General features: G+C 46.5%; 57 protein-coding genes and 2 pseudogenes (2 of these 59 running past the window's edge). 14 read left to right on the forward strand and 45 right to left on the reverse strand.

Annotation, left to right across the window (positions count from 1 at the left end):
* The 5 genes from QMK20_RS21205 to QMK20_RS21225 all read right to left on the reverse strand — a co-directional run.
* Window positions 1–53: the 5' portion of a Cof-type HAD-IIB family hydrolase gene (locus QMK20_RS21205; RefSeq protein WP_283653197.1), read on the reverse strand. It extends 697 nt beyond the left edge of the window; 53 of the gene's 750 nt are visible here — the first part of the coding sequence; the start codon lies at window positions 51–53; its stop codon lies beyond the left edge, outside the window.
* Between the two features lie 82 nt (window positions 54–135).
* Window positions 136–2,214, reverse strand: a complete 2,079-nt coding sequence (locus tag QMK20_RS21210; protein ID WP_283653198.1) for a peptidoglycan D,D-transpeptidase FtsI family protein — start codon at window positions 2,212–2,214, stop codon at window positions 136–138.
* Between the two features lie 180 nt (window positions 2,215–2,394).
* The gene (locus QMK20_RS21215; protein ID WP_283653199.1) at window positions 2,395–4,479 is read right to left on the reverse strand and encodes a peptidoglycan D,D-transpeptidase FtsI family protein; all 2,085 of its coding nucleotides are present in this window, start codon (window positions 4,477–4,479) and stop codon (window positions 2,395–2,397) included.
* A gap of 20 nt (window positions 4,480–4,499) precedes the next feature.
* Window positions 4,500–5,651 carry a transglutaminase domain-containing protein gene (locus QMK20_RS21220; protein ID WP_283656323.1) on the reverse strand — a complete coding sequence of 384 codons (1,152 nt, stop codon included), beginning with the start codon at window positions 5,649–5,651 and terminating at the stop codon, window positions 4,500–4,502.
* Window positions 5,652–5,667: 16 nt separating this feature from the next.
* Window positions 5,668–6,153, reverse strand: coding sequence for a hypothetical protein (locus QMK20_RS21225; protein ID WP_044645433.1), 486 nt, complete (start codon window positions 6,151–6,153; stop codon window positions 5,668–5,670).
* A 213-nt stretch (window positions 6,154–6,366) separates the two neighbouring features.
* Here QMK20_RS21225 and QMK20_RS21230 point away from each other — a divergent pair, with 213 nt between their 5' ends.
* From QMK20_RS21230 to QMK20_RS21240, 3 genes are all read left to right on the forward strand, one after another.
* Window positions 6,367–7,536 carry an MFS transporter gene (locus tag QMK20_RS21230; protein ID WP_283653200.1) on the forward strand — a complete coding sequence of 390 codons (1,170 nt, stop codon included), beginning with the start codon at window positions 6,367–6,369 and terminating at the stop codon, window positions 7,534–7,536.
* Between the two features lie 127 nt (window positions 7,537–7,663).
* Complete coding sequence (locus QMK20_RS21235; protein ID WP_235332204.1) at window positions 7,664–7,780, forward strand: sporulation protein YjcZ; 117 nt, start codon at window positions 7,664–7,666, stop codon at window positions 7,778–7,780.
* Window positions 7,781–7,945: 165 nt separating this feature from the next.
* Window positions 7,946–8,287 (forward strand): toprim domain-containing protein, encoded by a 342-nt coding sequence (locus QMK20_RS21240; protein WP_283653201.1) that lies wholly within the window; start codon window positions 7,946–7,948, stop codon window positions 8,285–8,287.
* Window positions 8,288–8,403: 116 nt separating this feature from the next.
* On the opposite strand, the gene cyoE is transcribed toward QMK20_RS21240, so the two are convergent.
* Window positions 8,404–9,348, reverse strand: a complete 945-nt coding sequence (gene cyoE, locus QMK20_RS21245) for a heme o synthase (RefSeq protein WP_283653202.1) — start codon at window positions 9,346–9,348, stop codon at window positions 8,404–8,406.
* Between the two features lie 204 nt (window positions 9,349–9,552).
* Here cyoE and QMK20_RS21250 point away from each other — a divergent pair, with 204 nt between their 5' ends.
* Window positions 9,553–10,536 carry a metal-dependent hydrolase gene (locus QMK20_RS21250; RefSeq protein WP_283653203.1) on the forward strand — a complete coding sequence of 328 codons (984 nt, stop codon included), beginning with the start codon at window positions 9,553–9,555 and terminating at the stop codon, window positions 10,534–10,536.
* Window positions 10,537–10,799: 263 nt separating this feature from the next.
* Here the strand turns inward: QMK20_RS21250 and QMK20_RS21255 are convergent, their stop codons facing one another.
* A complete protein-coding gene (locus QMK20_RS21255) occupies window positions 10,800–11,021 on the reverse strand; it encodes an alpha/beta-type small acid-soluble spore protein (protein ID WP_025686385.1) in 222 nt (73 codons plus the stop codon).
* Between the two features lie 120 nt (window positions 11,022–11,141).
* On the opposite strand from QMK20_RS21255, the gene QMK20_RS21260 reads away from it, so the two are divergent.
* Complete coding sequence (locus QMK20_RS21260; RefSeq protein WP_014277888.1) at window positions 11,142–11,309, forward strand: hypothetical protein; 168 nt, start codon at window positions 11,142–11,144, stop codon at window positions 11,307–11,309.
* A gap of 46 nt (window positions 11,310–11,355) precedes the next feature.
* Here the strand turns inward: QMK20_RS21260 and trpS are convergent, their stop codons facing one another.
* The gene (trpS, locus tag QMK20_RS21265; RefSeq protein WP_283653204.1) at window positions 11,356–12,345 is read right to left on the reverse strand and encodes a tryptophan--tRNA ligase; all 990 of its coding nucleotides are present in this window, start codon (window positions 12,343–12,345) and stop codon (window positions 11,356–11,358) included.
* A 458-nt stretch (window positions 12,346–12,803) separates the two neighbouring features.
* Here trpS and QMK20_RS21270 point away from each other — a divergent pair, with 458 nt between their 5' ends.
* Entirely contained in the window at window positions 12,804–13,769 is a 966-nt protein-coding gene (locus tag QMK20_RS21270; RefSeq protein WP_283653205.1) for an aldose 1-epimerase, read from the forward strand.
* 90 nt (window positions 13,770–13,859) lie between these two features.
* Window positions 13,860–14,099, forward strand: coding sequence for an alpha/beta-type small acid-soluble spore protein (locus tag QMK20_RS21275; protein ID WP_044645425.1), 240 nt, complete (start codon window positions 13,860–13,862; stop codon window positions 14,097–14,099).
* A 124-nt stretch (window positions 14,100–14,223) separates the two neighbouring features.
* On the opposite strand, the gene QMK20_RS21280 is transcribed toward QMK20_RS21275, so the two are convergent.
* Window positions 14,224–14,625, reverse strand: coding sequence for an O-methyltransferase (locus QMK20_RS21280; RefSeq protein WP_283653206.1), 402 nt, complete (start codon window positions 14,623–14,625; stop codon window positions 14,224–14,226).
* Between the two features lie 260 nt (window positions 14,626–14,885).
* A complete protein-coding gene (locus QMK20_RS21285) occupies window positions 14,886–16,673 on the reverse strand; it encodes a M3 family oligoendopeptidase (protein WP_283653207.1) in 1,788 nt (595 codons plus the stop codon).
* A gap of 96 nt (window positions 16,674–16,769) precedes the next feature.
* On the opposite strand from QMK20_RS21285, the gene QMK20_RS21290 reads away from it, so the two are divergent.
* Window positions 16,770–16,940, forward strand: coding sequence for a YycC family protein (locus QMK20_RS21290; protein WP_283653208.1), 171 nt, complete (start codon window positions 16,770–16,772; stop codon window positions 16,938–16,940).
* Window positions 16,937–17,173: a hypothetical protein gene (locus QMK20_RS21295; RefSeq protein ID WP_082067120.1), complete on the forward strand. Its 237-nt coding sequence runs from the start codon at window positions 16,937–16,939 to the stop codon at window positions 17,171–17,173. Before QMK20_RS21290 ends, QMK20_RS21295 begins: the two co-directional genes overlap by 4 nt.
* Window positions 17,174–17,262: 89 nt before the next feature.
* On the opposite strand, the gene QMK20_RS21300 is transcribed toward QMK20_RS21295, so the two are convergent.
* Both QMK20_RS21300 and QMK20_RS21305 read right to left on the reverse strand, forming a co-directional pair.
* Window positions 17,263–17,973 carry a DUF2225 domain-containing protein gene (locus QMK20_RS21300; protein WP_283653209.1) on the reverse strand — a complete coding sequence of 237 codons (711 nt, stop codon included), beginning with the start codon at window positions 17,971–17,973 and terminating at the stop codon, window positions 17,263–17,265.
* 42 nt (window positions 17,974–18,015) lie between these two features.
* Window positions 18,016–18,393 (reverse strand): globin domain-containing protein, encoded by a 378-nt coding sequence (locus tag QMK20_RS21305; protein WP_044645421.1) that lies wholly within the window; start codon window positions 18,391–18,393, stop codon window positions 18,016–18,018.
* 414 nt (window positions 18,394–18,807) lie between these two features.
* Here QMK20_RS21305 and ylbJ point away from each other — a divergent pair, with 414 nt between their 5' ends.
* Together ylbJ and QMK20_RS21315 are read left to right on the forward strand one after the other, a co-directional pair.
* A complete protein-coding gene (gene ylbJ, locus QMK20_RS21310; protein WP_283653210.1) occupies window positions 18,808–20,142 on the forward strand; it encodes a sporulation integral membrane protein YlbJ in 1,335 nt (444 codons plus the stop codon).
* Between the two features lie 66 nt (window positions 20,143–20,208).
* A complete protein-coding gene (locus QMK20_RS21315) occupies window positions 20,209–21,012 on the forward strand; it encodes an NAD kinase (RefSeq protein ID WP_014277899.1) in 804 nt (267 codons plus the stop codon).
* Between the two features lie 144 nt (window positions 21,013–21,156).
* Here QMK20_RS21315 and QMK20_RS21320 read toward each other — a convergent pair whose 3' ends face one another.
* Together QMK20_RS21320 and lipA are read right to left on the reverse strand one after the other, a co-directional pair.
* Window positions 21,157–22,083 carry a YutD family protein gene (locus QMK20_RS21320; RefSeq protein WP_283653211.1) on the reverse strand — a complete coding sequence of 309 codons (927 nt, stop codon included), beginning with the start codon at window positions 22,081–22,083 and terminating at the stop codon, window positions 21,157–21,159.
* 24 nt (window positions 22,084–22,107) lie between these two features.
* Complete coding sequence (gene lipA / locus QMK20_RS21325; RefSeq protein WP_283653212.1) at window positions 22,108–23,010, reverse strand: lipoyl synthase; 903 nt, start codon at window positions 23,008–23,010, stop codon at window positions 22,108–22,110.
* A 249-nt stretch (window positions 23,011–23,259) separates the two neighbouring features.
* On the opposite strand from lipA, the gene QMK20_RS21330 reads away from it, so the two are divergent.
* Window positions 23,260–24,363: a M23 family metallopeptidase gene (locus QMK20_RS21330; protein WP_283653213.1), complete on the forward strand. Its 1,104-nt coding sequence runs from the start codon at window positions 23,260–23,262 to the stop codon at window positions 24,361–24,363.
* Between the two features lie 28 nt (window positions 24,364–24,391).
* Here QMK20_RS21330 and yunB read toward each other — a convergent pair whose 3' ends face one another.
* From yunB to QMK20_RS21415, 17 genes and pseudogenes are all read right to left on the reverse strand, one after another.
* Window positions 24,392–25,195, reverse strand: coding sequence for a sporulation protein YunB (gene yunB / locus QMK20_RS21335; RefSeq protein ID WP_283653214.1), 804 nt, complete (start codon window positions 25,193–25,195; stop codon window positions 24,392–24,394).
* 146 nt (window positions 25,196–25,341) lie between these two features.
* A complete protein-coding gene (locus tag QMK20_RS21340) occupies window positions 25,342–26,271 on the reverse strand; it encodes an aldo/keto reductase (RefSeq protein ID WP_283653215.1) in 930 nt (309 codons plus the stop codon).
* An 83-nt stretch (window positions 26,272–26,354) separates the two neighbouring features.
* Window positions 26,355–27,191: a carbohydrate ABC transporter permease gene (locus QMK20_RS21345; RefSeq protein WP_283653216.1), complete on the reverse strand. Its 837-nt coding sequence runs from the start codon at window positions 27,189–27,191 to the stop codon at window positions 26,355–26,357.
* A 7-nt stretch (window positions 27,192–27,198) separates the two neighbouring features.
* Window positions 27,199–28,095, reverse strand: a pseudogene (locus QMK20_RS21350) (carbohydrate ABC transporter permease); the annotation flags it as partial.
* Window positions 28,096–28,127: 32 nt separating this feature from the next.
* Window positions 28,128–29,492 (reverse strand): ABC transporter substrate-binding protein, encoded by a 1,365-nt coding sequence (locus QMK20_RS21355; RefSeq protein ID WP_283653217.1) that lies wholly within the window; start codon window positions 29,490–29,492, stop codon window positions 28,128–28,130.
* Between the two features lie 99 nt (window positions 29,493–29,591).
* A complete protein-coding gene (locus tag QMK20_RS21360; protein ID WP_283653218.1) occupies window positions 29,592–31,448 on the reverse strand; it encodes a sensor histidine kinase in 1,857 nt (618 codons plus the stop codon).
* Window positions 31,449–31,471: 23 nt separating this feature from the next.
* Complete coding sequence (locus QMK20_RS21365; protein WP_283653219.1) at window positions 31,472–33,067, reverse strand: response regulator transcription factor; 1,596 nt, start codon at window positions 33,065–33,067, stop codon at window positions 31,472–31,474.
* Window positions 33,068–33,137: 70 nt separating this feature from the next.
* Window positions 33,138–33,827 carry a DNA alkylation repair protein gene (locus tag QMK20_RS21370; RefSeq protein WP_283653220.1) on the reverse strand — a complete coding sequence of 230 codons (690 nt, stop codon included), beginning with the start codon at window positions 33,825–33,827 and terminating at the stop codon, window positions 33,138–33,140.
* Between the two features lie 19 nt (window positions 33,828–33,846).
* Window positions 33,847–34,464, reverse strand: coding sequence for a DNA-3-methyladenine glycosylase family protein (locus QMK20_RS21375; protein ID WP_283653221.1), 618 nt, complete (start codon window positions 34,462–34,464; stop codon window positions 33,847–33,849).
* Between the two features lie 71 nt (window positions 34,465–34,535).
* Window positions 34,536–35,354 carry an SPL family radical SAM protein gene (locus tag QMK20_RS21380; RefSeq protein WP_283653222.1) on the reverse strand — a complete coding sequence of 273 codons (819 nt, stop codon included), beginning with the start codon at window positions 35,352–35,354 and terminating at the stop codon, window positions 34,536–34,538.
* A 2-nt stretch (window positions 35,355–35,356) separates the two neighbouring features.
* Window positions 35,357–35,872 carry a methylated-DNA--[protein]-cysteine S-methyltransferase gene (locus tag QMK20_RS21385; protein WP_283653223.1) on the reverse strand — a complete coding sequence of 172 codons (516 nt, stop codon included), beginning with the start codon at window positions 35,870–35,872 and terminating at the stop codon, window positions 35,357–35,359.
* The gene (locus QMK20_RS21390; protein ID WP_283653224.1) at window positions 35,853–36,458 is read right to left on the reverse strand and encodes a bifunctional transcriptional activator/DNA repair enzyme AdaA; all 606 of its coding nucleotides are present in this window, start codon (window positions 36,456–36,458) and stop codon (window positions 35,853–35,855) included. Before QMK20_RS21390 ends, QMK20_RS21385 begins: the two co-directional genes overlap by 20 nt.
* A 283-nt stretch (window positions 36,459–36,741) precedes the next feature.
* On the reverse strand, window positions 36,742–38,616 hold the full coding sequence (locus tag QMK20_RS21395) for a beta-glucoside-specific PTS transporter subunit IIABC (protein WP_283653225.1): 1,875 nt from the start codon (window positions 38,614–38,616) through the stop codon (window positions 36,742–36,744).
* 251 nt (window positions 38,617–38,867) lie between these two features.
* Window positions 38,868–39,698, reverse strand: coding sequence for a BglG family transcription antiterminator LicT (gene licT, locus QMK20_RS21400; RefSeq protein WP_283653226.1), 831 nt, complete (start codon window positions 39,696–39,698; stop codon window positions 38,868–38,870).
* Between the two features lie 274 nt (window positions 39,699–39,972).
* Window positions 39,973–41,412, reverse strand: a complete 1,440-nt coding sequence (locus tag QMK20_RS21405) for a 6-phospho-beta-glucosidase (RefSeq protein WP_283653227.1) — start codon at window positions 41,410–41,412, stop codon at window positions 39,973–39,975.
* Window positions 41,413–41,643: 231 nt separating this feature from the next.
* On the reverse strand, window positions 41,644–42,432 hold the full coding sequence (locus QMK20_RS21410; RefSeq protein ID WP_283653228.1) for a TrmH family RNA methyltransferase: 789 nt from the start codon (window positions 42,430–42,432) through the stop codon (window positions 41,644–41,646).
* A gap of 40 nt (window positions 42,433–42,472) precedes the next feature.
* Window positions 42,473–43,138, reverse strand: a pseudogene (locus QMK20_RS21415) (potassium channel family protein); the annotation flags it as partial.
* A gap of 160 nt (window positions 43,139–43,298) precedes the next feature.
* On the opposite strand from QMK20_RS21415, the gene QMK20_RS21420 reads away from it, so the two are divergent.
* Window positions 43,299–43,532 carry a small acid-soluble spore protein SspI gene (locus QMK20_RS21420; protein WP_044648543.1) on the forward strand — a complete coding sequence of 78 codons (234 nt, stop codon included), beginning with the start codon at window positions 43,299–43,301 and terminating at the stop codon, window positions 43,530–43,532.
* Between the two features lie 146 nt (window positions 43,533–43,678).
* On the opposite strand, the gene QMK20_RS21425 is transcribed toward QMK20_RS21420, so the two are convergent.
* The 3 genes from QMK20_RS21425 to QMK20_RS21435 all read right to left on the reverse strand — a co-directional run bounded on the left by QMK20_RS21425 (window position 43,679) and on the right by QMK20_RS21435 (window position 48,077).
* Entirely contained in the window at window positions 43,679–45,259 is a 1,581-nt protein-coding gene (locus tag QMK20_RS21425) for a peptide chain release factor 3 (protein ID WP_044648542.1), read from the reverse strand.
* A 310-nt stretch (window positions 45,260–45,569) separates the two neighbouring features.
* Window positions 45,570–47,126 carry a glucose-6-phosphate dehydrogenase gene (gene zwf, locus QMK20_RS21430; RefSeq protein WP_283653229.1) on the reverse strand — a complete coding sequence of 519 codons (1,557 nt, stop codon included), beginning with the start codon at window positions 47,124–47,126 and terminating at the stop codon, window positions 45,570–45,572.
* A gap of 186 nt (window positions 47,127–47,312) precedes the next feature.
* A complete protein-coding gene (locus QMK20_RS21435; protein ID WP_349361972.1) occupies window positions 47,313–48,077 on the reverse strand; it encodes a YwmB family TATA-box binding protein in 765 nt (254 codons plus the stop codon).
* Window positions 48,078–48,127: 50 nt separating this feature from the next.
* On the opposite strand from QMK20_RS21435, the gene QMK20_RS21440 reads away from it, so the two are divergent.
* Window positions 48,128–48,763, forward strand: coding sequence for a hypothetical protein (locus QMK20_RS21440; RefSeq protein WP_283653231.1), 636 nt, complete (start codon window positions 48,128–48,130; stop codon window positions 48,761–48,763).
* 143 nt (window positions 48,764–48,906) lie between these two features.
* Here QMK20_RS21440 and QMK20_RS21445 read toward each other — a convergent pair whose 3' ends face one another.
* From QMK20_RS21445 to QMK20_RS21495, 11 genes are all read right to left on the reverse strand, one after another.
* Window positions 48,907–49,557, reverse strand: a complete 651-nt coding sequence (locus QMK20_RS21445) for a response regulator (RefSeq protein ID WP_044648538.1) — start codon at window positions 49,555–49,557, stop codon at window positions 48,907–48,909.
* Window positions 49,535–50,614 carry a sensor histidine kinase gene (locus QMK20_RS21450; protein WP_283653232.1) on the reverse strand — a complete coding sequence of 360 codons (1,080 nt, stop codon included), beginning with the start codon at window positions 50,612–50,614 and terminating at the stop codon, window positions 49,535–49,537. Before QMK20_RS21450 ends, QMK20_RS21445 begins: the two co-directional genes overlap by 23 nt.
* Window positions 50,615–50,629: 15 nt before the next feature.
* A complete protein-coding gene (liaF, locus tag QMK20_RS21455; RefSeq protein ID WP_283653233.1) occupies window positions 50,630–51,277 on the reverse strand; it encodes a cell wall-active antibiotics response protein LiaF in 648 nt (215 codons plus the stop codon).
* A gap of 147 nt (window positions 51,278–51,424) precedes the next feature.
* Window positions 51,425–52,129, reverse strand: coding sequence for a PspA/IM30 family protein (locus QMK20_RS21460; RefSeq protein ID WP_283653234.1), 705 nt, complete (start codon window positions 52,127–52,129; stop codon window positions 51,425–51,427).
* A complete protein-coding gene (locus tag QMK20_RS21465) occupies window positions 52,129–52,617 on the reverse strand; it encodes a PspC domain-containing protein (RefSeq protein WP_283653235.1) in 489 nt (162 codons plus the stop codon). The genes QMK20_RS21460 and QMK20_RS21465 overlap by 1 nt, the downstream gene beginning before the upstream one ends.
* A gap of 7 nt (window positions 52,618–52,624) precedes the next feature.
* A complete protein-coding gene (locus QMK20_RS21470; protein WP_283653236.1) occupies window positions 52,625–53,296 on the reverse strand; it encodes a PspA/IM30 family protein in 672 nt (223 codons plus the stop codon).
* A gap of 84 nt (window positions 53,297–53,380) precedes the next feature.
* Window positions 53,381–53,692, reverse strand: a complete 312-nt coding sequence (locus tag QMK20_RS21475) for a LiaF transmembrane domain-containing protein (protein ID WP_283656324.1) — start codon at window positions 53,690–53,692, stop codon at window positions 53,381–53,383.
* A 130-nt stretch (window positions 53,693–53,822) separates the two neighbouring features.
* Complete coding sequence (locus tag QMK20_RS21480; RefSeq protein ID WP_283653237.1) at window positions 53,823–55,046, reverse strand: MFS transporter; 1,224 nt, start codon at window positions 55,044–55,046, stop codon at window positions 53,823–53,825.
* Window positions 55,047–55,203: 157 nt separating this feature from the next.
* Entirely contained in the window at window positions 55,204–55,755 is a 552-nt protein-coding gene (locus QMK20_RS21485; RefSeq protein WP_283653238.1) for a TetR/AcrR family transcriptional regulator, read from the reverse strand.
* A gap of 350 nt (window positions 55,756–56,105) precedes the next feature.
* Window positions 56,106–56,804: an SDR family oxidoreductase gene (locus QMK20_RS21490; protein ID WP_283653239.1), complete on the reverse strand. Its 699-nt coding sequence runs from the start codon at window positions 56,802–56,804 to the stop codon at window positions 56,106–56,108.
* Window positions 56,805–57,242: 438 nt separating this feature from the next.
* Window positions 57,243–57,671, reverse strand: partial view of a TetR/AcrR family transcriptional regulator gene (locus QMK20_RS21495; RefSeq protein WP_283653240.1) — the 3' portion only. Its footprint extends 144 nt past the window's final position; the window shows 429 of its 573 coding nt (coding positions 145–573); the start codon falls outside the window, past its right edge — the gene reads right to left on this strand; its stop codon occupies window positions 57,243–57,245.

A 57,671-nucleotide genomic window follows, 5' to 3' on the forward strand; every position in this document is an offset into this window, starting at 1 on the left:
GTTCCATCCATGTCGAGCGCAAGCAGCTTGTATTTATATCGGTTTTCTCCCATGGGTTCTCTTCCTCCTGTATGTCCCTTATGTCCAACGACATTTTACCATGAAAAAGAGAAGCCCACAAAAGAATTCAAGTCCTCATTTCGCTGCCTGCGGCTTTTTTGGTGTACCATCCAACCCGTAAACCTCGTCATAAGCTTCAAATATTTTACGTGCCACAGGCCCGGCGCTCGTCGAGCCAAAGCCCCCTTCAGGAATAATGACCGCGACGGCCAGCTTCGGATTTTGACGCGGAGCAAAAGCAATGAACACCCCGTTATCTTTAACCGCACGTCCCACCACCTGCTGAGAAGTCCCCGTTTTACGGGCATAATCATACGGAAACCCGTTAAATGCTTTAACATCCGTAGCCATACCGCGAATCACCGTATTCCAGTACGTATCTGAAAAAGCGACCTCATTCAGCACCTTGGGCTTGAACTCACGCACGAGGTTGCCCTGATCATCCACAATTTTACTGACCAAATGCGGCTGCATGCGCTTGCCCTTTGTTGCCAGTACAGTTGTATACTGGGCAAGCTGCATCGCCGTATATTTCCCCTGTTGACCAAAGGATGCCTGTACCAAGCGTGTCAGCGCACTTTCATGCTTGCTCGTATACTCAAGTCTGCCTGCCCACTCGCCCGGCAGATCGACTTCAGTCGGTACGCCTAATCCAAATTCTTTCATATACTTGTCCCATACATCAATGCCCTGATGCACCCCTGCATTACTTCCGTATTTGTCATACAGCGGCTTGCCAATCATATCCACCATGAAAGTATTCGACGAGAACTCAATTGCCTTGCTAGGTGTCAGAGGACCATATACATGTCCACTCGAATTACCGACCCGGCTTGATCGATTTTTACCATAGTATGCGCTCCCCGTATCCAGATAAGTTTGTCCGGGAGAAAATAAGTTTTCCTTCAACCCGATCAGCACGGTTAGGGGTTTAATGGTTGAACCCAGCAGCACCGAGGATTCTGGATGCGGACCCGCTTTTCCACTAGGTACGGATTTAATCGTTCCATTCCCCATTTTATGCTGAATTTCGTCATATACCGAAGGCGATGTACTTCCCGTTTTCCATACATTGGAGTCATAGTCCGGCATACTGGCCATCGCTACGACATTCCCTGTCTCGACCTCCATCGCTACAGCGAAGCCGGTAGTGGCATCGCCGTGGAGCTTACCCGATACCGGATGGGTATGAAGCCAACGAAGCTGATCAACAATCGCTTGTTCTGTTTTTTGCTGAATTTCCTTGTTAATGGTGGAATACAGATGGTATCCTTTTTTCGGAGGAGTAATGGATTCAATGCCTTCTGGCATGCTACGCGGATTTACCTCTATAGTTTTATAGCCGTTTTTTCCTCTCAGCTCATCCTGATACTGAAGCTCCAAGCCATCATATCCGACGGTCTCACTTTCCGAGTAAACCTGTTCGGGTCTTAGGACCTCCGAATTGGCTTGATATATCTCCTTGTATTTTGGCCGATTGGTACGTGCTCCTTTGAACTTGTACATATATCCAATCGTTTGCACCGCCACCCGATCCGGGTCATAATGGCGCACACTCTCCTCCACAACTTCTACTCCGGGAAACTCCTGCCGATGCTCCAGAAAATATGCGATTTCCTCCCGATTCAAGTCAGCTTTGACCAAGCGCGGAGTAAAGCCCCTGTATTGAGTGTAGTCCTTGTCCAGCCGTTCCTTAATTTTCTCTACATCAAGCTGCTCGCCCTCTGTACTTCCTAACTCATTCAGCTTGACAGCAAGCTTTTCAGCAAAAGTATTAAACTCGGGGAGCAGCTTTTTTCCCGGCTTACGGTCTTTTTCTGCTCGTTTGCTATAATCCTTGGGTAAGGTCACATACAGCGACTGTACCGGAGTTGAATACGCCAGCTTGACGAGACCCGTAGAGTCATAAATCGTGCCGCGTCTCGGGGCTAACGGGACATTTTTCGTATTTACGGATTGCTGCTGCTCCTTCAGCTCTGCCGATTGCACAAACTGTAAGACCGCTAGTCTGGTAAAGATAATGGCAAATAACACAAAAACACTGAAAAAAAGAAGATTAGTCCGAAAAACCGTCCGCTTTTTTTGTGCCTCTTCATTTTCTTCATGGCTTTTCTTTTTGAATGAAAACTTCTTATCCAAACTGCCTCTGTCCATATTAGCAGGTCATTACTCCTTTCACCGGGTTATCATATCCCTGATCCTACCATAATAGTGGTAAATAACGATGAATTTAGTAGTTACAATTTTGTAAGAAAACATATAAATATCATAAAAAAAGCTCCTCTCAGCACAAAGGCCAAGAAAAGCTTAAATAAAATTATACGTAGTACGTTATTATGGCTGTTTGATTGCATTGGAATTGGATGTTGTAGCATCCTTTTTCTTAGGTACTCCGTCCAATCCATAAACTTCATCATAGGCATCAAAGATTTTACGTGCCACAGGTCCAGCGCTCGTCGCGCCAAAACCTCCTTCGGGAATAATGACCGCTACGGCCAGCTTCGGATTCTTTCGTGGTGCAAATGCAATAAATACCCCGTTATCCTTCAGTTTCCCGCCTACGCTTTGCTGAGATGTACCTGTTTTGCGGGCGAAGTCATAAGGAAAACCATTAAATGCGCTGACATCTGTAGCCATCCCGCGTATAACTTCATTCCAGTAAGCATCCGGGAATTTCACTTCATTCAGCACCTTCGGCTTAATCGTTTGGACTACATTGCCGTTGGTATCTTTAATTTGACTGACCAAATGCGGCTCCATCCGTTTGCCCTTGGTAGCCAGCACGGCTGTATATTGTGCAAGCTGGAGCGTTGTATATTTCCCTTGCTGACCAAAAGAAGCATACGCCAACTTGGACAGTGACGACTCCTTGCTTCTAGGTCCATACTCTCTTAACCCAGGATATTCCATTGGCAAATCTACCCCCGTAGACACACCTAGTCCAAACTCCTTCATGTAACGGTCCCATACATTCACACCTTGATCTTCCTTGGCATTATTAATGTATTTGTTGTATAGTCTTTTGCCTACCATATCGACCATGAATGCATTCGAAGAATGTCGAATAGCAGATGCCGGGTCCAATCCGCCATACACATGACCCGAAGAGTTACGTACCCGAGACGAATTGTTACGTCCAAAATAAGCAGCACCCGTATCCTGATAATAGGACGATGTACTGAATAGACCTTCCTCTAAGCCCACCAACACAGATAGCGGTTTGATCGTGGAACCGAGCAATACAACCGACTCTGGATGTTGACCCGATTGACCGGAGCCGAAGGAGCGTATAGTACCATTCAAATATACATTTTGAATTTTCTTGTAGTTATCTGATGATATATTTCCGGTTTGCCAATAGTTCGCATCATAATCCGGCATACTGGCCATCGCCACTACATTCCCTGTATCCACTTCCATGGCTACAGCAAAGCCTGTCTTGGCATAAGGATGAGTCTTGCCAGATACAGCATGGGAATGCAACCATCTTAATTGATCCATAATGGCGGTTTCTGTTTTAATCTGAATCTCTTTGTTAATGGTGGAATAAATGTTGTTTCCCTTCTGCGGAGGAGTAACGGAATCTACACCCTCCGGCATATTACGCGGATCAATCGGGACCGTTTTGTAGCCATTTTTCCCTCGTAGCTGCTCCTGATATTGAAATTCCAGTCCATCAAAACCAACAGATTCGTTATCCATATAGATGAGTCCCGGATCATTTTCTGCTGACATGGATTTTTGAATGTCTTTATATTTTTTCAGGTTTTCACGGGCACTTTTATAGCTTTTAATGTAACCCACTGTTTGGACAGCCACCGTATCAGGATCATAATGGCGTACAGTTTCCTCAACAACATCTAACCCTGGAAACTCGCTTTTATGCTGCATGAAATAGGCAACTTCATCTTTATTAAGATTGGTTTTAATCAGGCGGGGCGTAAAACCGCTAAACCGTTGATAGTTCCGGTCCATAGCGTCCATAATTTGCTCTGCCGTCATTTTCGGCTCATCTTTATTGCCATATTGAGCAAATCGATTTGCCAGCTTTTGTGTCATCTTTTCCAGCTCAGGCAGCAGCTTTTTATCTGGATTACGCTTTTCTTCCACGCTGTCACTATAATTCTTGGAGAGCGTGATATACAGCGATTGTACAGGTGTAGAATACGCCAGTCTGTTCTGCCCGGTTGAATCATAAATTGTTCCGCGAATCGGCGTAAGCGGTACGTTTTGGGTAACATTACTGGCCTCCTGCTGCTTAAGCTGAGGGCCCTCCACAAATTGAAGTATCGCCAGTCTTACGATAATGACCGTAAATATAATGAACGAGCTGAAAAAGAACAGATTGATCCGGAAGCTGAATCTTTTTCGGTCGGACGTCTCGTTGTCTTTTCCTTGCTCGTTGTCCATCTTTCTCATGTGCCCTTTTCCACTCCTTTTTAAATCACTTTATCCTTGATATGTGTTTGGGCAAAACCAGGCGGATTAAACCAGTCTCCACTCTGTGCCCAGGTCGGGTCTAACGGTACCCACTGATGCTGCCCACTCAAGTACACTTCATTCCAGGCATGTGAACCGTAGCCTCCCTGCCCGTTGTAACCAAGCCCGGTCACCACCTTGACCTGAAGTCCCTGAGAACGAGCCATCACCGCATAGAGGCGGGCATAGTCAATACAGACACCCTTGCGTGTATCAAACGTATCTCTGGGAGTCTGCTCATGCCAGTCACCACGCTGCTCATAGGCGTCCACCTTGCCGTAATCATAGCTAATACGCGTGCCTACCCACTGATACAACGCTCTGGCTTTTTGCTCATCGCCGCTTGCCCCCTCTGTAATCTTGGTCGCGGCCTGCTCAATATCGTTCGGAATATCCCGGTCAATCATTTCATATTTACGCTGCAAAATGCCGTTCAATTCCTTCGTGACGGCCTGCGTAAATACGGGCAGTTTATCCTTAATCAGCGTACCGGACAATGGTTCAATGACCGATTGCGCCCCTTGTTTATAAATCGGTGAAGCCTGAACATAGCTGCTAAACCCGCTGTCCGGGTATAAGCTTACACCTATAAACAGTAACGCTATGACCATCACAGCACGTGCTCCACCGATAAGGGTACCAATCCCGGCCCCCGCCAGCCTGCTGAAAAAGCCCGATTTCTTTTCCTGCTCACGTAGAGAGTTATCCGATCTGCCACCCACCACCATCACATAAATCGCGCGCAGCACAAATTGCGCGACAGCATAGCTGAGCATGAACAATACGGCAAAACGCAGCAGCGGAAAGCCCTCAAGCCCTGCTACAAGCGTATAATAAAATTGCTCAATTCCGCTCAGTCCACGTTGTGGCAAATGCTCCATATAAGCGGCCAGCCATTGCTGCACCTTCGGTGAAAGCCACATAGCCAACCCTAATGAGCACAGAATTCCGGCAACAGTCAGTATGCCATCCACAATGAGACTGAGTAGTGCACCTACAGATCTGGAAGCTCCCCGCCGCCAGCCCTGTATTAACGACAAAAGAACGATAACGATCAACAACACCGTCACGCCATTCCAATGAAGGACAGGCTCCAGCCAGGATGGTTTCATCATGCTCCCCCTGTCTTTACGGCGACTGCGGCGACTGTTGTGTTACAGTCGAGCCTTTCGCACTTTCGATATATTTCTTGACGGTGTCGCTCATGCTCCACTCGCCCAGCGGCATGCCTTGAAACCATACCTTGACCTTATCACCATCGAACGGGCCTTTTACCTCCAGGTTGGAGCTGGTTACCGAAAACGTACCGTCTCCGTTAGAGGTGTATTTCGCATCCCGTCCTTCCTTGATCATCATGCTCAAGGCCTCGCTCTGAAACTTGTTAATCGCATCATCCTTCGCCTGGGTAACTACCTTGCCGACCTGATCAAAGGAAATACCGCTGTAGATTAGCAAGCCCACAACCACCACAATGACAAGCAGCCATTTAACAAGGGTTCTCACAATCTTCAATATGACAAGCAATAGGACAAGCCCAATTAATATATATAGCCAGTTATCCTGAACGATCTGCCAATTATGTTTTAAAAATTCTGTCCAGACACTCTTATCCATTTCACTACACTCCCGTTTTCAACTGCATCTTTCGAATTGTAAAATCGTCTCTGTAATTATACATGATTACATAACTCCCTGTCAGCTTAGCTCTTTTCCGCCCCTTGTCCGCACAAAAAGGGTCTATGTTCGTCCACTCCAGCGTACAACTTAGAATGAGCTCATGCCACATAGCAGCTTAGAAAGTCTATCTAGGGAAAGGGGGTCATCCACTTGAAAACAGCCCTCTGGCTGTATCTGTTTTTGTTCATCGCTTTTTTTGATCTGCACGCACAATATCCTATTCTCACACCATTCGCCATCTCTCTGGGCGCAGCGCCCACCTTTATCGGCTGGATGTTGGGCATATACTCCCTGACTCATCTGCCCGGTAATTTAATGGCGGGGCCAAGGGTAGATAAACACGGCAGCCGCCGATATATTATGTTCAGTCTGACAGCTGCAGGGCTCATCCTGATTATTCAGGCATATATTCATACGCCGTGGGAGCTGCTTTTTCTTCGTGCCATCAGCGGCTTTGTGCTGGCTTTTTTGTCCCCGGCTTGCATGACTATGCTCGCCCAGCTATCCGATCACCCGGTTACGCAGGGCAAATATATGTCGGGACATGGCGTCGTTCACACGCTAGCCTCTGTCCTGTCTCCAGCGGCAGGCGCGTTCATCGTAGCCAGCTTTGGCTTTAGCGAGACATTCCGTTCCCTCGGCATCATTCTGGTGATCACAGGACTCATGGCTTATTTTACGTTACCCAAAACGGCACCCGCTCTCCTAGCTCAACGATCTGACGGACATACGGCACCCGCTCCACTGACCGGGGCACAACCGCTTCTACCCTTCAATTGGCGTTACCTGCTTGTGCCTTTTGTTTTGGCGTGCGCACAAGGCATTTTATTTTACGTAATCCCGTTGCGCAATAACGGTACTGCGTCCATGATGTCTACGGGACTGCTCTTTTCCATTATCAGTCTGGGAGCGCTCTGTACACTCAGTCTGCTTTTTCTAAACAAGTATTCACCGATGATACGGCTGATTTGCGGCATCATACTGATGTCGCTGTGCTTTTATGCCCTCGCCACCTTGCCCGAGTCCGTGATTGGAATCGTACTCTTTATACTGGGAACAGCCAAAGGCATTACTTTTCCAGCACTGGCCTCACTCTTTATACGGCTTGGAGGTGCACGCTTGGGCAAAACCTTTGCGATGCAATCCATTGCAACGTCTCTCGGCTCCTTTGCCGGACCGGTGCTGGCTGGCCAGCTCCCCGTTCATTTTTCACCTTTTTTTATCGCTTTTCTGATTTTGATGACCGGCCTGCTGTTCATTCCCATTCAACGGTTATTCCCGGCACCGCCGCTGTCTACTTCAGGGCCGTATCATTCCTAGATCGTTTGAGATGCTCCCCCTGTAACGCCCAAAGAACCTTACAAAAAGGCGAATGCACAGTACCTAAATCCCTTATCAACATAGACTGGTTTGACTGAACATTTATGTATGAAGGGAGGTGCATTCCGTGAGCCACTGTCATCCTGTAAGCCCTGTTTCTTGTGGTGGATTTGGGACTTCGACCGGCACCATTCTCGTTCTTTATATCCTGCTCGTCATTATTCTCCGTACTTGCTGGATTTAATGTCTGAATTGCCCTAACATGCCGCCCTGTACCCATGCCTGCCACTCCCGGCAGGCTGTTTTGTTGCTTTTTTGCATGAGAACCCTGTTTGGAGCTACACTATACACATATTCTTTCATTTCCCGGGGAATTTCGAGCACAGGCTTTAAGCAGGGGGTGAGCAAGATGACGATTACCGTTATCGTTGAAGGGAAAAATGACCGCAGTAAACTTCGTCGTTTACTTGATCCCGAGGTTCATATCTTATGCACCTTCGGCACGCTAAACTCAGTAAAACTGGAGTCCCTCCGCAAGAAGGCCAAGCATGAAGAAATATACTTATTTATGGACAATGACAGCTCAGGCAAAAAAATACGTGGTGTGCTTGCCGACTCTTTTCCAGATGCGCATCATATGTATACCCGCAAAGGATACGCAGGAGTAGAAGGCACACCAGATGAATATGTGATCGCCCAATTGGAAAAGGCAGGACTGGAAGAGTATATTTTATACCCGCCTGTTCTATAGTTATGAGAACCCTAGTCATGAAAACCATCCACAAAAAAAGCTGTCCGCCAGGCCGATTTATGCCTGATGGACAGCTAAATTTTACACAGCAATAAAATTTTAAAAAATATCTTGTCTTAGAACTTGTGAACCGTATCCACGATCATCAGCAGAAAGCTGAGTGTCAGATGGTTAATGGAAAAGAAAAATACTTTTTTAGCCCAGGAATCCGTCTCTTCTTCTTTAATGGTAAAACCTTTAAAGGCATAAAAGGCCCAGAGCACGGACAGCAATACGGAAATGATCATAAAAATCATGCCAGCATATCCATAAGCATACATCAGGATCGGTACCGGAATCAGCAACACGATATAAGGAATCATTTGAATTTTAGTACGGTGAATACCTTTCACGACAGGCAACAACGGAAATCCTGCTGCACGGTATTCTTCGACCCTGCGGATTGCAAGTGCCCAAAAATGTGGAGGCTGCCATAGGAACAAAAGGGCGAATAAGAGCCATGCGCCCAAGTCAATACGACCCGAAGCGGCTACATAGCCGATCACAGGAGGCATTGCGCCCGAAATACCGCCAATGGATGTACTCCATGTGGATGAGCGTTTCAGCCAAAGCGTGTAAATACCGACGTATACGAACATGCCGAGTATACCGAGCAATCCTGCCTTGACACCAGAAAAAAAGAACAGTACAGCCAGCCCGACAACACCCAAAATAATAGCGTATGACAATACCGTTGTGGGAGTCAAACGCCCTGTTGGCAGTGAGCGATTGCGTGTACGCTCCATTTTCAAATCCAGTTCACGATCAAAATAGTTATTAAAAACACAAGAAGACGCCATAACCAGCATTGTACCTAGCAACGTCAGAATCAGCTTTATATAGTCAACGTCCCATTGTGAGGCCAACCAAAAACCACCAAATGCCGCAACCAGATTAGTGCGGAGAATGCCTGGCTTGGTGACTGTTATAAAATCTTTCCATGTACCCGCCTTACCGGGTGGTTTGGATTTAACCGAATAGGTAGCCGTATCTGAAGTAGCCTTATAACTAATATTGTCCATAGTGAGTAACTCCCCCTTAGAGATATATGAATTCGGGAGTAAGTTGAACTCCGATATAAATTTTATCATATAGTTTCCGTAAAAAGTTTGACAGAAAACGCACAAAACGTTCACAATTTCGATAACGAATCGAGCTTGCTGATCGTTTACAGTAAATTGGGGTAGTAATAAGTACAGGATACAATACAAAAAGGAGCGACAGATATGGATACAGCCACACACTTTGTCATGGGGATCGGGTTGGCCGGGCTGGCCTACACCGATCCTGCCGTCGCCGCAGATCCTAAGCTGGCGGGAGTCATACTGCTCGCCACGGTCGTAGGGTCACAGGCACCAGACTTTGACACCTTGCTTCGATTAAAAAACAATGCAGCCTACATCCGCAATCATCGTGGACTGTCGCACTCCATCCCCTTCTGGCTGATATGGATCTTGTCCATAACGGGATTAATTGGCCTTATTTTCAGGGATGTACCTATCGAACATGTCGCCTTGTGGGTCACGATTGCTGTCTGCCTGCACGTGTTTGTAGATTTGTTCAATACGTACGGGACACAGGCATTTCGACCGTTTACGCCCAAATGGATATCATGGAATATTATTCACATCTTTGATCCCTTTATATTCGGCACCCATGTTGCTGCTATTCTACTGTGGGTCACTGGACTGGTTTCACCAGCTCCCTTATTTATTACGTTGTACATCATTACAGGCCTGTACTATATTTGGCGCACCTGGAGTCATTTCCGTACCAGAAATGCGGTAGGTGACATGGACACCGAGCGTCAGCCGGACGATATCTATTATATCATTCCCACGGTTTCATGGAACCGGTGGCATGTGGTAAAAGCTCATCAGAATGGAAGTTATGACATTGGTGGACTGAACGGAAAGCATCTTTTTTGGACAAAACATGCGGTTCCGTCCACACATCCGGCCGTAGAAGCATCCAAATCCTACCGTGACGTGCAGGCATTTCGCTATTTTTCTTCCTTTGCTGTTGCGGAGGTGGAAGAGCTGGAATGGGGCTACATTGTACGCTGGGCGGATGTTCGGTATCGGCATCGGAGGCAATATCCCTTCGTGGCCGTCGTCGCCATGGATAAGCAGTTTGGACTGATCAACAGCTACATCGGCTGGCTCAGCCATGAAAAGATGCAGAAACGCCTCTCCCTGCATACGAATTAAAAAAAGCATATCAGCAAGCAACGCGAATGACAAAAGAACAGCAAGTCTCCCCTGACCCTGGAGCTTGCTGTTCTTTTGCCGTTCACCGAAAAAACCATCCCTCCATAAAGAGCTGCATGAAAGCGCCCTCTTGACGAAGCGGACTTGTGTGATTCACAATGGTCATAAGCCATGCTCGCAAAAAATCCGGAGCATGATTGCTCCGGATTTTCTTCATCACAGTTGCTCATAATACAGCTTCCAAGATGGAGTGTTTATGTGTATTACTGCATACGGCCACTGCCCGACAAGGATTGCTCTGCTTGTTGGACCAGCTTTTTAGTGATGTATCCCCCGAGAGAGCCTGTTTCGCGGGAAACGACGTTACCGTAGTAACCATCCTGAGGGATTGTGATGCCGAGTTCTTGAGCGGCCTCATATTTTAATTGTTGTAAAGCGGCGTTGGCCTGCGGTACTTGCAGGTTGTTTGAACGACGTCTGCTCATATTTGAATCTCCTTTCAGTTCTTTGTGAGTGAGGTTCATTGCAAGCTTGCAAGATTATTATGGCTCGCTTACACCTGCTTATTCCTAAAATTCAACATTCGAACGCTGGAGGTTTTTTCCATGAGCAAAGGTCTATCACTGTGGTTCGCCGTTTCATCCATTGTCCTGCTGACGGCAGCCGCCATATCCATCAGTTATTCCGCTTGGCTTGCCATTTTACTGGGCCTTCTCTCTGTTGGCAACATCGGCTGGGGCTTTGTTATCAAGGCCAAACAACGTCGCTCCTGAGACATTCACATTCCTGTCAAACGCCTGATTGCGTTGGCCTGCGTTCTTAGCGCTTGCGGGGCAGAAACCCCATACGTTCTTTGACCGCAGCCAGCGTGATTTCAGCCGCTTCTTGCGCCCGCTCTGCGGATTGGGCCAAAATGCGTCCAATCTCACCGGATTCCCGGATGTCACGATAACGCTGTTGAATAGGCTCCAGGGTGGCTACAACCGCCTCTGCCAGCTCTTTTTTGAACGTACCGTACATTTGACCTTCATAGCGATTCTGTACTTCCTGAAGCGACAGGCCCGTACACTGGCTGTAAATTCCCATCAGATTGCTGATCTCAGGTTTGCTTGCCGGGTCATATTTAACCTCACTGCCGGAATCAGTGGTAGCGCGACTGATTTTCTTGCGAATGACTTTCGGTTCATCCAGCAGAGCGATATAGCTGCCAGCATTCGGATTGCTTTTGCTCATTTTTTTAGAGGCATCATCCAATGACATAATTCGTGCGCCCACCTCAGGGATATACGGGTCGGGAACAGTGAAATAATCTCCGTAGCGGTGATTGAAACGACCTGCCAAATCGCGTGTCAGCTCCAGATGCTGCTTTTGATCTTCACCTACCGGAACCAAATCCGCATTGTAAAGCAAAATATCAGCTGCCATCAGTGCTGGGTATACGAACAATCCCGCACCTACCGAGTCCTTACCCGCCGATTTGTCCTTGAACTGGGTCATACGTTCCAGCTCGCCCATATGGGTCAGGGTTGTCATCAACCATCCCAGCTCCGCATGCTGAGGTACATGGGACTGTAAAAAGACGTTGGATTGCTCGGGGTTAATACCTGCTGCAATAAATAATGCCGCCACGGCCTCCGACTGTTCACGCAATTGAGCCGGTTCCTGCGGCACCGTAATGGCATGAAGGTCTACGACCATAAAGTAACAGCGATGATCCTCTTGCAACTTGACAAAGTTTTTCATTGCACCGATATAATTGCCCAAAGTAAGCTGCCCGCTGGGCTGAATGCCTGAAAGAACAGTTTTCATATTCATCATTCCTCCTGAAATTTATTGAAACAATTGAACGCAAAAAGGCCCCGCATCCTCAAGGGACGCGAGACCGTGGTACCACCCTTATTCATTGCCTTCAGCCTGTTACTTGTCGGAGTCATGCCCCGTGGCTGCTTGCAATCTTATAGCTCCGTTAACGGGGAGCAATCGGCCGTCATACTGAGGAAGAATGCTTCCTGTTCTGTACGGCACTCCAAGGTCCATTCAGCAGTGCAGGCTCACCGGTTCGCATCTACCACCGGCTTTCTGAAGAGCGTATGCGAAGGCTTACTTGTCCTCATCATCGCGTTATCCATGTCATTACATCGTAAACTACATTTATGATAATTCCGCATCCTGTAATTGTCAAATGACGATTGTACCCTGCGAGCAAAAATCTGTTATCATAATGACACGAAGCTTCAACCGATTATAGTGGACAAAGGAGCATGGATATGAAACAAGTGACCAAAGAACATTGGAATGGTTACGACACGTATGTTTTACATAGCCCTGAGCTGGAAGTTACGATGATCCCCCGTCTCGGGAATAATATTATCTCGGTGCGTGATCTGAAGCTGGATCGGGATATCGTACGGCGTCCTGGCGAGGAAGAACTGGCCTTTTATTTGCAAAAGCCGTATCATTTTGGCTTGCCGATTCTGATCCCTCCCGGCCGAATCCGCAAAGGACAATTCGAGTTTGACGGTGTTCCCTATCAGTTTGATCGGAATACGGCCAACGACAATCATATACACGGGCTGCATCGTAATCAATCCTGGCGTTGCAGTGATATTGAAGAAGATGAGGAAGGTTGCAGCGTGACCACTGAGCTGTTGACGGAAAGTGATCCGCACTGGATGGAGCAGTTTCCTATTCCCCTACGGCTGGAGATGACTTACCGCTTGCAGGGACCTGTATTGAGTCAAACGCTGCGTGTAACGAATCTGGGTGACAAAGCAGCCCCGTTCGGCTTGGGATACCACACCTGGTTTATGGTGGACGGAGAGCCTGAGCGCTGGCGCCTGAAGCTGCCTGTGAACGGCGTATATGAGCAAGACGCTGAACAGCTCCCAACAGGTACAATCACTCCTTTGAATGACTTGGAGCCGCTCTCTACGGGACTTTCCCTGAAAGGAACGAATCTGGATACGCTGCTGCGAGCATCGGAAGGGCCTGCTGAGGCCCTGTTGACCCGTGATGACGGTTATCAGATTCGCTACACAGCAGATGAACAATACTTTAAGTATTGGGTGTTGTATACCAAGGGTGAATGCGATCAGTATCTTTGCATCGAGCCTTATACCTGGCTGTCTGATGCACCCAATTTACACGATCCTGTGGGGGCAGGCGGGCTGATTCGTCTGGAGCCTCAGCAATCCATTAACCTGAAAACTCAGATTCATATGATATATCCGTAATTTCCCTCTATTCATTTTCCTTCCTTCGGCGCATATTTTCATAACTCTGTCGCATAATAACCTCATCACAGCCGAAGGAGGTGACTACACATGGCTAATGGAGCTAATCAAGGCAGAGGACGCCGCAGTAACAACCTGGTCGTACCTCAGGCCACCAACGCACTGCAACAATTGAAATATGAAGCAGCACAAGAACTCGGCATCACCATTCCGGCAGACGGTTATTATGGTGACATGCCATCCCGTGAGGCTGGTTCTCTGGGAGGTTATATCACTAAACGCTTGGTACAGCTGGCCGAACAGCAATTATCAGGTCGTTCAGGTCAATAAGCGTCATTATTCCACATGAAGCATTCCGTTTATCGCTTTTAACCAAAATGCGATAAGGCGGGCATATAACAAAGGCGGTCTTCCCCAGGAAGGCCGCCCTTTCTTTACTCTTTAATATGGATGATTATTCCGAATTAGCCGCTCGGTATGTAGGCTTGTTATAACGGATCATGAGATTCGCCATGTTATAATTCGATTCCAGCGTAGCATCCACCAGAATGGTTCCCTGTCTGACGGCAAAATCAAAAGCAATTTCACCATGAGTCCAACTACGCTTGTGATTTAGTGTATCCAGCGCCATACGACGGAAGTCCGCCCGATGATCTACAGACAGCCCAGGTTCCACCGCTCCAAATGTACCACCTTTACCTGCAATCGGATTATGACGGATACCAAATTTTCCAACCACGTTGTTACGTATTTGAACAAATACAGTTCCTGACGATAAACCCGCCAGTTCATCATCCAGCTCTTTAAAAACGATATCCATCTGCCTTACTAACGACAATTGACCTACTTCACTCATTACAAAAATCCCCCTATATACCTGTTTCAAAACCATTAATAGGTCTTATGACTCAATTATATGCGAAGCTTTTTAACGTTACAATCATAAACAACATAAATGGGCATTTATAACTAATTTCTAAGTATATCCATCAATTTAAATTTCGCCAACAGGTAATACCAACTCTAATTCGACATATTACGACTTTATCCCTCATCTTCTGCAAGAATTGCAAAAAAGGCCCCCCTTGCGGGAGACCTGATTGGAGTGTATATCCGTTATTCCGTCATTTGCAAAAATTGCTCAATATCCTGAACTGTGACTTGCGCGGCATTACGCCAGAAGTCAGCCTGTGTTAAATCGGTCCCCAGATGCTTGGAGGCCAATTCTTCCACCGTCATGCGACCCGTATCACGCAGCAAGGCATCATATTGATCAGCAAAGCCATCTGAATTTTTCTTCGCAAAGGCGTAAATCCCGGCACTGAACATGTATCCAAACGTATATGGGAAGTTGTAGAATGGAGTGTTCGTAATATAGAAATGCAGCTTGGATGCCCAAAAATGAGGGTGAGCCTCATCCAAAACGCCGCTGAACGCTTCACGCTGTGCTTGCTCCATTAATTCTCCCAATTGTTGCGCTCCTACGACCCCTTTTTTCCGCAGCTCGTAAAAACGGGTTTCAAACAGGAAGCGGGCATGGATATTCATGAAAAAGGCTACGCCGCGCTGAATTTTATCCTCCAGCAATGCTACCTTCTCCTGACCCTCGGCAGCCTCCAGCAAAGCATCCGATACAATCAGTTCTGCCAACGTCGAAGCCGTCTCGGCTACGTTCATCGCATAATTTTGATTCAATGGATGCAATTCATTCATCACATGCTGATGATAACCGTGTCCAAGCTCATGGGCCAGTGTCGAAACGTTGGAAGGCGATCCGGCGTAGGTCATGAAAATACGGGTCTCTTTACTAAGACGAAGGGAAGTACAGAATCCACCAGGACGTTTGCCCGGACGATCTTCTGCTTCAATCCAGCTTTTCTCAAAAGCCATTTGAGCAAAATCAGCCATTCTTGGACTGAATTTACCGAATTGCTCAACAATTGTTACGGCTGCATCGTCGTATGGGATTTTAGTAGTAGACGTTCCCAGTGGGGCCTCAACGTCATGCCACGACAGTTTCTCCAGGCCCAGCAGCTTCGCCTTCCGCTCCAGATATTTAACCAGCACAGGCTTCGTTTCATTAATGACCTGCCACATTGTATCCAGCGTCTGTGCCGACATGCGGCTGATCTCCAGCGGCTCCTTGAGCACGTCCGTCCAGCCCCGGTTTTCATACAGCTTGAGGCGGAAGCCTGCCAGATGATTAAGCGTATCCGCACAATAGTCCTCAACCTTGGTCCATGCTTCTTCCCAACGTGTGAACACTTCTTGACGCACACTACGATCCGGTTCATCCAGCTTGTTGGCAGCCTGCCCTACGGACAGATTTACGATTTCTCCATTCTCTGGAACAGGGATCGTCATATTTTTGACAATCGTGTCATAAAAATCACCCCAACCGTGGTAGCCGTCCACAGCCAAATCCAATGCCAGACTTTCCAGCTCAGGTGCCATTTTCTCACGAGCCTCGTTCCGGTATTCATTCAGGACAAAAGAGAACGGCTTAATCGCTTCCCGTTCCATCCACTTCTGCCAAATGTCTTCACTCGTTTGTGCAAGCAAGTTCTGGAATGAAACCAAAGCACTTTTCCCCTGTGCATACAGCGTATTTATGCGTGCGCCCAGTTCAACAGCCTGCTTGTCATGTTGGTTCTGAGCAGTCAGACAGGAAACAAAGGAACCTGCTTGCGATGCTCCGTTAAACAGCTCTTGCATAGCGCTCAGCACACTATCCAGACGCTCGGTATCCAATACCGTTTGCGGTACCTTGGCTGATTTAAGCTGGGACTGCAATTGTTGAACCTTGCTCTCCAGTTCCTCCAAAAATGCTTTAAATGAGGGAGAGGAAGACCCCCCACTAAATATGGATTCCAAATCCCATGTTTGCTTCAATGGTGTTTTCATAGCAGTTCCACCTTTCTTTTTGGCGAATCATGTGGTTTCATATACAATAAAGCTACATCGTGATGGTAAAATCACTACAATTGGGAGGAATACAGGATGAGACCTTTACAAATTTCGCCGGAAACGGCTGTGAAATTATCCGAAAAGCTCGGCATTCCGCTGGAACATCTCATGCATACACCCCAGCATATTCTGATGCAAAAGCTGGCCGAACTGGCCAAAGAAGAAACCGCTAACCCGAACGGCGGTGAATCGGACAAATCATGATTCCTTTTCACAAAACCTGGCCTTATGACATTGTCATGGGAGACGTTTATGTACAATATTGTCCGTTTTGCGACCATGAGAACGTCCTGCTACCCCTAAAGCCCAAAGAGCTTAAGCTCATACATGAAGGTATGAAAAAGCTGCTTGTGTTTCCATGCTGCCACAGCAGGATTACTTTGGTGGATTGTGACAACGATTATCTGCTGTCAGATACCACCCTGCGCCATCATTAATTCATGAGGCAGTATTGAGAAAGGTAACCTTTTTTATAAACAAGGTGTGAACCATGAGCCTGAACCGGCCATAGTGCACACCTTTTTTATCAGGAGGAGCTTGCGTCCTGCATTTCCTCCGGCAGTTGAATATCTTTAGCCAGCATTTGTTCTCTCAATACAGCCCATTGTTCACGGGAAGCCCGGATCATAGCCGCATCCATAATTTTCTTGTCATTAATGACACGTGAAAACCAGCGAACCGCTTCGTTAAAGTTGCCTGTACGTCGATGCAATTCTCCAATCAGATAGAGAAGCTTGGCATTATTCGCCCCGACACCTTCCAACTCATAGACTCGAATATAGGAGTCCAGACTAAACTTTAGAAACCGAAGCTCCTGCTCCTCGTTCCCCTGGTATCGGTACATCCACGCGATATGCTGTAGCAGGCTGGCTATCACCCGTTCCTTTTCCCCGATGACCTGCGCACACAGTAAACCCAGCTTGTACGTTTCCAGCGCCTCTTCCCAGTTGCGATGTCCGCTATACTCACGGGATTGCCAGCGATTACCAATTTTGTCCTTAAACAGCTTGTTCTGTTGATCGCTTAACTGAACGGTAGAATGCTCTGTCGAGGTAAATCCGCAATGAGGACAAACCCGTACGACATAAAAATCGGGATTTTCATTCTTGTAATACGCGCAGAAGTCTGAATCCGTACGAATTGCCTTCTTTAGGCTCGGTCTGACACGAGATGTCTGAAATTCTTCTTCACAAAGCGGACAAGAGATTTTAATCTGATATAACGGTTCAAGTTCCAATGTTTTTACAACCCTCTCCAAAATTCGGCAATCCCCGCAAGTTTACGGGGTATTTACAAAATGATGCGCAGGACCGGACAATCGGTTAAGTATAAATGAACGAAGCGGCTCCTCAATGCCTGTATCCGTTAACGCACCCGCCATGCAGGACAACCACGCCTCTGCTCGCTCCTCCGTTACGGGAAACTTCATATGTCTGGCACGTAACATCGGGTGACCATAGGCATCTGAAAACAGGGATGGTCCGCCAAAAAACTGGCTCAGGAACATATACTGTCTTTCCTTGACCGACTCTATGTCTTCAGGAAACAGCGGACTTAACAACGGATCTTTATAAACTCTCGGGTAGAAGGCCTCAATAATAGCACGAACGCCTTCCGCACCCCCAAGATTGTCATAAATGCTCAGGCTAGGATTCACTTTTCCCCCAACTTTCTGTGCTATGGTAATAAATATACACCCGTATTATAACAAAAAACAAAAAATGACGCTAAGAATAAGCGTCATCTTATCATTTCACATATACAGACAGGCTTGCACGACTTACAAACAGGTCCGCCATTCTACAAACACAGCTAATAACTCCGCCAATCCTCTTCACCGGGATGGACGAGAGAGGCACGAATAACATACACAAAAGCACATACGAGCAGACCGGCAACGATACTCATCCTGATCACTCCATCCTTAAGGTTATGGATCGTTGTTTTTTTAATTTTAACATAATCTTTACAAAAATACAGCATTTCGCGCAAACGCTTTCTTGACTTTTTGGTACTCTTTGTCCATCCTCGTCCATAGAAATAGTAGTAGAACTCCAAAGGAGGGGCCTCTATGCCGCTGTACCGCCGTTACTCACTCCCTTTGCTCATTCTTATGCTGCTATTCCTATTTATACTTATGGCGGCGCACCCGCAATCTTCTCTGAATGCCGGACTTCGTGGTCTAGCCATTTGGTGGGACGTGCTGTTTCCGTCTTTGTTCCCGTTTTTCGTTATTTCCGAGCTGCTGCTCGGTTTTGGCATCGTTCATTTTATAGGTACACTGCTGGACCCGCTTATGCAGCCTTTGTTCCGTGTACCCGGTTGCGGAGGCTTTGTTGCCGCTGTCAGTTGTGCATCCGGCTACCCGATTGGAGCCAAATTAACGGCCAAGCTGTGGGAGCAAAAATGGATCACCCGTATCGAAGGAGAACGGCTGGTCGCCTTTACAACTTCCTCTGATCCGATATTCCTGATCGGTGCCGTTTCCGTCGGCTTCTTCCATCAGCCTGAAATTGCAGTCGTGCTGGGCGCTGCCCATTATGGTGGCGTGCTGATCATCGGCCTGCTCATGCGCTTTCACGGTTCCCGCTCGGGGGACGATGATACTCACGGCAACCGTCCCCCGTCTGCTGTAACCGCAGCTGGCCACACCGGGCAGCCAACACCAACATCCCTCGCTGTCGCTCCAAATGCCAAATTAGATGCGTCTTCTGCGCAACGACGCGGACGACTGCGCCAAGCGTTATTTGCTATGCATACAGCACGCTTGGAAGATGGCCGTCCGTTTGGGGAGCTGCTCCGTCAAGCCATTGCTTCCTCCCTCCGTCTTATTATTGTCGTAGGAGGACTGGTTGTATTCTTCTGCGTCATTCTGGAAGCTTTGACGAACTCCGGTTTAATGAGCGGGCTTCGTCTGCTTACAGCAAGCTTGTTGTCCGCCTGCGGCCTTCCTCCTACGTTAACAGATTCCATTGTAGGTGGTATTTTCGAAGTCACTTTAGGGTCACAAGCCGCTGGTGAAGCCACAGGAGCGGCTTTGCCGTTCAAGGTAGCCGCAGCAGCCTTTGTGCTCTCCTGGGGCGGACTATCGGTTCATGCACAGGTCGCGAGTATTTTGAATACGACGAATCTCCGGTACCTGCCGTTTTTGCTGGCTCGGGCTGCGCACGGCATCATCTCTGCTCTGCTGGCTCTCGTGCTATGGCGTCCGCTCATGGGTGAGGGAAGCTCGCCGGTCTTTTCTCCGATATACGTTATCACCTGGTCTCCCGGCTTCTCATCCACTGTGCTGTGGCAAAGCCTGCTATTCCTTACCTGCCTGCTGATAGCCATGCTCTGTCTCTCTTGGTTGAGTGCAGGCACAAGCCGCTTATTCGCACGTCTGAGGGGAGCGTCCAGGCAATGAACGATTGTGTTCTTGCTCATAATTGATTATGATCGGTATATACCCATGACAAAGGAGCTTTTCATCTTGAGATATTATGTTCTGGATCGCGGGGATCAGCACTCCATGGACTTGAGTCAGCAGTTTCACCGTCTTGCCCAAGAAAAGAATTTCAAGCTGGATGCCGAATCGCCGGAAATCGTCGTGTCTATTGGAGGCGACGGTACTATGCTGCATGCGTTTCATACCTTCATCGACCGACTTTCGGATATAGCCTTTGTTGGTGTACATACCGGTCATCTGGGCTTTTATGCCGATTGGCGTGCGGACGAGCTGGAGGAGCTAATCCACCTGATGAGCCAAAGCGGATCAGAGGGACCCCTTAAACCGAGAATCGTCAAGTATCCATTGATCGAGCTGGAGATTCACAAGAAGTCGGGAAATGCTTCTTTTATTGCGTTGAATGAATTTACGTTAAAAGGGGTCGATGGCACTGTCGTTGCACAAGTGGATATTAACGATGTCACTTTCGAAATGTTCCGCGGAGACGGAATATGCGTTTCTACCCCTTCAGGTACGACTGCCTATAACAAAGCACTCGGCGGAGCTATGGTTCACCCCACCATTGAAGCGTTGCAATTAACCGAGATCGCTTCCATTAACAACCGGGTGTATCGGACACTTGGATCGCCATTGTTGCTGCCCAAGCACCATCATTGTGATATTTTTTCGAGAAAAGATCAGCGTCTTCTGTTGACGGTAGATCATCTGAACTTCCCTGTGGATGATTTGATTTCTGTTCGTTGTCAGGTCTCCAGTCACAAAGTCAGCTTCGCTCGTTATCGTCCCTTTCCATTTTGGGATCGGGTACGCATTGCCTTTCTTAATTAGGCAAGCTGCTTTCGAATACACATAGAACTTAAAAGTACTAGTACAAGCAAAAAGAGCCAACCTTGGCTCTTTTTGCTTGTATGATAGGACCAACTCAATCCATAGTTGATCTTTTTACCAGTAAACAAAAACGGCTCCTGAAATTCAGGAACCGTTTTGTTGTGGAGCTGTGAATGTTTTATTCTTTTTGCTTCCCTCAGCTCTTTCGGCTTTGGCAGCAGGCTGCGCCTGACGCTGGCCTCCAGAATCACGTGAGACGCGGACTTGCCGTCCCTCCCGGTTTTCCTTCGGTTGACGCTCATAGCGTGGGCCACGGGATTCCTTTTTCTCGAAATTCCCTTGCTGATTACGCTGTTTCCGTGGTTCCCGGGCTTGCTGCCCTTCACCGGAAATTCGTCCATCCTTCGCCTCACGTGGTTCTCTCGGCTGACGCGAATCACGTGCTTCTCGTGGCTCACGCTGTCGATTCCCTTCACGTCCTTCTCTGGACGGACGACTTTCACGGAATTCTCGTGGCTGTCGCTCACGCGGTTCCTGGACTTCCCTTGGTTCCCGTTGTTGCAACTCCCGTGAGTCCCGAATTTCCTGAGCTTCACGCGGCTGCTCCACTCGCAGCTCCTCGGTTTCCCTAGACTCGCGACTTGGCTCCGGCCATTCCCGTTCTTCTCCGTCTGCGCGTTGCAGCACTTCTTGCGGCTCTCCGGCTCCAACCGTTTCCATTGGTTCCGCTTGAGGTTCTGCCAACTGTTGATGATCCGGGGAAACGGATTCATCATTGTTTTCATTCTTGCTGAGCACTTCGCGGCTCTTAAGCAGCACAAAATAAGCACAACCGAAATTACAATATTCATTAATGTAATCGTCCAGTACTGCTATGGATGTATCTTTGTTGGCCTTGGGATGCCCGTCACGGTAAAAACCCTTTAGACGTAGCTGATTGTAACCCCAGTCACCAATAATATAATCATAGCGCTCCAGCACTTCACTATACCGATCACGAAAAGCTTCGGGATTCCACCCGTTCTTGTGATCCTGCAACACTTCATAGTTTTTACCACCGATATGAAACAAGCTAATCTGACCGCCTTTCCCGGATCAAGCCTGCGAAAGGGCGCCTTCTTCCTTATGCTGAGCGGCAGATTTCACCTGCTCATGCGCTTGGTAGGAGCTGCGGACCAACGGACCAGATTCGACGTGGCTGAACCCCCGTTGTAATCCCTCTTCCTTTAACTTCGCAAAATCTTCCGGTGGGTAATATTTTTGCACATACAAATGTTTCTCGGATGGCTGCAAATATTGTCCAATTGTCATAATATCGCAATCGACTTTACGCAGATCATCCATGGTTTGTAAGATCTCGTCCCACTCTTCTCCCACACCCAGCATGATACTGGATTTGGTAGGGATGGACGGATTTAATTGCTTTGCACGTTGAAGAAGCTCCAGGGAGCGACGGTATTTGGCCTTGGCCCGAACTTTATCGGACATCCGCTCCACCGTTTCAATATTATGATTCAAAATATCTGGCTTGGCATCCATGACAATACGCAGCGATTCGATATCGCCCATAAAATCGGGAATCAACACTTCTACGCTGCAAAAAGGCAAACGACGACGAATCGCCCGCACCGTTTCTGCAAATATAGTGGCTCCCCCATCCTTCAAATCATCGCGGGCCACACTGGTTACGACACAGTGTTTCAAGTTCATGTTTTCAGCCGCTTCCGCGACGCGTTCAGGCTCCTGTAAGTCCAGTTCCGTAGGCATTCCCGTATTCACTGCGCAAAAACGGCACGCACGCGTACAAATATCACCCAAAATCATAAATGTAGCTGTCCTGTTGGCCCAGCATTCATATATATTAGGGCATCGCGCCTCCTCACATACGGTATGTAATGTCTTGGAACGCATCATGCTCTTGATTTCCTGATAGTTATCGCCTGTCGTGAGTTTAATACGAATCCAGTCGGGCTTGGCTTCCTTCACTTTTCTAGACAATGGCATAGACCTTCTTTCTGATAAGCTTGGGCTGTCATTGCCATACATTATAACATGAAAGCCATGGAAAAACCTCCATTCATTGTTCCCTTTTTGATATGACTTTGATGCCGGAAAAGTAAAATCCTTATATGGATAAAAGCGACGGATATGGCTCAATCTAAACCAAAGCGCCCGTACCGATGCCGTTGGATGCGGGCCTGTAATCTACGGGGGCTGTCAAGCTCCCTTATGAGGAGGTTGGTTCACGTGCCTTACCCTAAACGTACAGTCCGCGCTGTTCGCCTGTTGCCGCTGCTGTTATGTGCTACTACATTAACAATGGCCTGTCCGCTTCCTGCTCAGGCCTTGGCCAAACCTTTACAAACATCATCCCAAAGCATTCAGCAAGCACATGTGGCTACTCCAAATTCCCAGTCATCATTGTATACGTTCAGGCTTGCTCTATATCGTTCCGTCGAAGCCTTGACAGGGATTCCCTGGTACAGGCTGGCCGCTATCGACCAGTATGAACGTACGCTTACGATTGCGCATCCCAAGGATCGCAAGCATGCGGAGCGAGTCACAGGTATCTTTGTCACCGCCCCCGTCTGGTCGGGTCTGATGAACCCTGATCCCGAGGATCGGCATCCACGTTCCATTTCTTTTTTTTCCGGATTGGGACAGGACGGTTCGGGTGACGGAATTGCTAACCGTGATGATGACAGGGACTTGCTGTTCAGCATCGCCTCTTATCTCGGTAAATATGGAAGCACAGAGGATGAGTTTTCCATTGCGGTATGGGAATATTACCACAACAGCCGTGCCGTTCAAAGGGTACAGCAGTTTGCCAAGCTGTATCGGACATATGGAAAGCTGGAGCTTGGCAAACAAGCCTTCCCGCTTCCCTTGGGCAGCATTTATAGCTATCGCAGCACTTGGGGCAGTCGTCGGAGCTGGGGCGGTTACCGCATTCATGAAGGAACAGACCTATTCGCTGGCTATGGCGTTCCGGTTCGCAGTACCTGCTACGGCGTAGTGGAAATGAAAGGCTGGAATCCATTCGGTGGATGGCGAATCGGGATTCGGGATCTCAGCAACCGCTATCACTACTATGCGCACCTCTCTGGCTTTGACAAGACCGTTCACAACGGGGACATTGTCAAGCCAGGTCAGATTGTCGGCTGGGTCGGAAGCTCGGGTTACGGCAAGCCCGGTACCCAGGGTAAATTCCCGCCACATCTGCACTACGGCATATACCGGGACAACGGTTGGATGGACTGGTCCTTTGACCCGTATCCGTTATTAAGACAATGGGAGCAAACGGAGCGTAAAGCGCTCAAAACCAGTAAAGTAAAAGGGACCTCCACATAAGGTCCCTTCACATTCCACTTGCCTTCGCTTATGGCGTTGGAGATGAAGTGGTGGGTTCGTCTTGCTGCATCTGTGGAACACTCTCTATGCCGGAATCCGCAGCGCCTCTCTCTATCGAATGGGGTGGCAGCGCCAAATTAGGGGCGATGGCTCCATTTTTACCAACGGGCTTACCCTGATTATCATAGTAGTACATCGGGACATTGCCCACCACGAGCAAATAAGACACCGGAATTTCCGTCTCCACAATCTGAGGCTGCATTTCAAAAGGAATCACGACGGACACCTCCGTCGTAATCCGAATATACACCTCCACCAAAATCATGTTGATGCCCGCATCCTGCTGACGTGTATTTAAATCTACCTTGATTGCTCCATGCGGCTCCACCTTGAGTGGAACCTTCGGGCCATAGGCTGCCAACAGCGGACTACCCAATGCCTGACCGATTGGAACGCTCTCATCAAAATGGCTCATGCTGTCCATCGTTGCCTTGACTGCCTTGAGCGTATCCGAAGTAATTCTCATATGCTCCGCATAATTCAGAACAAAGCCGGAGGTTTTCCCTTGCGCATCCGTTCTCCATTCGATCAGTTTATCAGCGGTCTCCCCCTGCTCCACCTGCGCAGTAATCGCTGAATTAATGGCCTCCGTCGCCATTTGCTTGACCCGCACTTTTGCCAAATGCATCATAGGCGGTTTCAAATGCTGCTCCACATAAGAGGCAATCTGTACGATTCCTACCAGCAGTATCAGCCCCACAATGAGCCATACTCTGCGTCTGCCTTGTCTTCTTCTGTTGGGCCGGCTATGCCAATGCGGTCTTCTCTTCATCCCGATCCCCCCGCAGCGATGAGCTTACCCTACAAGGATATGCGAGGGGTACACGAAAAAGAAGCTGCCCGTCCGGCAGCTCCCTTGGGTGTGCTAAAAATATATAATTCCCGATGTGACTCTTAATTCAGGATTTCGCAAAATATTTAAAAAATACGGTCAATCTTTTCAATATCCGCCTGGCTCAGTTGAACATCCAGCGTTTTCAGATTCGCCAGAACCTGCTCCGGCCCCTTCGCCCCTGGAATGAGGGCATCAATCGAATCGCGGGTCAGATACCATGCGAGCACAACATGAGCGACCTCTGCATTCAACGCATTGGCAATCTGCCGTACCTGCTCCACTTTGTCCAAATTACGAGCAAATGCCTCTCCCTGGAATAATGGACTTTTCGCTCTGTTGTCTGTGAAGGTTGTGTCTTTCGTATACTTACCGCCCAGCAATCCGGAAGCCAGCGGGAAATAAGGCACAAACGAAATGCCATTGGCCTTGGTGTAAGGCAGCAGTTCCTTTTCCGCTTCCCGTTGGAGCAAATTATATTCGGATTGAAGCACATCTACATAGCCGTCACTATTCGCATCCTTAAGTTGTTCAATGGAAAAGTTAGATACGCCTATGGCCTTGATTTTGCCTTCGTCCTTGAGCTTCTTCAATTCTCCGACAGCCTCTGCCTTCGGCGTAGCTTCATCCGGGAAATGGATATAAAAAAGATCAATATAATCGGTCTGCAATCTTTTCAGACTGGATTCGACGGATTCACGTAAAAAAGCAGGCGAGTTGTCAACAACAACCTCTCCGTTCACAAATTTGTGTGCCCCCTTGGTCGCAATGACAGCTTCCTCACGTTTACCGCGCTCCTTCAGCACCTCACCGATCAACCGCTCTGAGTGCTCAGGTCCATAAATAAAAGCCGTATCCAGAAAATTGATGCCGTTGTCCAAAGCTGTGCGAACGACTTCTTTGCCCGTTTCATCGTTCAAACCGGAAAAAAGATTATGTCCTCCCACCTTATTTGCACCCAAACCGATTTGCTTTACATATAGATCTGTTTTGCCAATACGCACTTGCTCTGCCAATTCACGTCATCTCCTTTTCGAAAGTTACTTCCATTTTAATATTAAATTCCAAAAAAATCAAAGTGCGTACCTGGCAGTGGCTCTTATCCTTTAATCCCCGTTAAGGCAATCCCTTCCATAAAATACTTCTGTCCTATGGCAAACAAAATAATAGCAGGCAAGACAACAATTAAAGAAGCTGCCATCAAAACGCCCCATTGAGCCGAATATATTCCCTGAAACTGCTGTAGCCCAATCGCCAACGTAAATTTGCTCTCATCATTAAGATAAACCAGCGGTCCCATAAAATCATTCCATGTATTCAAAAACGTAAACAATCCGATAACCAAAATTGCCGACCTCGACAAAGGTAAAATAATGCGAGTAAAGATGGTAAAATGGTTGCCTCCATCCACAAATACAGCTTCATCCAGTTCTCGCGGAAGAGTCATGTAAAATTGTCTGAGCAAAAAGATATTAAAAACGCCTCCACCAAAAAACGAAGGTAACACCAGTGGAACGTACGAATTGACCATGCCTAATGCCTGCCAACCAATAAAAGACGGTATTAGCGTAACCGCAAACGGCAGCATCATGCTGCTTAATAGCACGGCAAATACCTTATCCCTTCCCTTCCATCTCATTCGTGCAAAGCTATAAGCAGAAATCGTACTCGACAGAAGTACACCCGCCAAAGTCCCTGCAACGACGATAAACGTATTCACAAAATAGCGCCCAAACGATAATTCTTCAAACGGCTGTAAAAAATTCTCGAATACAAAAGGCTCGGGAATCCATTTTGGCGGGATCAGGAAAATTTGGCTTAAATCCATCATGGAGCTTCGCACCAGCCAGTAAAAAGGAAACATGCAAAAAAGTGAGCCCACAATGAGAACTGTGTATAGCAACACCCTGCTCCAGCTCCAACCACGTTTTTTCATCCTCAAGCCCCCCGCCTTCGTAATACACCCATTTTCGGGCCGTCTTGAACAGAAAGGCAGTGAATATCAAAACGACAATAAAGAGCACCCAGGCAATAGCACAGGCATAACCCATATTCGAAAACGTAAATGCCTCACGGAACAAATAAAATGTATAAAACAAGCTGGAGTTGTTGGGTCCGCCCTGTGTCATGACGTAAGGCTGAACAAACACCTGAAAGCCTCCAATGAAGCCCATAATCGTATTGAAGAAAATAGTGGGCGATGTCAATGGAATTGTAATATAGATAAGCTTGTGAAGAGCATTCCCACCGTCAATTTCAATGGCTTCATAATAATGTCTAGGTATATCCTGCAAGCCCGCCAGAAAAATAATCATGGTCCCTCCAACGGTCCATAAACTCATTAAAACAAGAGTAGGGACTACCGACCCTTCGCTATAAATCCATTGACTTTCGGGCAAATGCAGCGCACGCAGGACCACATTTAGCAAGCCAAGATCCGGATCAAACAGCCACATCCAAATCATAGACGATGCAATAAGTGGCACAATGGTCGGCAGGTAAAAAACAGTCCTGAAAAAAGCCAGACCTTTTACCTTTTGATTAAGTAATATCGCCAAAAAGAAAGCTACAATAATTTGCAGGGGCACACTCAGAAACACATAATAAAACGTAACCCCAAGCGATTTATAAAAAAACTGATCCGTTCCGTCAAATAATTGGATATAATTATCCAGACCAATAAAATGGGCCTGTGAAGCAACCTTATAATCAGTAAGACTGAACCACAGACTGGCGATCATCGGTCCCAGAACAAAAATGACAAAGCCGAGAATAGCAGGGGCGGCAAAAAGCCACCCCAACCCATTTTCTCTCTTGCGAATAGAAGATAATGATTGCATTCTATCCCTCTCTTTCTGTCAAAACATTCACCCTATTCTTTCGGATACGTACCCTTAAATTCCGCGTTAGCCTTTGCGGAAACCTCCTTGAATGCTTGCTCCACCGTTTTCTTGCCTAGCCATACCTGATCCAACGCCGGGTTAATGATAGCATTGATTTTTTCCGAGTTTTTCAGATAATAGTCGTAAGAATTGACACCGTTATGCAGCGTTTGGTTCATGACAGCATCACGGTACCCATCCGCATGACCTGGTTTAACATCCGCCCATTTGCTAATCAAGTCTGGTTCGGTGTACCATTTTTTCATGACAGGCATCCACAATCCGCTAGAATGCATGTCAAGTCCGCTTTCAGCATCCAGCAAGAATTTATAAAACATCCATGCTTCTTCAGGATGTTTGGTTTTGGCAGAAATCACTTCCGGTTCGCCAAACAGGATCGTTTTGCTGCTTTTCAGTTTAGGTAACACGCCTACACCGAAATTCACCTTCGATTCTCCAAGATCCAGTTGAACCCACTGCCCATCCAGATCCATCGCTACACGTTTACTTTGCAGTGCTACGGCTGGGGAAGGTATATTTTTGGACTGCGTCGGCGACGGTGCCACATGATAAACGTTGATCAGATCAGCCATCTTCTGAACAGCTTCAATCACATCAGGATTCTCAAGATTAAGCGAGTCCCCTTTGTCTGAAATGACACTTGCGTTATTGGAAGGCACAAGCAGATGCCACATCCATGTGTCAAACCGAACTCCATACTGTTTAATGTTACTTGCATCGAAATTGGGACTGAGCGCATTATTTCCCGCTTTATCAATGGTGAGCTTTTGTGCGGTCTCTAAAAACTGCTCCCATGTCCAAGCCTCCTCAGTCTTTACTGGCGGCAAAGCAACACCAGCCTTATCAAACAAATCTTTATTGTAATAGAGCGCGAAGGCTTCCTCAGTTACCTTGATCCCTGCCACTTTGTCCTTATCCCAATAGATGACTGAATTAGGAATGAGACTTTCCTTCGTTAGCTCCTTATCCTCCTTCAAAAATTCATTTAAATTATATAGTTTGCCTTGTTCGGCCCATTGCAGAGCCTGTGCTTTATAAATGGGAAATACATCGGGTGCCTGATTGGCAGCAAACATCGTCGTTAATTTGGTAACGTAGTCCCCGGGGATATGCATATAGTTGATTTTGATCCACGGATATTTCTCTGTGAATTTTTTGGCGATTTCCTGTTGAACTTTCTTTTCATTGGTGCTCCCCCAACTGGCATAAGTCAGTGTCACTTGCTCGTGACCCTGCAAATCTACTGGCTTGCTGCTGCTCTCATTTGAACTACAGGCTGACATAAGCCCAACGATCAAGCACATGCAGACGATCCATAACTTTCGTTTTAACATGAGTAACGCCCCCAAACCGTTTATTTTTTTATCCTTTCGTTTGTTACTTCGTCACTAAACCCATTTTAGCAAACGCTTACATTATTAAAAGTCGTACTCTCATTGGATTGGTGTCATTTGATTAGATCTATGAATTTCTCCGATTCGAATCAGGACAAATGTCCCCTTGCCTGCTGGCGAGTGGAGCGTAACCCCATATTCCATCCCATATAACAGCCGTACTCTTCTGTCTACATTTTTAATGCCCGTTGAACGGATTTCTCCAGCTTGAATTCGGCGTATATGATCTTCTTGAATTCCTAATCCATTATCCTCGACTTTAAAACACACCAATTGCTTCTCGATCCAGGCTGTGATCCTAATCCGACCACCTGATTCCATTTCGGCGAAGCCGTGAATAATTGAATTCTCCACGAAAGGCTGTAAAAAAAGTTTGGGAACTTCCATCTGAAGCAAAACCGGATCAATATCATATTCCACCGTAAACTTGTCCTCAAAGCGATTCTGCATAATATAAATGTATTTTTCCAGCCAATTCAGATCTGTCTCCAAGCTCCATGTGTCGTTTTTGTTTCGGGTCGTAATTTGCAGCATTTCCGCCAGACTAATGATCATCTGCCCTAATCCTTGCTGTTTATGTTCTAATGCAATCCAATACATGGTCGTTAAGGTGTTATACAAAAAATGAGGATTAAGCTGTAGATTAAGTGCCATTAACTCCGACTCTTTGGCTCGCAGGCGTGATTTGTAATTTTCCTCGATTAAATCTTTAATTTTTTCATTCATTTGATTAAATCGGATCACCAGATCCCCTAGTTCATCATAGCCTCGTTCAGGAATTCGAATATCAAAATGCCCCTTCTCCATCACTTTCATCGCCTGTTTCATATCCGTGATGGGCTTGCTGATGTATACAGACAGTAAATAAGCAAGGATAACGGCAATGAGCATCATAAAGCCTAAAAAAAACAACGTGTAGGTGCGAATCGTCGACAGATGTTCCAATACATCTTCCATGGGAATAGCTATATAAGATACCCAGCCTGTTGTCTTCATCGCTTCGTAAACAAGTAGGATAGTTTGACCCTTAACGTTTACCATTTTCATCCCTTGTTCCGAAGTAATGGCATCCTTAAGCCAATCCGCCACGGGCTCTCCCTCTTGTTGCTGTAGGTCTGAACTAATGACCATCCCGTTTTTATCATGAATCATACCGTAGGATAGATGTGCAAATCCGCTACGGGCTGCGTAATCTTCAAAACCCCCTTTTAACAAGTCAGGACGGAAATTCAATATAAGTATTGGCTTTTCCTTTCCCTCCGGAAGCGTGTGGAAGGTTCCCGCATCATCTATTGCAGTCAAGTGAAGCTGCTTCACCACAGCAAATAAAGAACTAAACTCATAGGAGCCTCGTTTTAAATCCTGCTGATGAAATGTATCGGCATACGAATAGGCGGGAATCCACTTGGTAGCCCCCTCTGCTTCCACCGCCGTTGTCGCCAAGGGAGAAGAATAAAACGGCTGAACGGGAATATACATCCGATTGGTGCTTCCGTATGCATAATTTCGCGTCATAATCTGGGAAGCGTATACTTCCTCCATATTGCCAAAGTATCTGTACAAAATTTTCGTAATGCTGCGATCAGCTCGTAAAAGCGATGAAGAATCCGAAATATCCACGTCCGTAATGGTCTGAAGAAGGTCATGGTCGATCGGAATCATATCTACGGTTTTTTGAATAGCAGTTAGCTTGTTATCCAGCAGCTGGTTATTACTACGCAGAACGCTTGTAACGCTATCTGTTACGTTTGTAGTAATATTCCGTGCGCTCGTTTCGAAGTAAACAAAACCCAGGATCAAAACCATAAAACCAGACAACAAAAAATAGGACAGCATCAATTTCGTACGAAAGCTACTGTCCAAAAATTTTTGATACATATATTTAACTTGGCGCATCGTACCTTCCTTTCCCCTAACGATCAATTAAATTTCCTACGAAATTCTTCCGGTGTATGCATTACGTTTTTTTTGAAAACTTTAAAAAAATACTTGATATCTTTATAACCAACCTGTCTACTAATTTCTACGACCTTGGCGTCTGTATGCAGCAGTAAGTGCTGAGCCTTTTGCATCCTGAGCTTCACCATATATTCTGTGAACGAGAGTCCAAAATAATTTTTGAACAGAATACTAAAATAGGACGCATTATAGTGGAAGCGCCGGGCCACAATCTCCAGACTTAGGTCTTCATGTAGGTGCGTGTCCAGAAATTCCTTGCACTTTTTCATAATGGGTTCGCCTTTGGAACCGCTATGAAGCTCAAGGATCAGTTCTTTAAGCCATGATGCAACACGATCCTGGAGGTCCTGAAGACATGTGGCTTCCAAGACAGCTTTGTTCATCTGCTCCGAATGACGCGAGTAAAATTCTTCACTCCACCCTATATTTAACCTTTGTAAACTAACCAATAGGAGCTGTATCAATTTCGTTTTAAGCGCTTCAGGTGCAGGATACCCTTGCGTCATTCGTCCAATGAAATGTTGCACCCTATCCAATAGCTGATCGGTCTCTTCATTCGAGATAGCGCTTTCAATAAATTTCAAATTGGTCATTTGTTCGTGTGCGCTCATTTCCTGTACCGGCTGTTCATCATCTGAAACGACAAGGTCCAAACATCTGATGTGAGGGGTATAAAAACGCATGGAGATGAGGCGAACGGCCTTTTCGAGAGATTGGCTTATTTGCATCTCATCAAAATCAAAAGGTTGACCCCAAGCAGACCAGATCGAAATAGATTGCTGCTGCCCCATCTTTTCCAGTCCAACTTGAAGTGCACTTTTGGCCTCCTTACCTTCAACCCTGTCCTTCCAATTTACAACTGCGACCACATGCTCTTTATGGGATTCGAGTGGAAACACGACAGATGACGCCCAAGGCCGCAATATTTCAGCAACCGTATTACGGAGTAGGGAATCCCACTCATGAATATCCTCCGGGCGGGAGGCAGATGCTCCCAACGCGAGAACCTCTCCTAGCCCCTGCCATCCAAAGTGACTCTTTAACAGGCTTTTCTCGTGAGCCTGTAACTTGTCTGTCACCCATTTGCTAAACAAATGCTCCAAAAATGCAGGCATACTCTGCTCGATCTGGTTCAACGCCGTTCGATTTTCGCTGAGTGCTTCCTGTTCTTGTACAATTACCTTTTCCATGTGTTGAATCACTTCAATTAGCTTCTGCGATTGCACGGGTTTCACCAAATAATCATTCGCCCCGTACCGCACCGCCTGCTGTGCATAGCTAAATTCCTGGTAGACTGTCACTAAAATAACTTTGGTCTCATGCTGACCGGATGTTCTCAATTGTTGGAGATATTCAAGTCCATTCATAATCGGCATTTGAATATCTGTAAAAACGATCTGGATCGGTTTGGACAACGAAATGGTCAGAGCATCTTTCCCGTTCTTGGCTTCCCATACCTCGTATTCGGGACGTAAATCCCTGACCATGGCAGCCAACCCTCGACGCTGTCTAGTTTCATCATCTACAACAAGCACTCCCAGCGGGATCGAATTCACTGACTCCCCTCCTGTCGTTTTCATACACGCATGTTTTTTTCAGTATAACACTTACAGGTGGGGTCCAATCCTAATTTCTTTTTCGCTTCATACTGCGAATGGTTGTTTTCGTTTCCTGATCCACCCGGTATGATTCCGTGATCTTTTGCAAAGCTTTATTGAACGTAAAATCATCCAGTGTATTGTTTTTCAAGTAATTCATCGTCATCTCAGGCAGCTTGATATAACAGATAGATATTGCCCATGCGACCGCCATTTGTACATAATAATCCTCACGGTGGGTTTGATCCATCCATTGCAGTACCCGGATGATATACTCTTCCTCAATATAAAAATTCAGAAGCATGACCACGCCAAACCGAATTTCATATTCTTTTCTGGATGACAGATACGGCTGGATAAAGTCCCATACCCGTTCCTTATGATTTTTCGTACATTTTAATCCGGCGCAGAAGCTGTCACACACTGACCAATTATCAATTTTAGGAATAAAACTGGCGACGTAGCCCAAAACTTCCTCTATATCTGCTTTCACATAGCCAATCACCATACCTTGTAGCATTACTTCTTCGAAATGTTCACTTTCAGCGGTTTCAAGGTAGAGATGCCAATCGCCCTTGGCAATATCCTGAGCCAGCTTACGTAGTACCGGCAGACGTACGCCCAGCACATTATCAATATTCGGAAGCAATGCCGCCGTAAATTTTTGAAAATCTGAATCGACATATAATAGTATTTGTTCTCTGATTGTTGTTTTCACAATTCCCACTCCCTGATCCTTAACGAAATGAAATACTCCATAAATAAATAGAGGCCACCGAACCATAAGGCGAATAGACTCGACAGTACTCCTCGAATTGCTCCCTGGTAAGTGTATCCAGATTGTACAGCTTCATCATCCCCCGCCGAATAGCTATATCGCCCCAACTGACGACATCCGGACGTTCCATGGAATTAATCAGCATCATTTCAGCCGTCCACGGACCTATCCCATGCAGCGAGGACAGTTTTTGAATCACTTGTGTATCGGAGAGTTCATATAATTCCTGCAAATCCAACAAACCCTGCTCTATCGTTTGGGCTATATTCAGGATACAAGCCGCCTTTTTCATCGTTATACCACAGCTTTGAATAGCATCAACCGACTGGGTCGCTATATTTTCCGAATTCATCGCACCCAGCTTCTCCTGCATTCTTGCCCATATGGTTTGAACCGCCTTGGCAGAAATAAGCTGTCCCACAATCGCATGAACAAGCGCAGCGAACAGATCGGGAATAATCACTCGTTCAACCTTGCCCATTTGCGTCATTGCTGTACCGAGTACGGTATCCACATTTTTCAGATAATTGATTTCCTTCTCCCCATAGTCAAAATTTCTCGTGATCACAGTTTGCAAACTCAGCTTCCCCCTCTACAACCCTTATGCTGTCCCACCCACATTCCATTGGAATGAGGTCTATTCCAAACTCAGGGCTCAAATCCTTCACGGCTCACAAAAAGCTGTTCTTCAGGAAAAACGTTGCGAAATTGTTCGTAGACCGCCTTGTAGGCAGCCGGATGATACCAATCCTCCAGCCCTAACGGCTCGTACAGCGCACCGATATTTAAGCTTCGTGTACGCCTTCCTCCACTGCCGTCTCCCATAAAATAATCATCAATACAGATACGGTTGACCAGTGGCAAAAGCTTGTCCGCAAAATGTTCGCTACTTGGAAGCATCGGAGCGATTGTGGCTTGCGTCGGTACTCCTGCCTCTTTTAACAGTTGCAGCGTCTTGAAACGGGCCTGAATAGGGGGCGCATCCGGCGTAAAATGTTTGCGTATATCTTCGAGGTCTGTTTCTACCGTCATGCTCACCCGTACGCGATCCTCTAGTTGGAGCAACAGGTCGATATCCCGCCGTACAAGCGGACTGCGAGTCTGTACAAACAGGAAATCCGGCGGATCTTCCACCATCACCTCCAGCAGTGAACGGGTCACTTCTTCCTTGTACTCGACAGGTTGATAAGGATCTGTGCTGGAAGACATAAAAATAGTGACTTTCCCCCTGGATTTGGCCCGCCGAAGCTCCTTGCGAAGAATATCTGCCGCCTGCTTTTTAATATCAACCCATGTACCCCATTCCTCGCTGCGAAACGTCGAAACCGGCATTTGGCGCACATAACAATACGAGCAACCAAAGGTGCAGCCTGTATACGGGTTCAACGAGTGTGTATACCCTGACAGAAAGCCTGTCCCTTTATTCAGAAGGGTCTTGGGGGATTTGTATATATGATGTGCTTCCATGGTTAACCTCTTTCGAGCTGCAAAAGCTTTACTTTCATGTCCAAACCACCACGATATCCGGTTAAAGCACCATTTTTGCCGATGACCCGATGGCATGGGACGGTGACCAGAATCGGGTTAGCACCGATTGCAGCCCCCACCGCCCGAACAGAGGCAGGCTTTTGGATAGCGTGGGCAATGTCTGAGTAGGATTGTGTCTCTCCATACGGAATGCCACACAGCGCGTTCCAGACCGCCATTTGAAACGCAGTCCCCCGAAAGTCAAAAGGAACGGTAAAACTTGTGCGTTTCCCTTGAAAGTATTCCATTAGTTCTGTGGCATAGGGCTGCAAGACCTCATCATCTTCAACCAATGGACTGCCAGGAAATCGGCTTCCTGCCCACAAAGTCAATTCCTCTAAAGGTTTATCGGGTGAGCCTACATAACATAATCCATCCGGTGTAGCTGCAATATATAAATTCCAATCTTCATGGGTTAACAATGACCAATAGATCGTTTTAGGGGTTTGGGTTAACATGATGTATACCTCCATTTTGTAATTTTTCTGATTTAAGGTGGCGATATTGCAAAGGCGTGTAGCCTGTATTCTTTTTAAATAACGTAGAAAAGTAAGGGGTATTGGACAGACCTACGCTCTCCCCTACTTCCGCAACTGACTTATCCGAGTTCATTAGCTGTTGCTTGGCTTGTTCCAATCTGGTTTGCTGTATATATTCCATCGGGGTTATATCCATGACCCGCTTGAAGGTACGATGTAAATGGTAAGGGCTCCCATGACTCATTTCTGCAAGCAAGTGCAGCGTTAAATTTTCCTTATAGTTAGAATCCACATACTCTGTAACCAACGCAATCCATTCATGATCAGGCAAGCGTTGCCCCGTCGGTTTACACCTTTTGCATGGTCGAAAATGCTCCGCTAAAGCCTGTTCTGCTGTTTTGAATAAGCGGATGTTTTCTCTTTTGGGAGGGCGGGATTTGCAGGAGGGGCGACAAAATATTCCTGTTGTCCTCACAGCATAAAAAAATTCACCATCATAAGACTTGTCGTTCTCCACAATAGCTTTCCACTTCTCGCTAGTTATGGGCAACTCGGATTTCTTCATTACATTCACCTCTCATTTGCGATGTAGCCTCCCACATATCTATGTTTAAATTATAAACCAAACAGTGAACATATGTACCCCTCTTGGAATGTAAAGGCAAGATAACGAAAAAAGATGACTCCATCGGAGCCACCTATTCATAAAAACCAGCTAACCTGATAATACGCAAAGCCGCCTCTTCGGTTATAGGTTTGTATCCTACTAACCCCGAAAAGAGCGGCTTGTTCAACTCACTAAATCACTTATTCTGGTTATTCAACAGACGTATTCAGGCAATTCCCTCTTACTCATTCGTACCGCCGAACAGTTTTAACAGTGGGTCCTGCATCTGCACCTGTCCTTTGGTGGTTGGAAGGATTTCTGAATAAGCGGAAGAATTCGTAACGATAATCGGCGTAATCGTAGGGTAGCCTTCTGCCCTGATCTGCTCAACGTCAAATTCGAGCAGAAGGTCCCCCGCTTTTACCTGGTCGCCTTCTTTGATATGGGAGATAAAATGTTTACCGTCCAGCCTAACCGTGTCTACTCCCACATGAATCAGAATTTCTGCGCCTTGGGGCGAAACAACCGCAAGCGCATGTTTTTTCTTGAACGCCACGGTAATCGTCCCGTCGAAAGGGGCTACAACTTTGCCCGATGTCGGTTCGATGGCGACGCCTTTACCCATAGCTTCCGACGCAAATGCGGGATCGGGAACTTCCGAGAGGGAGACAACGGTTCCTTCAATCGGACTAAATACCTCTTCGTTAGAAACATCTGTTGTATGAACTGGCTCTTTAGTCGAATTTTCGGGTGATTCTTCCGCTTCAACCGGATCTTCAAACCCTAAAATATAAGTCAGAATGGCTGAAACCAGAAACGATACCGAAATTCCTAAAATCAGTCCCGGGAAGCCTTGTCCGCCGGGGCCGTAGAAGATGGGCAAGGTCAGCAGTCCCGGCGCGCCAGAAGCGAATGCTTCCGTTCCCGCTTGGCCGATAATTGCACCACCGATAGCACCGCCGATAATACCTGCAATAAACGGACGTTTCAGTGGAAGCGTGACTCCATAGACGGCTGGTTCTGTGATACCGAACAATGCGGTAAGCGTAGCGGAACCCGCCAAGGTCTTCAACTTTTTATTTTTTGTTTTAAGCATGACACCAAACGCAGCACCGGTTTGGGCGAAGATGGAAGCCGCAGCGGAAGGTTTGATTCCGTCTCTTCCGTTCACAGCAATGTTATTAATGAATACAGGTACGAGACCCCAATGGACGCCGAAAATAACGAGAATTTGCCAGCAAGCACCCATGATTGCGCCAGCCAACAACGGGCTGAAGCCGAACGCGGCAATGAGTCCAGTTGCGATGCCGTTGCCCACGTAGACCCCGAATGGACCAAACACGATCAAAGTCAGAGGAAGCATAATCACGAGCAGGATCAATGGCGTAATAAAATTTTTGACGCTTTCATGGATCAACCGGTTACACAGTTTTTCCAGCTTGCTCATGACAATGATAGCAATAATAATGGGAATAACCGTAGACGAATAACTCATCATGACAATTGGAATACCGAAAAAGTCAGTAGGTGTACCTTCCGTTTTCAACGTGACGATGGACGGGTAAAGCAATCCTCCGGCAATCGTCAGGGCAACGAAGATGTTACCTTCAAATTTCCGGGCCGTTGTAACCGCTAACAGGAGGGGCAGAAAATAAAACAGACTATCCGCGGCAGCCAGCAAAATAATGTAGGTAGTGTCCTTTGGTGTCAGCCATCCAGCGTTGCTGGCAATAAGCAGCAGGCCTTTCAGAATACCGGCTCCCGCCATGACTCCGAGTAGCGGTGCAAAAATACTGGAAACAACGTCTATAATGGCACCGAAGCCTTTGTTGGCTTTAGCAGGTTTTTCATCTTTTTTGGACTCGTCCAAAATGTTGGATATCTTGCTGATAGCACTGTATACTTCCGGTACTTTGTTACCGACTACGACCTGAAACTGACCACCGCTCTGCTTAACCGTGATGATCCCATCGGTTTTTTCCAGTTTTTCTTTGTCCGCTTTCGCCTCGTCCTTTAGCACAAAACGCAAGCGGGTGGCACAGTGTACGAGGGATACCACATTTTTTTCACCACCTACCAGGTCAACAATTTCCTTAGCCAATTTTTCATAACTCATGCTAGACACCTCCATGTTCTAATGGGCATTTTACGTATTTAGGCACACAAAAAACCTAAGCCTTGAAAAATGGTGGGCGCTTTTTGTCCCGCAATTTTTCATGACTTAGGTTTTGCCTGCATAACCAGTAACAATCCCAGTTAAAGCTGTATTAAATTCCTGTTGTTCTCATAATATAATTAATCAACCATATCTGTCAATAAAAATATTTACCCATATATTCTCTATCCTGTTTGCAGGAAAAATCCAGCTTATCTGTTAACCACCCGCTCAATATGCACGGTCAGATACAGCTTTTCTTCGTTCGTCAATTCGTGGTTGTATTCTTTTTCCACAAAAGCTCCGATTTTCTCCGTGCAAGCAGCCGCGTCACTGTGCTTTTCCTTGATCATATCATACAAATGATCATAGTTGTTTTCGTAGTGATTCCCCTTAAACACACGCTGGGCGAAAAATTTCAGATGCGTAATAAAGCGGAAATAACTCAGAGAGTCCTCGTCAAAATCGACCTTAAAATGATATTTTGCAATATTGATAATTTGCTGCATAAATTTTGTAATACTCATTGTGGTGATAACTTCCTCGTTCATTTCGGCATTCACGATGTGAATCGCGATAAAAGCCGCTTCGTCCACAGGCAGTTCAATATCGAGCTTTTGTTTAATTTGTTCTAGCGTTTTCAGACCGATCGCAAATTCTTCTTTGTACAACTGCTTGACTTCCCACAATAACGCGTTTTTGATCTCCAATCCTTCCTGGTATCTTTCAACGGCGAAATTGATGTGGTCAGTCAAGGAAACATAAATATTTTCGTTCAGCTTTTTGTTTAAATTGTGCTTGGCATCATTAATGATCTCTTCCACAATCACAATCAGTTCCAGCGGAACCTCACGCAGCAGCATTTTGAAGTTGTCGGACGTCTGCTTGTTTTTCAGGGCAAATACTTTCTGAATTCTGGTTTCATCTACTTTTTCTCCAGGCTTTTTCTTAAAAGCAACCCCGCGGCCCATCACCACGAGTTCTGTACCGTCCGTCTGGTAGACACTAATTACATTATTGTTGATGACCTTTGCTATTTTCATCTCGATCCCCCGTTCCATATGCCAGCAAGAGCCACACCTATTCCATCCTGTTTCTGACAAACAGAAAAAACCAAAGCTCAACAAATAAACAAGACTGTAATATCCGCTTATTCGTGGCTTAGGTTTTGCCTGCCTATGCAGTAACAATCCTAAAAATGATGGAATTGCGTCAAGTATAGCCCGAAGAGGGTCGATTGTCAACGCTTTCAACCAAGAAACGAAGACCGGACATCCCCATACTTACGGGATGTCCGATCTATTTTCTTGTGGGACGTTACTCTCCCAGATTCTCGCCATCGGAATGAATTACGTTTTTGTACCAGTGGAAGCTTTTCTTTTTAATCCGGTTCAGCGAGCCGTTGCCTTCGTTATCCCGGTCCACATAAATATAGCCGTAGCGTTTTTTCATCTCTCCAGAGGAAGCGCTGACGATGTCAATAGGACCCCAACTCGTATAACCGATAATCTCAACCCCATCCTGAAGAGCCTCGCCCATTTCCGCAATATGCCGCTTCAAATAGTCGATCCGGTAATCGTCGTTGACTTCTCCTTCAGGAGAAACCATGTCGTTGGCACCAAAGCCGTTTTCCACCACAAACAGAGGCTTTTGATAGCGGTCGTGCAATTGGTTTGCCGTGATACGGAACCCCTTCGGATCAATCGTCCAGCCCCAATCGGACTTGTCCAGATACGGGTTGGATACGGAGCCAAACACATTGCCGCTCGTCATGTTTTTGACAACTTCCGGGTCTGTGCTGGTCGTCCGGCTAGAATAATAACTGAATCCGATATAGTCAACGGTATGATGCTTCAAAATGTCCGCGTCGTCCGGTTCCATCTCGATGGAGAGTCCATGATCCTTGAAGAAGCGCTTCGCATAACCAGGATATTCCCCGCGTGACTGCACGTCAATGAAGAAGTAGGACTCGCGGTCTTTTTCCATTCCTTGATAAACATCTTCGGGATTACACGTATACGGATAGAAGCTGCCGGCAGCCAGCATACAGCCAATCTTGGCGTCTGGAATGATCTCGTGGCACGCTTTTACAGCCAATGCACTTGCAACAAGCTGGTGATGTGCAGCCTGATACTGAATTTGTTTGACGTTTTCACCTTCTTGAAATACAAGCCCGGCACCAATAAACGGCAAATGGAGCAGCATGTTAATTTCGTTGAACGTCATCCAATATTTCACTTTATCTTTGTAACGGGCGAATACTGTTTTGGCATATGTTTCAAACAAAGCAACCAGTTTTCGGCTTCGCCAGCTGCCGTATTTATCAATCAGATTTACCGGTACGTCAAAATGAGCGAGGGTAACCACTGGCTGGATGCCATGTTTAAGCAATTCGTCGAACAGATCATCGTAAAATTGTAACCCGGCTTCATTCGGCGTGGCGTCTTCTCCCGTTGGGAAAATACGGGCCCAGGCAATGGAAACACGCAGCGCCTTGAAACCCATTTCCGCAAATAACGCAATATCCTCGCGATAGCGATGGTAAAAATCAATCGCTCCGTGAGAAGGATAGAATTCGCCTTCGAGCGGAATGAGCGAGGGAACATTCCCCTGCATGATACTTCTTCTTTTCTCTCCAGTCGGCAACAGATCCACCAGGCTCAATCCTTTGCCGTCTTCCAGATAAGCACCCTCGGCCTGATTGGCAGCAAGAGCACCACCCCATAAAAAGTCTTTCGGAAAAATAAAGCTGGACATAAACGTTCTCCTTCCAAATGTGTGATGGGGGAAAGCCGAAAGGGGTTGGAGAAATAAAAAAACCCAAACTAGCCCAGATACACGTGTAGTGTAGACAAGCCGGTTCAGGTTATGCCCTAACGGTAACATCCCATGAAAAGGTTATACGTATTTGATTGAAACTCTAACAAAGATTTGGAAGCCTGTCAAATTGATTTGATGCTACAATCGACAAATATATAGTTATTTCCACTAGTTTCGCTGTCTCATCGCCTCAAAAAGCAGCACCGTGGAGGCCATCGCTGCGTTCAGCGATTCCGCCTGCCCCTGCATCGGGATGAACACCGATTCATCCACCATACGTGCGGTAGCAGCGGAAATACCTTGGCCTTCGTTCCCAATCACAAACCAAGTAGAAACACGCAAATCAACGGCATAGCACGACAGACTTGCGTCCAGCGAGGTGCTGATCAGTCGGGCACCTTTGCTTTTAGCCTGTGGCAAAAGCTCCTCCAGACTGCCCTCAATCACGGGCAGGTGAAAAAACGATCCCATCGTAGAGCGGATCGTCTTCGGGTTGTACAGGTCGGCGCAGCCGTGACCCAGAATGACGCCTGCGGCTCCGGCGGCGTCCGCACTACGGATGATGGTGCCTACATTGCCGGGGTCCTGTACCCCGTCCAGCACCATCACCAGCGCATCCGGCTGCTCCAGCAACGCCGGGAATGCGCCGTGCTCCTCCTTGCGCACGATAGCAAAGACGGACTGCGGTGTCTTCGTATCGGTGCATTTGGCAATGACCGCCGCCGACACGGGAACCCATTCCACCGGCTGGTCTGCTTGGTCCAGGCCATTCAACTCGGCAGGAATGCCCTTGTCCAAATCATAGGCAACGCTTTCGACAACCGCGTTCGAACGCAGCGCTTCCTGCACCAGATGAATGCCCTCGACGATATATTTATGCTGCCGGGTGCGATGCTTTTTTTCCAGCAGTTGTGCCCATTCTTTTACACGTGTATTGTTTGGTGAAATGATTTCCATTCGTTATCCGTCCGTTCCTTTATAAATAAATGATTTATCATCACACTGCAAAAGCTAGCTCCAGCTTGGTTAAATCATCCTTGTGGCCTACAATAACAAGCACATCCCCCGTCTCCAGCCGATCTTCAGCATAAGGGGAGATATTCATTTCCTGATCTCGGCGAATCGCCATCACGTTACAGCCAAAACGAGCGCGTATATCAAGTTCCTTCAAATTTTTTCCTATCATGGAATCTGCGGCTTTTATCTCCAGAATACTATAATCCTTGGACAGCTCAATATAATCCAGAATATTCGGGGACGTCAAATGATGGGCTACTCGTAACCCCATGTCCCGCTCAGGATAAACCACCTTATCCGCGCCTATTTTTTGCAGCACTTTCCCGTGCAATTCATTTTGCGCTTTTACGATCAGAGCTGGCACCCCCATATCCTTGAGGATTAATGTCGTCAATATACTTGCCTGTATATCTTCGCCAATCGCCACCACAATGACATCAAAATTACGGATGCCAAGTGCTCGTAACGCTTCCTCATCCGTCGAATCGGCAGATACTGCATGTGTCACAATATTCGACATTTCCTGTGTGCGCTGCTCGTCCGAATCAATCGCCAGCACGTCAAAACCCATTTCGCTCAATGCAGTGGCAACACTGGAGCCAAAACGACCCATGCCGATTACCGCATACTGCTTCTTAGCCATTCCTTCCTTACCTCCCGATCACCATACTGTCCGTCATAGTATAGCATAACCCGCCAAAAACATAAATTTGGCATGCTTATGCCAAATGCTTCTTCATGTATACCGGGCAGCAGCCCAAGCCATAATACATCCGACAACGATTACAAACATACGGGAGGTACACATGCCCATTACACTGGATTTACGACAAGCCATTGTTCACAAAGTTCACGGCAAATCAGAAGCTGATCTTACCGATATGATTATCGGGTCAGTGGATGGACCAGAGGCCGCTTTGCCCGGATTGGGTGTCATTCTTGAGGTGGCATGGAAGCACATGAACCAGACCCAGCAACAAGAGTTTGTCCACCTGGCACATGAGCAGCTTGATAAAATCAAGCCCGTCCCGCTAACCTAAGTCCTATATTCAAACTTTTGTTCAATCCTGCTTCATCCTACTGGCCGTATACGAGAATAGTCCACTCGCCGTAACACCGAGTGGACTATTCGTTGTACAGATCAAATAACAATTTTCATTCCTGTCCTGCTTATCAAATCCTAATCTTATGGAGCCATCTCCAAAAACTTAGCTGTAGGATTTTTCTCTATAGCTGTCCGCATCGCATACTCATTTTCGAACAAGGCAACATAATTGCCCTTCTTGTCCTTCACCAACGTAGAGTTAATACGGAATTTGCTTGGATCAATCTGATCATCCACAATCCAGCGTGCAAACTGGAATGGCATACGCTGAAGCTGTACATCAACTCCATATTCACCCTTCATGCGGTACTCAAATACTTCAAATTGCAGTTGACCGACAACGCCCAGCAACGTATCGTCAAAGCTTACCGTACGGAACACCTGAATCATACCTTCCTCGGTCAACTGGTCAATACCCTTCAAATACTGCTTGTGCTTCAAGGCATTTTTCACCGTTACCTTGGCAAAAATCTCAGGCGAGAAGGTTGGCAACTCATCAAATACAACCTCTCCACCTTGACTAAGGGAATCCCCAATACGAAAAATACCCGGATCAAACAAGCCGATAATATCGCCCGGGAAAGCTTCCTCGACAATATCGCGGTCCTGCGCGAGAAACTGCTGTGGTTGGGACAACTTAATCTCCTTGCCCATCCGTACATGCTTAACACTCATCCCCCGTTGGAACTTACCAGACACAATACGCAGGAATGCGATGCGGTCACGGTGAGCCGGGTTCATGTTTGCTTGAATTTTAAATACATAGCCGGTAAATTTCTCGTTCGTCGGCTCGATTTCCCCCGCTGTACTGTGACGCGGCTCCGGCTTAGGGGCAAGCTGAAGAAAGTTTTCCAAAAACGTTTGAACTCCAAAGTTATTAATCGCACTACCGAAGAATACAGGCGTTAATTCCCCGCGCTGTACTTTCTCCATGTCAAAAGGGTCACCCGCAACATCGAGTAACTCCAGATCCTGACACAATTGGTCATGCAAATATTCACCCGCCATTTCGCGAATGATTGGATCATTGTAACCCTCCACTTTTTGTACCTTGATCGTGGAATGGTCGTCTCCCTGAAACAGCTCGACCTGATTTTTGACACGGTCATAGACACCACACAACTCACGTCCTGTACCAATTGGCCAGTTCATAGGCACCGAACGGATGCCGAGCACCTGCTCCAGCTCCTCCATCAGATCAAAAGGACTGCGTCCCTCACGGTCCAGCTTGTTAATGAAGGTGAAAATCGGAATACCACGCTTGGCACAAACCTGAAACAGCTTAATCGTTTGCGCTTCCACACCCTTCGCTACATCAATCAGCATGACTGCGCTATCCGCTGCTGTTAATGTACGATAAGTGTCTTCACTAAAATCCTGGTGACCTGGGGTGTCCAGAATGTTAATGCGATGCCCATTATAATCAAATTGCATAACTGAGGATGTGACCGAAATTCCCCGCTGCTTTTCAATCTCCATCCAGTCACTCGTGGCGTGCTTGCTTGCCTTACGCGCTTTAACTGAACCGGCAAGACGAATCGCGCCCCCGAACAGCAGCAGCTTCTCCGTCAGTGTCGTTTTCCCCGCATCCGGGTGAGAAATAATCGCAAACGTGCGCCGTTTGTCGACTTCCTGTTGAAGTATATCCAGTGTTTTACTCATTTCACATATCCCTTCATGATCAAATCCATTGCGTTCCTGCTCAAGCTATTCATAAAAAGGCCATGATGCACGCCTGTTTTCGTAATTTCATCGGTGCTATCGGTTTCTTTACCGTTAGATCCAGTATTCGGCGTACTCCGTTACCATATTCATTATAAATACGATCTATTTACATGTTTTAGCCTGCCTTTAACGTATAATCAGTTGCAAACTGAAAACCTGAGACTAAGTTATTATAGCACACTCCGAACGCAAAGCATCCCCTTACATCCTGAACAGGACGTAGGGGGATGCTGAACAATTATCAGGATTACTGAGTGCCGCCTACCCGCCAGATGACATTATCTTCATCCTGGCCACTGACTGGCCACCATTTGAAGCCATCTTGCTCCAGCAGCTTATGAGCTCCTTCCGGTCCCCATGAGCCTGCAGCATAGGTTTCCAGCGTATCCGGGGCTTGTTGCCATGCTTTGGCGATCCGATCCACGAATCTCCATGCTGTCGCAACCTCATCCCAACGCGTGAAGTACGTAGAGTCCCCTTCAATCGCGTCCATCAACAACCGTTCATAAGCCTCAGGTGAGTTGATGCCGACCATACAGCTTTGGCAGAAATCCATAGCCAGCGGTTCAATATCCGATTCCGAACCCGGCTTCTTGGCATTAATTTTGATGTAAATGCCCTCCATCGGATTAACCCGGATCACGAGCAAGTTCGGTTCCAGCTTATGCTTTTGACCAAGATATACGTTCGTAGGCATGCTCTTAAATTCCACAACGATTTCGGTTGTCTTTACAGGAAGACGTTTGCCAGTACGAATGTAGAAAGGAACCCCTGCCCAACGGAAATTATCCACAAATACGCGTGAAGCAAAATAAGTCTCTGTGCTCGACTGTGGATCAACCTTGTCCTCTTCACGATACCCCGGCAACTGCTGACCGCGATAGCTTCCTTCCGTGTATTGACCACGTACCACATTAGTCAACACATCCTCTGCGGATTCAAAAGGACGCAACGAACGCAGCACTTTCACCTTTTCATCACGGATATCCTCAGGGAGCAAACGACTCGGTGGTTCCATTGCAATCATCGTCAGCATTTGCAGCATATGGTTCTGTCCCATATCCCGCAGAGCGCCGGAATGATCGTAATAACCTCCGCGTTCCTCTACGCCCACGGTTTCACTAAGCGTAATTTGCACATTGGAAATATGCTTATTATTCCACAATGGTTCAAAGAAGGCGTTTGCGAAGCGGATGACTTCGATATTTTGCACCATTTCCTTACCAAGATAGTGATCAATCCGATAAATTTCTTCCTCTTCAAATACTTCGCGTATTTCAACATTCAGCTCTTGCGCAGATTCCAGGTTATAACCAAACGGCTTCTCAATGACAAGACGATTCCAGCCCTTGCCATCCATCATACCGCCTTCTTTGAGGCTCTCCGATACGCTTCCAAACAGTTCAGGGGCCAAAGCCAAATAAAACAAACGGTTCCCCGGAATGCTGAATTTCTTCTCTATGGTCTCTGTCTGCTGTTTCAGTTCATGAAATCCTTCGACATTGTTGATATCCAGTGATTTATATTCAAAATGCTCGGCAAATGCCTGCCATTCTTGATCGTTTTCTGCCTTGTAACGGCTAAACTCCTGTATCGAAGCGTACAGGTCATTACGGAATTCTTCCTCTGTGCGAGGGCGTCTCGCTACGCCAATAACGGCAAAATCCTCACCCAGCTTCCCTTCGCGGTACAAGCTGTAGATCGCAGGAAAAAGCTTGCGGCGGGCCAAATCGCCCGTAGCACCAAAAATAAATAACACAGCGCCTTGCATCACAACAGATTCATTATTAGGTATGTCAGCCATGAAGTACCTCATTCTTCCCATGACAAGATTCCGCTTCCACAACCCTCGAAATCCGCATGTAGTATTGTGTATATTTATTCAAGATCATACTTGATTTTCGACAAACATGGAACTGAAGATTTGATGACATTTTAGCATATTCAGCATGGATAAGCTATCCGATGAATCATAAATTTACCTTATAAGTCAGTATTCTATCGTAATCAGCGGAAAACCGATCGTAATACGAGTATCCTGATGCTCCTCATCTTCATGCACAGCCATCTGCATATGCACCTGATGCTCACCACTTTGAACTGTCAGAGGTAGCTTCGGTGCTTCATAGGATACAGCTACCGTCGTCGCATCTGTATATCTTTCTTTTGCTTTCATGGACAAGCTTCCTGCTAAACGTGTCTCTGTCAGCTTCATCAGTTGGTCCACGGGCTCATTTGATTTCAGCGAATGCTGAATGGACGTATTCCATACTGCTTGTACTCCCACAGCCGCCAATTGTTCAGCACAAAGTTCATGCAGTCGGATTAACTGCTCACGTCCTGCATTGCTACTCTCAAGTTGAACGACCGTATACCATTGACCAGCTAGCTGTTCCATCACATTTAAGCGGATTTTCAGTTCTCCGCTACTGCCAACAGATCGATACACCGTGTGTCCATTTTCCTCAACCTTGCTTACGGCGGGAATATTCAGTTGATCGGCTATCCGGGCCGCCATGGCTGCTGGATCATCACCGTAAGAAGTCCAGTTACCTTGCCATTTCACAACCAGCTTATCCAGTGTACCAGGAGCCTGATCCGAGACGGTCAATACAGAGCGCAAGTCCGTTCCTGCCTTGAGGGAATCATATCCGGTAGCTTGAAACGTCCCGTAACGCCAGCCTACCAGTAACAGCAACGTTCCGAACACCGCGATAGCGACAATCCCTTTTTTGATGACCTCTGCTTTTAACATCATGGTTCCTCCCGCTCCACAAGCATCCGATTCCTGGAGGCACATTCTGGATGTTTTTTTCGGCTGGCTTGGATTCTATCAATCTATCAATAGCTTTCCCGTTGCAAGAGGTTTTATACACGCTAGAAGCAGAAGAACATCTTTTAAAAATATTCGTTCACCTGCTGGGTGTTCGACCATACATTATAGGCAGCGTGAGAATAGACTATGATCACAACGTATCTTATTCAGAAAGAGGTGAAATCATGTTTCCCATATATCCTGTAAATGAAGCCAATGTGGCACCTCACCGTGGACGTCTGGTCTGTGCTGTTCTGCATGACGGTACACGACATGTTGGCATTCTCAGCGGGTGTGGCAAAGGTAAGCTGATGCTGAACGGATATCCATCCTCCTTTTCTAATAGTCTCTACGCCGGAAACTATAATAACAAGGGAAAACAAGAAGCCAAGAAGATATCCTCCAAAAAGAAAAAAAGAAATTCTAAAAACAAAGCAAATTCCTCTGCCAAAATAAGCAGTTTAATCAAACCCACTAGGGAGCCCCTCAGTCCATCCCCTCCCTATGACACAGGTGGATATGGAAATGGTGGACCAGGCTATGGCGGCGGATATGGTGGATATGGATACGGAGCCGGACTTGCGCTGGATTTGGCCTTAATCGCCTTTCTGTTCTTACTTATTTAAATACCGTTTAAGGATCGAAAAAAAACCGGAGAACTACTACAAGTCTCCGGTTCGTTGTATTCACCTATTTAATTTGGAACCTGTTCAGCAGCGTAAAATGACTCCATTCTTTTGTATTTCATAGTATCAGTCCGTTCTACACGCTACTCCGCTAATCCGTTTTTGTAGGCATAGATTGCCGCCTGTGTGCGGTCCTCTACCCCCAGCTTGGCCAGAAGGTTCGTGACATGAAATTTCACTGTCTTGATCCCGATGATCAGCTCATCTGCAATATCCTGATTGGATTTACCCTGTGCCAACAGCCGGAGTACTTCCATTTCACGATCCGTCAGTTCCGCATGCGCAGGCGCTTCAGCCTGCGGCTGGCGAAATCGATTCATCATCTTGGAAGCCACCTGCGATTCCAGCACGGACTGTCCGCGTGCCGCTGCACGGATCGCATCCGCAACCTCGGATGCACGGGAGGTTTTGAGCAGATAGCTGAACGCGCCCGCTTCAATAACCGGATACATTTTCTCATCGTCCAAATAACTCGTCAGTACGATGACCTTCGTCTCTGGAAGCAGGCGTGTCACTTGGCGAGTCGTCTCGATTCCATCCATGCCGTCCATAACCAGATCCATTAAAATCACGTCCGGCTTGTATTCCGTAGCCAGTCGTATGCCTTCTTCCCCGCTCCCGGCCTCGCCTACCACTTCAATGCCTTCTTCCGTGCCCAACACCGCCGCCAGACCAATCCGCACCATTTCATGGTCGTCTACCAGCAGTACGCTAATCGGCAATTCCGTTTCCATGATCATCGTTCCTTCCGCTTTCATCATTTATAACCGGCACCGATACCTCAATTCGTGTTCCTTTCTCCGGAGCCGTTATATACTGTATAGCTCCTCCAATCTCGCTGACCCGCTCCTGCATCGTGGACAATCCATACGAAGTCTGCTTTTTCTCGTCCAGCTCGAATCCAATTCCGTTATCCCTAATCGTTAACCGAACGGAATCCGGGCGTTGCACGATACGAATCTCCATGCGGCTTGCTTTGGCATGACGCAACGTATTAGACATAGCTTCCTGAACGATGCGAAACAAATGGTTCTCAATGCCTTTAACCAACTGTACTCCGCTCTCCATCTCAAAATCAATCTCCATGGGAACCTTGGCCTGCAATTCCTGTATTAAATCACGTAATCCCTGTTCCAGCCGCTTGCCTTCCAAATAAACAGGTCGTAAATGAAGCAGTAACGCCCTCATTTCGGATTGCGCCACCGAGGACATTTCTTCAATCAATGCAACCTGACGCTGCGCCTTATCAAAATCCTTATCCAGCGTCCTGCCTACAGCCGTCGCCGTCATCGAAATGGCGAACAATTGCTGCGACACTGCATCATGTAGCTCCCTCGCCAATCGCTGCCTTTCCTCGACAATCGCGGTTACTCTGGCCTGCTCTGCCAGCTGTGCATTGTTGGTGGACAGGCGTTGCAAAGAAGTAACCTGCTCTTGCCATTTGTGCCCGATTCGCTCCAGTTGCTCACCCAGCCTGCCCAACTCATCATGACCCAGTGGCGGCAGCTCCCGGGCAGGGGTCCCCTTTTCCCACATCAGCAGCGTCTCCCGCAGCTTTTCCAGCCTGCTTTTGAAGCGGTAGCTCTCATAAAAACCGTATATTGCCCCGGTGCCAATCAGTACCATGACGACGGCTCCCACAAATTTCAATATCATTCCCCAGGTTGGGAACGACTTCACATATCCATATGTATACAGCATATAAAAAACAACTACGCCCACAACAACACACAGGAGGATACCTTCACCCATACTGCGGGTTACCATGTTGGACGTTTTTTTATGATTCATCCCGGCTCCTCCTGATCAATAAAATCGGACGCGCACATCGCCCGCCAAATACGAAATGACAAACTTCACTTTATATTCACTCTGCGCATAATTGGGTGACTTCCAAACCAGACGATTGAGCATACCCGCCTCATGATCACGGTCAAATTGAATCTGCCCGAACAACACGAACATTTCCACCTCTACACCGTAATTATCCGGTAGCGTGATGTCAATATCACCGAAGATCCCCTGCAAAAATATAACGGGTTCACGTTCTTCCGGAAGTGCCAACGTCAAATCAGCATCCACATCCCCAACCACATGCCATATACTTGTGCTGCGCAAGCTCCACGGCACTTCGTCCCATTTATGATTGGATATAAAATTGTGCTTGAATATCGAGCTTTGACCCTTATGCAGCTTTCTTGAACGTGAATAGAATGCAGCTAGCGACCCTAGAGTTACTACCACAAAAAGAAATAAATGATCCAGTACGAGCAGCCCTGCCCCAATTGCGAGCATTGTATAGCCCTTTTTGATTTTGGAATTACGAATCTTATATATTCCGGCCAACATCAGGATCAGTGCAATCACGGAGAGGAAGCCAATCCACTGACCGAATAAAATGATAATCCCGATTGCGATACCTGCCAGTGCCAAGACTGATTTCCTTTTCTCCATGCTGCACCCCCTTTATTTATACAGGAAGGAAAAGCCATAGTGGCGCGACATTCCGCCATATGGCTTTCCCGAACCATACAGATTGAGCACTATAATTGACCAGTGTCCATTCCATACAGCATATCATAATGTCTTATTTTCGAGTAGTCAGTCCTTCTTTATATCTACTGGTTTAGCACCCGTTTGAATTTTGGATTTGAGCTGTTGAAGCTGCTCATTCACTTTGAACAGTTTTTCAGCCTCTGCCGGATTGACGTACGCTTCTCCCGGAGCTTGACGGTAAGGGGCACGCAGTACGTCAGCTTCTGCTTCCATTTGCATGATTTTTTCTTCCATGCGGTGAAAGCCCAGCGAAGCAGATCCGCTTTCAATCGTGTGCAGACTGTTGATTTGCGACATTTGTTTTTTGGCTTTTGCCATTTGAGCGCGGGATACCAGCTCATTGCGCTTGTTGCGCATTTTGTAGAACTCATCCTTCATGTCGTGAAGCTGTTGCACCAATTCTTTGGCTTGAAGCTCGGCTTGCGTGTGCAGGTCGCGGTATTCATCTTGTTTTTGTGTAAAATAGATCTTTTCGCCCAGCAGCTTGCGCGCTACTTCCTCCTGGCCGTTCCGCAATGCGGATTCTGCTTGTTGTTCACGCTCATTAGATACTCTTACTGCTTCCTCCAAGCGCTGTTTCATGCGACGTTCATTTGCCATTTGCTTGGCAACCGTTACTTCTGCCTCGTGAATTTCCGCTTCCATATCACGCAGATATTGGTTTAGCATAATAATCGGGTCTTCCACTTTATCCAGCACTTCATTCACCGATGCTCTTGTCATATCCTTCATTCTTTTAAAGATTCCCATTATTTACGATCTCCCTTCTCGAATTGCTCTACTTTTTTGCGTAACTCTGCCAACTCTTTTTTCATTGCTTTTCTCTCGATATCTTCCATCATGGAATCCAGATCACTGTTAGGACCTGTGTTAAATTTGGATGAATGACGGGCATCTTGACCAAAAGATTGGCTCGGATTACCGTATGCTCCGTCCTGATTGTAACCAGTTCCCGGTCCGTACTGTGAACCGGTGCTGTTCCCGCCATAATAGCGTGAATCCTGTTGATTGTAAGGCCCACTGTTGGGACCAAATCCTCCATCATAAGGAGATCTCGGCTCCTTGGAGATAACCAGCGCCGCAATTACATACAGCATAAATGTGGTTCCTGCTGTTATAAAGAAACTGATCACAACCAGAATACGAATCCAAGTTGAGTCCATCCCTGTTGCGTCAGAAAGACCGCCGCATACACCTGTTAATACTCTATCCCGGTTTGATCGGTAAATTCGGGTCATAATCAACTTACTCCTTCCCGCTGTTGTTCAGCTTGCTCTTCAGTCTCGCCCACTCTTGTTCGAGCAGCGATTCGCCGCCATGGGCATCCTGCGTGTGACCGCCTTCTCCCCGCCGCAAATCACGCAAGCTCAGCGTTTCTGCTTCCATATCGGCTACCCGATCTTCCAAGCGGTTGAACATTCGGGGAACATTTCGTCCACCGTATGTACCTGCCCGTTCGTTCATCTGCTGCTGGAGTCTCAACGTTTGTACACGTGCCGCATAATACTGGCGCTTACTGTTTACCGTTTGATATTCCGTTTTTAAGGTATCTAGCTGATGCTCCAATTCACGTAGCGATTCACGGCTCTGCTCCCACAGCTCTCTATACTGCTCTTCTTTTTCTGCATACAGCATTTTTTCCTGAAGGGCCAGCTTTGCAATGTGTTCTTCATCTGCCTTTAAAGCCAGCAGCGCCTGTTCCTCCCGTTTAATCTGCATGGACACTGCGTGATCCAGCTGTTGCTTCATCTGTCTTGTGTGCACTGCATATTGCTGATGAAGCTTTTCCGCTTCGGCAATATCCTCGCGGGTGTTATACAAGAACTGATCAATCAGTTGTATCGGTTCTTGACTTTGTTCCAAATGCTCATTGAAGGTCGCTACGGTAATATCACGCATTCTACGAAACACACTCATTTGCGTCTGCTCCTTTCACATTTCGTATTTTCATATCTTCATACTTCGTTTCTGTAATTCACATTACCCGCGAATCCATCAATCTCAGTAACGTCTTCTGCGGTCACTCAGCAGTGAAACACCAAATATGATTAAACCAATTGCCAGCAGCGGCCCCAAAAGCCATGACAGTTTGCCGAGTAAAACCAGTACCCCGATTACAAGTACGATCCAGCCGAAGACCACATTTCCTCTTTTCACACCGTAGTAACCTAGCATGATCATCGCTATCGGGATTAAGTAACCGATCAAGTGTCCTATAAAGTAACCGAAAAATGGAGTAAACTTACCGAGCAGCATAATCGAACCCAATACAATCAGTACAATAGCCAACCCATTCCCTTTGTTAACTCTCATCATCTCTCACCGCCTTTCACTGTGTCTTGCTTATGTCCTTATTGTACGCTGATCCGGAGTTCGCCAAAACGGACCCCAGACGGTTTTTGAACCTAGACCTAAGTCGGGGGTGCATACAGACCTGCGGCTATCACCCTCTATGTTGTTCTGCCGCACGGGCTGTTGGTTGTTGCTCACCCGCTTGCTTGGAGCGTAGTGAAAGGACGAGACAAGCCAGTAACGCTATAGCTGCAACCATATAAGGCAAGTTAATATGAACATCAAACAGCAGTCCTGCAATCAGTGGTCCGATCACATTACCCAAACTTGTATAAGATGAGTTCATTCCAGCCACAAACCCCTGCTCATCCCCGGCCTGCCGTGACAAGGATGTGCTTACAGCCGGACGAAGAATGTCCATCGCCAGAAAAATGATAAAAGTCGTCAACATAATCATGGCGTACTGCTCGGCAAACAGTGTCAAAAAAATAAATAATCCCGCAACAGCCAAACAGATATGAATGATCTTTTTCTCGCCAAAACGATTAATAATCCAGCCAAATATAGTCGCTTGGACAACTGCCCCCAGAATGGAACCTGTGGTTATAATGATGGCAATATCCATCGGCGTAAAACCGTATTTATGATCTACAAATAATCCGAATACCGTTTCAAAGTTAGCCAGCCCAAAAGCAACCACAAACACAATGATCAATCCCATGAAATAAGGAGAACGATACGACTTGGCAAATTGCTGCAAAAGGTTTTCCTTTTGCCGTGGAAGCTCTCTATTATACCGTTGCTTTTCCTTGCTTAAGGATTCGGGCAGCACTAGCAAAGACAAGATAGCGGCTACCCCCCCAGCTCCCGCGGCTGCAAAAAAGGGAATACGTATTCCGTACGTGGCCAGCAAACCACCAATGCCTGGTCCGATAATAAACCCAGTGTTAATCGCCGCATTAATCATCCCCATTCCCCGGCCTCTTTCCTCGAATGAGGTCACGTCAGCGACATACGCCATAATAGAAGGAGTAAGCAGTGCGGCCCCCGCTCCGCCCATGATTCGAGCTACAAACAAGGTAGGTACCGAACTAGCCAGTCCAAAAACAAGCTCGGATAACATAAAAATAAACATACCCGAAACGATCAATTTTTTACGTCCATAACGGTCAGACCACTTGCCCGCCAATGGTGATAATAAAAGTTGCGTCAGGGCAAAAGCCGCGACCATCAGTCCCATCGAGGAACCATTCATTCCCAGCTCGCTTATAAATTTAGGTAATACGGGAACAACCAATCCAATCCCCATGAATGCCAAAAAGATGTTAAGCATCAGTAACAGCATGGCTCCCCGATTTCGTGTCAGCATAGACATGTTTCAACCCTTCCTTTTCCTGTGTATCTTTTATTATTTATCATTTCTTAAACTTGCTTACCGTATCTTCGGAAACAATAAAACTTAAATTGTTTTATTAGTTTTCTTATAAAAAAATGACCTCTTCAAATATGTAACATATTGTTGAGGCCATTTTCTATTTTTCGACCAGTCCAAATAACAATATATCTACAATAGAATAAATAGCATCCTCTACCGTCACGCTGTTATCCAGAAAAAATCGCTGATCAAGCGTTAAATTTATAGAATCAATAATAAGTCTCATGATGAGAGCCTCGTTTTTATTTACAATAATCCCTTCCTGGATGCCCTGCTGGATTAATGTTCTGATCTGGGGCCAATCATTCAAATCGGTATACATCCTTTTCCAATGCTCAGGATAATATTTTTTCATTTGATCCAGTATTCGCAAATCATAAAACTCATAATATTGCGGTATGACCCTGATCGACTGCTTAATCTTCTCTAGCAAGGTTAATTGATCGTTTTCGACAATTTGCTCGGTTTTTCGAATCATATCATCATTCGTACGCTCTATAAGCGTTTCTAAAATGAGTGTTTTGGACGAAAAATGCTCATATAAGGTGCGCTTACTAATAGCAAGTCTTTTCGCAAGATCATCCATTGTAAATTTCAAACCGCTTTCATGCGCCTCCTCCACAAAAGCTTCTAAAATCCTTTCCTTCATATTCATCCCTCATTCCTTTATACCAAATAAAACTATAAACGTTTTTTCAGTACCAATATCCTACTACATAATTAAAAAACCCGTCAAATTTACATTGCTCTAAAACATAAATATAATAAAAAGGAGGGGCCCTGAAGCCCTTTTCAACCGCTTTGTAAGTCAAAAGTTTAGAGCCCGTTACAGCATGTTATCAAAAAAATATCCCTCCAAAATTTTGAATCCTGAATTAGTCAGGATCTAAAAATCGGAGAGATTTTTTTAATGGCAGACTTTTGAATGCTGAAATATGTTGATTCATGCTTGGTATTATTAGCTCCCTTTCCTTCAACAAAGAAATTCGTAAAATCACCTTAGGTTAGCTGTGGGTATATCGCGGCAACACCGCCGGCAAGACCGCTTTGGACAGTGCGGCTCACGTTGTCGGCGATAATTTCAAAACTATCGGATTCTAAACCATCGATAGCCAATTTTGCAATATCCGCAGGATTGGATTTGGGAGCTTCAATGCCTGCCGTCATGTCTGTGTCCATAAATCCCACATGCAAGCTAGCTACCCTCACTTTTTGAGGATACAGATTTAAGCGCAGTGCGTTTGTCATTCCCCACTCTGCCGCCTTTGCAGCCGTATACGCGCCTTCACTTCCCATACTAACCCAAGATAATACGGAAAGAATATTCAGAATTGAACCCCCGCCATTCTTTGCAATAATAGGCGCGAAAGCACGAACCATGGATAATGTGCCAAAGACGTGTGTATTAAACTCCAAGTGTATTTTATCGAGATCTCCGTCAAGCAAAGAAGCGCCTGTAGACGTGCCTGCATTATTGATCAGAAGCGTAACATCCTTAGCTGCCAGAATAGCTGCAGATACCTCTTGAGGATTGGTAATATCAAGTTTTACAGGTGTTACACCGGGAATGTCAACGGAATCCGGATTTCTTGCACCAGCATAAACCTTAGCCCCTCTGGATAGAAGTTCAAGTGCAAGTTGACGACCAAGACCTCGGTTCGCACCGGTGACAAAGGCGACTTGTTCAGAAATATTCATTTTTTTATGCTCCTTTAGTTGTTTTTGAGTATAACAGAACATCTTACTCTTCTGAGCTATTCATCATGCCATAAATGCAATTAATGAAGTTAGCTACTATAAACAGATATATAGAACGCTCATTCGTTACATGATATAGCTATAGGGAAAAGAGGAGGTTCAACTATACAAGAACGAACATTCTAATAAAGAGAAAAAATAAATACTACCCTCGAAATCAGAGGAGAATTCACCATTCTGCTGCCTCTAATATACTTGAGTAAAACGAGCCTTTTCCCTTTATCCAATGGCTCCTTGCCATTCCATTTCCCTCCCATCACCAATATACCATATTGAGAACGATTGGTAAAGAATTTACTTCTAGCATAAGTCATTGTTAAAGTACCACTGATCTTCGCTATTCAGATCAGCGGCTTTAAGACTCATATTATTTCCTTTTCAATCTAAAATGCTCAGTGTGGTATTAATAATACCGAATAACTTCTCTTGACTGGTTGCTGTTTTGACCATCGTACGTAACCCTAACCAAGCATTCATGAAGTAATGAGAAAGGGCTTCAGGGTCAAGCTGAGCTTCGAATTCACCTGTTTGTTGACCAATAAGAATGAGATTATATAACAACTTCTCCGTTTTTGAATAGCTATCTTCAACTAAGGAGGCAACTTCTGGATCTAATAATCCCAGCTCCACACCCGAATTAACGATGAAACACCCTTGGGGGTCTCCTTTTTTCTGTAGAGTGGACTCAAAAAATTGTCGAATTAATTCCTTAACCGGTTCTTGCTTGTCAACCAATAATCTCATTTTGTTGTTTTGAATAGCCTCGTATCGTTTGAGTGCATTCATAAATAAAGCATGCTTATCCCC

The organism is Paenibacillus sp. RC334 (assembly GCF_030034735.1).
Taxonomy (GTDB): domain Bacteria; phylum Bacillota; class Bacilli; order Paenibacillales; family Paenibacillaceae; genus Paenibacillus; species Paenibacillus terrae_A.

Bases quoted from the DNA above. Each gene is read 5' to 3' on its own strand.
- QMK20_RS21210 (WP_283653198.1), bottom strand. From the start codon at position 2,214: ATGGACAGAGGCAGTTTGGATAAGAAGTTTTCATTCAAAAAGAAAAGC.
- QMK20_RS21215 (WP_283653199.1), bottom strand. From the start codon at position 4,479: ATGAGAAAGATGGACAACGAGCAAGGAAAAGACAACGAGACGTCCGAC.
- QMK20_RS21220 (WP_283656323.1), bottom strand. From the start codon at position 5,651: ATGAAACCATCCTGGCTGGAGCCTGTCCTTCATTGGAATGGCGTGACG.
- QMK20_RS21225 (WP_044645433.1), bottom strand. From the start codon at position 6,153: ATGGATAAGAGTGTCTGGACAGAATTTTTAAAACATAATTGGCAGATC.
- QMK20_RS21240 (WP_283653201.1), top strand. From the start codon at position 7,946: ATGACGATTACCGTTATCGTTGAAGGGAAAAATGACCGCAGTAAACTT.
- cyoE (WP_283653202.1), bottom strand. From the start codon at position 9,348: ATGGACAATATTAGTTATAAGGCTACTTCAGATACGGCTACCTATTCG.
- QMK20_RS21250 (WP_283653203.1), top strand. From the start codon at position 9,553: ATGGATACAGCCACACACTTTGTCATGGGGATCGGGTTGGCCGGGCTG.
- QMK20_RS21255 (WP_025686385.1), bottom strand. From the start codon at position 11,021: ATGAGCAGACGTCGTTCAAACAACCTGCAAGTACCGCAGGCCAACGCC.
- QMK20_RS21260 (WP_014277888.1), top strand. From the start codon at position 11,142: ATGAGCAAAGGTCTATCACTGTGGTTCGCCGTTTCATCCATTGTCCTG.
- trpS (WP_283653204.1), bottom strand. From the start codon at position 12,345: ATGAAAACTGTTCTTTCAGGCATTCAGCCCAGCGGGCAGCTTACTTTG.
- QMK20_RS21270 (WP_283653205.1), top strand. From the start codon at position 12,804: ATGAAACAAGTGACCAAAGAACATTGGAATGGTTACGACACGTATGTT.
- QMK20_RS21275 (WP_044645425.1), top strand. From the start codon at position 13,860: ATGGCTAATGGAGCTAATCAAGGCAGAGGACGCCGCAGTAACAACCTG.
- QMK20_RS21280 (WP_283653206.1), bottom strand. From the start codon at position 14,625: ATGAGTGAAGTAGGTCAATTGTCGTTAGTAAGGCAGATGGATATCGTT.
- QMK20_RS21285 (WP_283653207.1), bottom strand. From the start codon at position 16,673: ATGAAAACACCATTGAAGCAAACATGGGATTTGGAATCCATATTTAGT.
- QMK20_RS21290 (WP_283653208.1), top strand. From the start codon at position 16,770: ATGAGACCTTTACAAATTTCGCCGGAAACGGCTGTGAAATTATCCGAA.
- QMK20_RS21295 (WP_082067120.1), top strand. From the start codon at position 16,937: ATGATTCCTTTTCACAAAACCTGGCCTTATGACATTGTCATGGGAGAC.
- ylbJ (WP_283653210.1), top strand. From the start codon at position 18,808: ATGCCGCTGTACCGCCGTTACTCACTCCCTTTGCTCATTCTTATGCTG.
- yunB (WP_283653214.1), bottom strand. From the start codon at position 25,195: ATGAAGAGAAGACCGCATTGGCATAGCCGGCCCAACAGAAGAAGACAA.
- QMK20_RS21345 (WP_283653216.1), bottom strand. From the start codon at position 27,191: ATGAAAAAACGTGGTTGGAGCTGGAGCAGGGTGTTGCTATACACAGTT.
- QMK20_RS21355 (WP_283653217.1), bottom strand. From the start codon at position 29,492: ATGTTAAAACGAAAGTTATGGATCGTCTGCATGTGCTTGATCGTTGGG.
- QMK20_RS21360 (WP_283653218.1), bottom strand. From the start codon at position 31,448: ATGCGCCAAGTTAAATATATGTATCAAAAATTTTTGGACAGTAGCTTT.
- QMK20_RS21380 (WP_283653222.1), bottom strand. From the start codon at position 35,354: ATGGAAGCACATCATATATACAAATCCCCCAAGACCCTTCTGAATAAA.
- QMK20_RS21385 (WP_283653223.1), bottom strand. From the start codon at position 35,872: ATGTTAACCCAAACCCCTAAAACGATCTATTGGTCATTGTTAACCCAT.
- QMK20_RS21390 (WP_283653224.1), bottom strand. From the start codon at position 36,458: ATGAAGAAATCCGAGTTGCCCATAACTAGCGAGAAGTGGAAAGCTATT.
- QMK20_RS21395 (WP_283653225.1), bottom strand. From the start codon at position 38,616: ATGAGTTATGAAAAATTGGCTAAGGAAATTGTTGACCTGGTAGGTGGT.
- licT (WP_283653226.1), bottom strand. From the start codon at position 39,698: ATGAAAATAGCAAAGGTCATCAACAATAATGTAATTAGTGTCTACCAG.
- QMK20_RS21405 (WP_283653227.1), bottom strand. From the start codon at position 41,412: ATGTCCAGCTTTATTTTTCCGAAAGACTTTTTATGGGGTGGTGCTCTT.
- QMK20_RS21410 (WP_283653228.1), bottom strand. From the start codon at position 42,432: ATGGAAATCATTTCACCAAACAATACACGTGTAAAAGAATGGGCACAA.
- QMK20_RS21420 (WP_044648543.1), top strand. From the start codon at position 43,299: ATGCCCATTACACTGGATTTACGACAAGCCATTGTTCACAAAGTTCAC.
- QMK20_RS21425 (WP_044648542.1), bottom strand. From the start codon at position 45,259: ATGAGTAAAACACTGGATATACTTCAACAGGAAGTCGACAAACGGCGC.
- zwf (WP_283653229.1), bottom strand. From the start codon at position 47,126: ATGGCTGACATACCTAATAATGAATCTGTTGTGATGCAAGGCGCTGTG.
- QMK20_RS21435 (WP_349361972.1), bottom strand. From the start codon at position 48,077: ATGTTAAAAGCAGAGGTCATCAAAAAAGGGATTGTCGCTATCGCGGTG.
- QMK20_RS21440 (WP_283653231.1), top strand. From the start codon at position 48,128: ATGTTTTTTTCGGCTGGCTTGGATTCTATCAATCTATCAATAGCTTTC.
- QMK20_RS21445 (WP_044648538.1), bottom strand. From the start codon at position 49,557: ATGGAAACGGAATTGCCGATTAGCGTACTGCTGGTAGACGACCATGAA.
- QMK20_RS21450 (WP_283653232.1), bottom strand. From the start codon at position 50,614: ATGAATCATAAAAAAACGTCCAACATGGTAACCCGCAGTATGGGTGAA.
- liaF (WP_283653233.1), bottom strand. From the start codon at position 51,277: ATGGAGAAAAGGAAATCAGTCTTGGCACTGGCAGGTATCGCAATCGGG.
- QMK20_RS21460 (WP_283653234.1), bottom strand. From the start codon at position 52,129: ATGGGAATCTTTAAAAGAATGAAGGATATGACAAGAGCATCGGTGAAT.
- QMK20_RS21465 (WP_283653235.1), bottom strand. From the start codon at position 52,617: ATGACCCGAATTTACCGATCAAACCGGGATAGAGTATTAACAGGTGTA.
- QMK20_RS21470 (WP_283653236.1), bottom strand. From the start codon at position 53,296: ATGAGTGTGTTTCGTAGAATGCGTGATATTACCGTAGCGACCTTCAAT.
- QMK20_RS21475 (WP_283656324.1), bottom strand. From the start codon at position 53,692: ATGAGAGTTAACAAAGGGAATGGGTTGGCTATTGTACTGATTGTATTG.
- QMK20_RS21480 (WP_283653237.1), bottom strand. From the start codon at position 55,046: ATGTCTATGCTGACACGAAATCGGGGAGCCATGCTGTTACTGATGCTT.
- QMK20_RS21485 (WP_283653238.1), bottom strand. From the start codon at position 55,755: ATGAAGGAAAGGATTTTAGAAGCTTTTGTGGAGGAGGCGCATGAAAGC.
- QMK20_RS21490 (WP_283653239.1), bottom strand. From the start codon at position 56,804: ATGAATATTTCTGAACAAGTCGCCTTTGTCACCGGTGCGAACCGAGGT.